Genomic DNA, 57,671 nt, shown 5'->3' on the forward strand with positions numbered 1-57,671 from the left:
GTGACCGTCTCGGCGCCAATTTTTTCTGCCGCCAGATTTTCGACATTACCGAACCAGACGTTCGGGTCAAATCCTCGCTGTTTAGTCATGGTGCGCAGGCGGGCGATACGCGCCGGACCCGCGTTATAGGAGGCAAAGGCAAACAGCGCCTTATCGAGCCGGGTCATGGGCTCATCAGCATAGTAGCGATCTATCATCCAGCGCATGTATTTCACGCCAGCATGGATGTTGGGATCCAACTGTTTAATATCGCCCACTTTCAGCTCTTTTCCGGTGCTGGGCATCACCTGCATTACCCCGACGGCGCCGACGTGGCTTCGCACCGACTGGTTCAGTCGCGATTCCTGGTACCCCTGGGCCGCCATCAGCAGCCAGTCGACATCGTAGCGATCGCCATATTTGCGGAAGACTTCCACCATGGCGAGGAACTTGCGCCGTTCCTTACTCGCGGCGGCATTTTTGACATATTTGGCATTTTTCAGGTAACGCAGCAGGAGGGTATTACCCAGCGTGGTGCCCTGACGATTCTTTTTGACGAAGTTGTTTAGCACCGCCAGCAGCTGCGGGCTGTCTTTGCGTACCGCCCAGGCAATATTGCCGCCGTCGCGCAGCACCACGTTGTCATGGACCTGAATTTTCGGAAACACCTGTTTCCAGAAAACGGCTTTGTGTTGATCGACGACGATCAGCGGAATCAGCCCGGCGTTGAGCATTTCCAGCAGATCTTCATCCTCCAGCGCTTCCGGCGCTGCCTCCAGGATAACCGGCGGCCGCGACTCACTGGCAAATCGGGCATTCAGCGCCTGCAGACTCTCGTGATAGCTGGAGGAGCGGCGAACAAAGACGGTTTGGCCGGAGAGCTGCTCCAGGCTGTCGATCTTCGGCGATGCCGGCCCGGAGATCAGTAATTCTTTCACGTTGCTGTAGAGCGGCTGGGCGAAATCGACCTGGGCTTCCCGCGAGGGCGTGATGGTCAGATTGGCAGCCGCAATATCGCCTTTACCTTCATTAAGCGCGATAAAGAGATTATCCCGGCTGACCGGCACAAAAACGATATGCAGCTTCAGGTGGCGCTGTTTGAGCTTTTTATCCTTCGCCAACTGCTTATTCAGATCGTTTTCCAGCGCCATAAAGATATCGTGGGTTGCTCCGCGCTGAGTGCCTTTATCAATAAAAAAGAAGGTTTTGCTGTAGGTGGTTAATACCCGAATGGTGCGCCGCTCGGTCATGCCGGGCAGATCGCCTTTCCATGGCTGCAGCATATCGTCGATGTGGATCGACAGCGTATTGTCTTCGGTTGCGACTGGCGGCGCTTTTTCCGCCTCCGCCGCAAGCAGGATAGGGGCGAATAACAGCGCCGCGAGGCAGGTGAGCCAGGCGATAAACAGGCGTGATAGCAAGTTGGCGTTCATGGAGGAACACTCCGCAGGGGGATGTGGTTATTTTAGCAGAACGGCTGCCGTTAGCCGGGCACGACAAGGGCATAAAAAACATAACGATGCCGACAAATAGTCTTCTCCCATTTTATCGCTTGCTATTAATGTGCTTTTATCTTTACTTTAACTATGGAGATAATATGGCGGAAATGTGTGTTTTTAATGATAAATAGAAAATGATGATGATATTTTTATTTTATTCTTCTCCATTTGTTTTGTTGTAACTGTTTGATTATTTGTGTTTATTTTATTTTTCCCCGATATTGATTATTATCATCTTGATAATGAATCTCATTTTTATTACCGTAGCACAGCACATTACTCTTATTATTCGCTGTCTGGATTACGCTATCAAAGAATAGCGCGCAGCGCTTTTTCTCTAATGATGAAACAGGGCACTTAATTTTATTATGCCTCATGCTGTTTTCTTATTCCCATGACTATCGGGAAGGGGCTGACCTACGCCAAAATCTGGCGAGGCGCAGAGGCGAGTATTTTATCCCATTGTTTTTTCAATTGGGGAAGGCGTTATGCCCGACAGCAACAGAAAACAGGGCATATTCTATGAAATACACGTCTCACTTCCCGCTGGGGATCGTCATTCCTTTGCTCGCCTGTAGCGTGCCGCTGCAGGCGGCAGAGAATATGACAGAACAATCGACGCGCGATAAGAGCACCCCAACGGCCGAAAACCAGGAGGAAACGATGGTGGTGACCGCTGCCAGGCAGAACCTGCAGGCACCGGGCGTGTCGACCATTACCGCAGAGGAGATTCGCAAACATCCCCCCGCCCGCGATGTATCGGAGTTAATTCGTACGCAACCTGGGGTAAACCTGACCGGCAACTCCACCAGTGGTCAGCGCGGCAACAACCGGCAAATTGATATCCGTGGCATGGGGCCCGAGAATACGCTGGTGCTGGTCGATGGTAAACCGGTGACCAGCCGTAACTCGGTGCGGTATGGCTGGCGCGGCGATCGTGACTCCCGCGGCGATACCAGTTGGGTGCCAGCGGAGATGATCGATCATATCGATGTGATCCGCGGCCCGGCGGCGGCGCGCTATGGTAATGGCGCGATGGGCGGGGTCGTCAACATCGTGACCAAACCGACCACGCCAGAATGGCACGGGTCGTGGAATACCTATATGAATGCTCCGCAGCACCGTAAAGAAGGGGCGACGAAACGTACCAACTTTAGCCTCAATGGTCCACTGTCGGACAGTGTCAGCTTCAATCTCTGGGGTAATTTGAGTAAAACCCAGGCCGATGCTCAGGACATTAACGCCGGGCATGAAGCGGAGCGTACCGGTTCCTACGCCGGTTCTTATCCCGCCGGACGTGAAGGGGTGGTGAACAAAGATATTCACAGTAAGCTGCGCTGGGAGTTCGCCCCGATGCAGGCCCTGGAGTTTGAGGCCGGCTACAGCCGCCAGGGCAACCTCTATGCCGGCGACACGCAAAACACCAATACCAGTACGTTGGTGAAGAGTATGTACGGGAAAGAGACCAACCGTCTCTACCGGCAAACTTACGGCGTCACATGGACCGGCGGCTGGGATAATGGCGTGACCAGCAACAGCTATGCCCAGTACGAACACACCCGTAACTCGCGAATGAATGAAGGGCTGGCGGGCGGTACGGAAGGGATCTTCTCCAGTAGCGAGTTTTCAGATATCGATCTGGCCGATGTCCTGCTACATAGCGAAGTGAATATTCCGTTTACGCTGGGGGTCGATCAGAATCTGACGCTGGGCACCGAATGGAATCAGCAGCGGATGAAAGATGGCGTATCGACAACCCAGGCGCTCTCTTACGGGACTATCGACGGTGTGTCGGCTACCGGTCGTAGCCCGTACTCCAGCGCCGAGATCTTCTCGCTGTTTACCGAAGATAATATGGCGCTAACGGACAGTACCATGCTGACACCCGCCCTGCGCTTCGATCACCACAGCATCGTCGGCAATAACTGGAGCCCCTCACTGAACCTCTCCCAGGAGTTGACGGATGACTGGACGCTGAAGCTGGGCATTGCCCGCGCTTACAAGGCACCTAACCTCTACCAGTTGAACCCGAACTATATTCTCTACAGCAACGGTCAAGGCTGTTATGCCAGTAGTTCCGCCTGCTATCTGATGGGGAATAGCGACCTGAAAGCGGAGACCAGCGTTAATAAAGAGATTGGTCTTGAGTACAAGCATGATGGCTATCAGGCGGGAATCACCTGGTTCCGTAACGACTATCACAACAAGATTGAGTCAGGGTACGCGGCGGTGGGCACCGCCAGCAACGGCACCACCAATATCTATCAGTGGGAAAACGTACCAAAGGCGTTAGTGGAAGGCCTGGAAGGAACGCTGAATCTTCCGGTGGGGGAGACGGTTAACTGGAGCAATAACCTGACATGGATGCTGCAGAGCAAGAATAAGACGACCGGCGACCGGCTGTCAGTGATCCCGCAGTTTACCCTGAACTCGACTTTGAGCTGGCAGGTTCGTGAAGATCTCTCCCTGCAGAGCACCTTTACCTGGTATGGTCGACAGAAACCAAAACGCTTTAATTATAAGGGCGAGGCGGTCAGCGGCAGCGAACTAAACGAAGTCAGCCCATACAGCATTGTCGGCCTCAGTGCGACCTGGGATGTGAACAAAAATCTGAGCTTCACCAGCGGGATAGATAACCTGTTTGATATTCGCCACTACCGGGCAGGGAATGCGCAAACGACCGGCAACGCGACGACGGGGGCTTATCTGTATGGCGCGGGTGCGGAGACCTATAACGAGTCGGGGCGGACCTTCTTTATGAGCGTTAATACTCATTTCTGATGATCCTGATGAGGAGTAAACCGGGTGCAGCGCGACCCGGTTTTTTTATTTCAGATGAGAGCGGAGGAGGCGGTTATAAATCGTGACAAAATCTTCACGCCCTCTACATTATTAGCTCAACATATCCTTTTATACTGATTTCCGTCGCGCAAGGTCGTTGATCCCGACCGGGTTCGATAATAGCATCCTGCTATTTCCCTTCTGTAATATCCCCTGTCCCCCTTCCATTCCCAACCGCAGCGATGCGGAGGAGGGGGACCTCCTTATTTTTGCCGCGTGATCTGATAGCGATACTGAGTGGGTGTGAGCGCATAATATTTTTTGAAGGTACGATTAAACGCACTGAGATCGTCATAACCGACCATCATACAAATATCGACGATTCGGTAACCAGGCGTCGTCAGCAATAAACGGCAACACAGCGACATGCGCTGCTGGCGGATATATTCCATGGGCGAACGATCAAAATAATGGCGGAAGAGTCGAAATAAATGCCAGGGGGAATAACCAGAGATATCGCTCAGATCGTCGACGGTCAGTTTCTTATCCAGATTATTATCGATCCACAGGAGCAGGTCGTTTAATACCGATTGCTGGAGCGTTTTGCTACGCATGATTGCGGCTAATCCCATAACGAATGGCTCCTCAGCGAGGAGCCTTGGGGTTTATTGAACAGTGAGTTCGCCGTGGCGAACCTGATAATTTTTTTGATTATCAGGGCCAATATAGTCGCTGGCGGGTTTTGCCAGCTGCAGATGACCAAACGCGGTTGATTGCTCTGCATGATAATTTTCGCCGTCATTCACGTCGCCGTGCCCGTTATAACGGGCAATGGCCGGAAAGGGGTACGCCGGGCGAGTCGCGATAACGGCTGGGGCGGCGTCAGCGTAAGGCTGACTGACTTTCTGCACGCCGTGAAACTGCGTTTGGGCATCTGGTTTTTCTGTCATCGGCGGCAGGCTGGTGGCGGCTGGCGCCCGTTTTCCGGCCATGATCTCTTGCGGCGCGATGCCTTCCTCGGTCCAGCGCATCAGCGGGGTAAGGAGATCAATTTGGTCGTAACCTTCGCCATTACCGCAATGGGCTACCCCAGGCAGCAGGAATAACCGCAGGAAGGTATCCGTTGCGGCATGGCCCATCTCTGCTTCTACGCCGCGGTAATAGGCGATAGAAAAGGCTGGGCTGACGGAGTCATCGGCCAGACCGTGCCACAGGATAAGCTTGCCGCCGCGCTGTTGATAGGCATGAAGATTGGTATTTGCCGCGTTATAGAGCGGTGCCAGTTGAGCGACGGCGTCAAAATTCTGCTGGTTCAGTGGGAAATCCCGCATCGATTGGGTCTTCTGTTTTCCTCCCGGCAGGAGCACGGATTGCAGAGCCGGCAGTACCATCATTTCCGACATCGAGTGGCCGGTCGGGGTCTCGGGCACCGGCCAGCGTAGCTCGGAGCCCAGCGGCAGACCGCCAGCGACAAACTGGGCGCCGTGGCTGTCGTAAGCGCCGCGGTAGAGTTTTTTCACCACCTCGATCTCTTCCTGCGTCAGGCAGGTAGAACGGTCCTGAGCATCGGCAGGACAGCGGGGGAGCCATGACTCAGAGAACTGACAGGCATACGGATTTTGCAGGATACCATCCTGCACGCCGGAAAGCGTCGGGCAGTGAGCCAGCACGGCCTGGTGAATCAGAGGAAGGCGATCTTTCAGCAGGATAGCGGTACCGTCCGGACGCTGATTGGCGGCCACATTCCAGCCGTGGAAGAAGGAATTCTGAAACTGGAAAAAGGCCGCAGGCGCGCCAGCGCTGATACCGTCAAAATCTTGCGGAAAGCGCTGTGCTTCCATCAATGCTTCGCGACCGCCGTCTGAGCAGCCCATAAAGTACGCGTACTTTGGTTGCTGGCGGTAAAGCGTCTGAATCACCGCTGTGGTCAGCACGGCGGTCAGGTGGTTGGCGCGCCAGGCAAAATCGATGCGCTTTTGCGGATCCTCGGCCCATGAAGCATCCATCATACTGCCATGGTGCCCCATATCGGTTGCTGCCACCACAAACTCGCCGTTCATTGCCGGCAGGCAGCCGCTGGCATTCGACAGACTCAGGTTAATACTCCCGCACAGTCCGCCGCAGCCGACCTGCAAGAAACGTTGACTCCAGCGTTGGGTCGGCAGGGCAATCTGCACGCCAATCTGGGGGGCGATAGTGGCGCTCACCTTGCACCAGCTTCCCTGCGCGGAGGTCTGCATTTCAGTGTGGTTGATAGTGACCTTTGCGCCAACGGCGGCGCTGAAGTCGGTCGCGCTCAGCGCATCGCATGTTAGCGCGGGGAGAACCATCGGCAGACTGGCGGCAGCCTGCGTGGGTGAAGCGAACGATAACCCAAAGAGGGTGCAGAGGATGACGGGTAAGATCGTCTTGAGTAAGCGTGTCATACGCAGTTCCCTGTTGCTAATGATGGGAGGCGGCAGGATGGCGAAGCCTATGCCTCACCTTCCCTGGCGAGGCGCCACTGCTTGGCTATTGTAGATAACGATAGACTTTCCTTGATGCCTTGATAGGGCGACCCTACTGTATTCTGCTATTTTGAGGAAAATATGGAGATGTTCGTTAACGGCCTTTGGCAGTGTATACGGGGTAGAATGTTGTGATATCAGTTGCATAATTTATTCAATTTCTCTTCATTATATCTGCTGGGTTTCAGGATATTTTTCTCCCTGTTCCTGGTGATCCCAGAGAGCATCATTCCTAACGAGAATTTTCCCCCTTTTCATTAACAAGAAAGGGGGCTTTTTTAATAAAAAAACGTTCAGGTAAATCTAAATATAGCCCTGGTGTTGGCCATTAGAACCACGGCGTTCAGCAAAAGTTCCATCATTAAATATATTTTTAAAGATGATTTAACATCCTTTTTTTCTCCATTTTATCGCCATAATTGCATGTAATTCTGCGCCTCGCTCAGGTTATTTTCTGTCGCACATTTTAGAGATGCATCCTGAACAAATAAGCTCAACGCCAGCAGAATACTGCTATTGCTCATTATCTCGTAGACGACACATTCATGTTAAAAAAGACTCATATCATCAGCGGATTATTGATCGCCCCTTTAACGTTATATGCCGCAACATCATATCAAGTTGATGATATCCGTTTTGAAGGGCTACAGCGCGTGACCGTCGGGGCGGCGCTATTAAGTATGCCATTGCACGCGGGAGATGCGGTGACGCCAGAAGATGTCAGCGAGGCTGTGCGCGCGCTGTATGCGAGCGGCAATTTCGAGAATGTGCAGATCCTGCGCGATGGGAAAACGCTGGTGGTGCAGGTTAAGGAACGGCCCACTATTGCCAGCGTCAGTTTTTCCGGGAATAAGTCAGTGAAGGATGATGCGCTAAAGGAAAATCTCACCGCGTCCGGTATTTCTGCAGGTAGCGCACTGGACAGAAATTCGCTTAGCGAAATAGAAAAAGGGTTACAGGATTTCTATTACAGTGCGGGGAAATACAGTGCGCAGGTTCACGCGGTGGTGACCCCGTTACCGCGTAATCGCGTTGACTTAACGTTCGTCTTTCAGGAAGGCATCTCGGCGAAAATCGCACAAATAAACATTATCGGTAATCAGGCGTTTCGGGAAGAGACGCTCCTGGACCAGCTTCAGCTACGCGATAATGTGCCGTGGTGGAACGTGGTAGCCGATAAAAAATACCAGAAGCAGAAGCTGGAAGCCGATCTGGAAACGCTGCGCAGTTTTTATCTCGATCGCGGCTATGCGCGCTTTGCTATCGAGTCCACGCAGGTCAGTATGACGCCAGATAAAAAATCCCTGTATATCACTATCGCCCTCAATGAAGGCGAACGTTATCGGGTCGACCGAACTCAGGTGACAGGCGACCTGGCGCAGCATGGCCCGGAGATCGAGGCCCTTGCCCAGCCGCTGGCGGGGGCATGGTACAGCGGGGCGCAAGTCACCACAGTTGAAAATGAGATCAAAAAGCGTTTCGGTAAGTATGGTTATGCCTGGCCGCAGGTGACGACCACGCCGGAAATCGATGATGCGCATCACCGCGTGGCGCTGCATATTCAGGTCAACGCGGGCCGCCGCTACTCGGTACGCCAGATCCGATTTTCCGGTAACGACACCTCCCGGGACGCGGTGCTGCGTCGTGAAATGCGCCAAATGGAAGGGGCGTGGCTCAACAACGAAAAAGTCGAACAAGGGAAAGTACGTCTTGACCGAACGGGTTTTTTTGAGAACGTTGAACAGCAGATCGTTCCGGTCAGTGGGACGGCAGATCAGGTCGATGTGGTCTACAAGGTGAAGGAGCGCAACACCGGCTCATTTAACGTGGGCCTGGGATTTGGTACGGACAGCGGCGTGAGCTATCAGCTTGGCGTGACTCAGGATAACTGGCTGGGAACGGGTAATAGCGTTAGCTTCAACGGGACGCGCAACAGCTACCAGTCTTATCTTGAACTGGGGGCGACGAACCCGTGGTTTACCGTCGATGGCATCAGCCTGGGCGGAAAGATTTTTTATAACAGCTATGATGCTTCCGATGCGGATGCCGGGAGCTATAACCAGCAGAGCTATGGCTTAGGCAGTACGCTGGGGTTTCCCATTAGCGAAAATAACTCCCTGAACCTGGGACTGGATTATGTTCATAATCGCCTGACCAATATGGATCCGGAGCTGACGACCTGGCGCTACCTCAGCTCCCGGGGAATCGAGCCCAGCGTGGTGACGAAAGATGGCGACAGCGGCGCGAAATATAGCGCCAACGACTATTTTGTGAGTCTTGGATGGGGATATAACGATCTCGATCGCGGCTTCTTCCCGCGTGCGGGAAACAAGAGCAGTCTTAGCGGTAAAGTGACCCTCCCCGGTTCGGATAATAGCTACTACAAGCTCTCATTTGACACCGCCCAGTATCTGCCGCTGAGCGAGAATAAGCGCTGGGTCTGGATGGAACGTTTGCGTGCAGGCTATGCCGGTGGGTTAGACGGCAAAAGTGTACCGTTCTACGATAACTTTTACGCCGGCGGCTCGTCGTCAGTGCGCGGCTTCTCTTCTAACACCATTGGGCCTAAAGCGGCCTATTACCGCTGCAATGGTAGCGAAAGCAGCTATAGCGCCTGCCCGCTGGACGCCTCATCTGATGCGGTCGGCGGGAATGCCATGGCGGTGCTGAACAGCGAATTTATCATTCCAACCCCCTTTGTGAATGATAAGTACGCCGATAGCTTGCGAACCTCGCTGTTTGTTGATGCCGGGACGGTCTGGAGCACATCCTGGCAGAACACCGCGCAGACGCTGGCGGCAGGGATCCCTGATTACGGCGATCCGGGTCATATTCGTCTCTCCGCGGGGATTGCCGTGCAGTGGATGTCTCCCCTCGGTCCACTGGTCTTCTCCTGGGCAGAGCCGTTTAAAAAGTATGATGGCGATAAAGCAGAACAGTTTCAGTTTAATATTGGCAAAACCTGGTAAAAACGCAGGCAGGTCCAACGGGCCTGCCTGCCGTGTGGATCAGGGTTGCACCACTTTCCAGATGGTATATTTCTCTTCTCCCGGTTTAACCGCCTGAGCGAAGTGTTGGTTTAAATGGCTGGCGGTGAACATTACCGCGCCATCCGGGCCGATAGTCGGCGTATCGGGCCAGTACACGCGGTCGTCAGCGGCCAGCAGGGTGAACCGCCCGCTCTGCGGGCGATAACGGACAATACCGTTATGGGTCACATCGGTGATATAGAGTGCGCCATGCTTATCGACCACGATCCCATCGCTATTCCCGCCGACCTCACCCGCGGTACGGATGGCCGCGGCGAGCTGGCGTTCGTTCATCGCGGGATCGCGCAGCGCGGCGGTGGCGATGGTCCGCGCCGTGGTACCGGTGGTGACCGTCCAGTAGAGGGTTTCCTGGTCCGGTGACAGCGCAATACCATTGATACCAAGCATAATGGGGTTGCCCGGCCAGACCGTTTCCCCATGTGAAACCACCTGCAGACCGGCAACCGGCATCAACGCCGGGTGCTGGTTCAGTACCCGGCGGACCGCCCCACGGTTAGCATCCGCGACGATCAGTCCGGCCTGATTGTCCGGCGCGCTGCGCAGGCCGCTGTCGGCGATATACGCCACCCGGCGCGCCTCATCGACCACAATATCGTTGAGGAAGCTTCCTTCCCGGTCGGCGACGCTGTCGAGCGGAATACGCTGCACCAGATGACCGTCGCTGAGCGCATAGATCATGATTTTTTGCGCCCCCGGCGGCGCCGTCTTTTCCCCTGCGACAAAGCCCTGATCTAACGCCCATAGCCAGCCGTTGCGGTTATCGACGTAAAAGCCCAGCACATTGCGCAGGTGCGTGCGGGGATCGGCGCTGATGCTGTTGGCCGCGGTGGACGGAAAGGCGGTGAGTCGTGCCGGGCCGCTCAGGGACTTGGTATCGAGCAGGCTGAGCGTGGCGGGCGCCTGGGTCGAAATCAGACGTGGGGTGCTAACAAATGCCCGACCGGCGGCGTCAAAGTGCAATCCTGCGATGGGCGCATTGACGGAATGCGCATCGACGCGCTGCTGCCAGGTGACCCCGGTATAACTGCGCCATAGCGCCAGATGGGCAGGGGCGTCAGGCCCGGCCGCCAGTGCGGTCTGCCCCAGGGACAGCAGGCCGAGAACGAAGAGTGAAAAACGATGCATCATGGTCTCCAGAAAGCAGTAAAAAAGAGGGGCAGATGGCCCGGTTAAGCCTCGGTAAACGATTTTATTAAATCCCTTCGGGAAGATAAGATGCCTGGAATGACAATCATTTGTTCTCTGGAGAACCAAATGGCCCGGCGGTTTGATTATCTTGCGGATGTAGAAGTCTTTCTGGCGGTGGCCGAGCGCGGGTCGTTTACCGCCGGCGCGGTGGCGCTGTCGTCGACGCCGTCGGTGTTAAGCCGGGCCGTCACCCGTCTTGAAACGCGTCTGGGGTGCCAGCTGCTGCGCCGCTCCACCCGGCGGATCAGCCTGACCGAGGCCGGAAGCGCCTATCTGAGTCAGGTCCGCCAGGCGTTTGAGGTGCTGGATAATGCCGAACGGGAGACGCAGGGGCAAAAAGGGGCGTTATCCGGGCGCGTTAAATTGAGCGCCCCCACCACCTGGGGACACTATCGTTTGCCCGCCCGGCTGGCGTTATACCGTCAGTTGCACCCCGACGTACAGATTGAGCTGAATATTACCAACCGTAATGTCGATATTATCGCTGAGGGCTTCGATCTGGTGGTGCGCCAGGGACATTTACCCGACAGCGGCCTGGTGGCAAAAAAGCTGGAAGATGCGGCGCTATGTCTGGTGGCCTCGCCGGCCTATTTACGCTCGACAGCGAGACCGCTGAGTAAAATAGCCGATTTGCGCCATCATTCATGCCTGACATTTATTATGCCGGCAACGGGAAAAGTCGCCGAATGGGTATTTCGTGAGGATGGCCGGGATATCAGCTGGCTGCCGACGTCATCTCTGCATGTCTCCGATGATGTGCTCGGGGTGGTCTCGCTGGCCCTGCAGGGGGCGGGGATCTGTCAGAGCTATGCGTTTATTGTGCAGGAGGCGATCGCGCGCGGGGAGCTGGTTCCTGTTCTTCCGGCGTTCGCCGGACGTTCACGGCCTTTCTCGGTGCTTTACCCGCCGCATAGAAGCCAGTCAGCCGCTGCCCGGGCATTAATTACCCTGCTGACCATGCCAGCCGAGGCGCTGGCGACGCTGTGCGCGACATTACCTGATGCCTATGGCTGAGGGCTCATCCACAAGGACTAAGACGTTTTGTCAATTATGTTTATATTATCTTATTTTTTATTATATTTTCTTTTCTGTGGTTAATTTATTTCTTTTTTTATAGAGGTTAACCATTAATCTCTTGATGAAAAATTAAGGTTACCGATAATGGGTTATGTTGTTAGGAATTGTCTTAAGTCACATAATTGTCAGGTGTGCTTGCAGTTTATAATGATGGATGCTATCACTATATAAGGTAATAATTTGTAGCATCTTTTATAAGGAAGGAATATGAAATGGACAATTCTTAATACTCTCATCTGCCCGCAATCCGGCATCGCCTTTTCAGCAATATCCAGCCTGCGTTTCTTAAAATTTATTATGTGGTACGAGGCCGATGTGATACTGCTGCCCGGCGAGTCGATGAAGCTCTATTCCTCGAGAGTTTTAATTAATGACCAGTATCATTCATTAAAAATCTACAATATTACGGTGTACGACGAGGCGCAATGGGAGAAATTACGCGAACGGCCATCTTGCCCGTATCAGGCTGGCGGTAAGCAGTCTGACTCCTGTTTTTTCCAGTCCTTTTGCGCGATTAAGCGCTGCCCGAATAATATTCCGCGCGGTGAACCCTGGCGTTAGCCCGAGAAAGCCGCCGGTCGGCTACCGGCGGCGCGATGTTATTTGACCAGCAGGGCGGCCATTCGTGGCTGGACGCTTGCGCAGCCGGCGAGGACGAGGTTGCCTTGCCGCAGCCCTTCATTGGCGAGAAATGCATTGCACGTTCCGCCCGCCTCCTCAATCAACAGCATACCCGCCAGCGCGTCCCAGCTGTTCATATGCGCTTCAAAATAGCCATGGATCTGACCGGCAGCGACATGCGCCAGCATCAGAGCGCCCGCGCCAAAACGGCGATACTCCAGGCCGGCGTCGAGCAGCGTGTCGATGGCCCGGGCATAGTCGCTGGCCGGGGCGCGGCTGGAGCGCCCCATGCCGATCACCACCGCGTCGGGATCCGGTTCACGCAGCGTCAGGCGACGACCGTTGAGAAACGCCCCTTCGCCGCGGCCGGCGAAGAAAAACTCATCGCGATCGGGGGCGTAGATGATGCCGAGCGAGAGTTCGCCCTGGCACACTCTCGCCAGTGAGATGCACCAGTAATCCATGCCAAGGATAAAGTTGGTGGTGCCATCCACGGGGTCAAGCACCCAGACGGTGTGCTCATCGCCTTCGAAACCGCTCTCTTCACCGAGGAAACTCTCCTGCGGAAAGTGCGCCTTCAGCCATCCTTTAATCTCCCGTTCTACCGCGAGATCTGCTTGCGAAACAAAGTCCTGGCGCGATTTTTTATCGACCTGCAATCCCGCATCGCGCAGCGCCTGGGCGTGGGCGCCTGCCTGGCGAATCAAGGCGCATAATGACTCTCGTTGTGCTTCCGTCATGGTCTTGCTCTCAGATAATAAAGGGCGACGTGCGCCGGTGAATTAATGTCACCTCCACCCAGGTGGTGCGTGAAGGTTGTAAAGGGTCGACGGTGCGCTCCTGCAGCCGGGCGAGGGTCTGGCGGGAGATCGCCGCCACATCCTGATGTAGCGTGGTGAGCTGGTAGCTATATTGCGCGGTCGGCGGCGTGTTATCAAAACCAATCAACTGATAATCCTCAGGCGCCTGTTTGCCGCGCTGGCGCATTCCATCGAGAAAGCCGCAGGCAATCTGGGCGTTAGCGCAGAAGATCCCCTCCAGCGCCTCGTCGGCGAGCGCCGCGGCCTGAAACCCGCCCGTATAGCCCTCTTCCGGGCAGGCGAGGATCGCCAGATTGCGTTCGACGTCCACTCCGCGCGCCTGCAGTGCCCGGCTGAATGCTTCCCCACGCATGCGCCCGGCCCAGGTGGAAGGTGAGTGGTTGAGCCAGCCAAACCGCCGGCAGCCGCTGCGCAGCAGCTGGTCGGCCGCCAGTTCGGCGCCGGCGACGTTGTCAGAGCAGACATAATCCACCCCGGGTATCGTCGGCTGGCGGTTTATGCCCACTACCGGGATATGCTGCTGGACGCACTCATTCACCAACGCCTCCGGCGGCTGGCCGGAGGTGACGATAACGCCTGAGACGCGAAACTGCGTGAAACGGCGCAGGGTGTGCGCCAGGTCCTGCTCGCTGTGGATCTCGCTCACCAGCGCCTGAAAGCCCTGGCGCTGGATCTCGTTGAGCAGGGCATCAAGCAGGGCGCTGCGAAAAGGATCGCTGATGCGTGAGACGATCACGCCGATTAAGTGGCTGCGCTGGCGATTGAGCCCCTGGGCAAGAAAGTTAACCTGGTACCCCAGCTCTTCGGCGGCGCGCAGCACCCGCGCCCGGGCGTCGGGAGAGATGCTGCCGTTGCTGCTCAGCGCGCGTGACACGACCGCCCGCGAGACGCCGGCCAGTCTGGCCACATCCTGGGCGGTGACGCTGGGTTTACGTGGGCTCATAGGGCATGCGCCTCGTCGGCGAATGCGGGACGCGGCAGCGTAAAGTGGTCCCCATCCTGCGACACGAATAATCCCTGCCACGGCTGACAGGCTTGCTTCAGCGCCGACAGGGCGGCGTCCTCGCAGTGATAGAGCCCCAGCGCCGGGAGCTTCAGCGTTCTGAACAGCATCAGGCAGGAGGGGAAATCGCCATGAGAAGCATCGTCGTCAAGGGCCGCCACTGAGGCACACTCCTGAAACGCCAGCCCGGCGCCGGCCATCAGGGCTATCGAGTCGGCGGTTGGCCGGCCATCGCCGCTGTAAAACAGCGTCTGCCCGGCAATGGTGATGCGGATGGCGCGATTACTCAGCTCATGCTGGGTGGCGGCGGTGCGGATCTGCCAGTCCTGCCACGTCCAGGCTTCGCGGCATTCCTGCCAGTCGATGGTGAAACCAGGGTCCGCCTGAGGCCAGTTCGCCAGCGCGGCCAGCTGCATGAGCACCGGCTGCTGCGCTGGCTGGCAGTAGATAATCAGCGGCTTCTGGCGGGCGTTACTTTTCCAGTAATTCAGTAGCGCCGTCAGACCGGTGCAGTGATCCGGATGGACGTGGGTGAAGTAGATTGCGTCAATATCATTGACCCCACCGCCGCGCTGCCAGAGTGCGCGGGGAACGGTGGGGCCGCAGTCGATTAACCACTGTTTGTTGTCCGCGTCGATCACCCGCAGCGCGGAGGTATTTTGCGTGCAGGAAAAGGCGCTCCCGCAGCCAAGCACATCTATTTTCATTGACCCTCGCCAAAATTTTTTGCCGCTTAATTAAATTGTCATAAATACCCGACAAAGTAGGCTCACATCATGTCGAGTTAACGTTGCATTTTTTTTACAGCCAAATGAACACGTGTTCACCTTGCTAAAAAAATGCCGCAGCAGCGCTTTCAGGTAGCGAATATGAGTTATTTACAGATCACCGGCCTTAAAATTAGTTATGGCGATAACGTGGTTTTACATAATATCGATCTGGCGGTCGAGCAAGGGGAAATGATTGCCCTGCTGGGTCCGTCGGGATGCGGAAAAACCACGCTGCTGAACGCGCTCTGCGGCTTTATTCCGGTGCAAAGCGGCGAGATGGCTATTGCCAGTCGAACGATCACCCATCTTGCGCCGGAGCAGCGCAATATCACCATGGTGTTTCAAAGCTACGCCCTGTGGCCGCACCTGACGGTAGCGCGCAATATCGGCTATGGCCTGAAACTGCGCAAATGGCGCGGGGCGGATATCGCGCGGCGGGTGGCGGAGCTGCTGCGAATAGTGAATCTTGAGGGACTTGGCGAGGTGAAAGTGACCGAACTGTCGGGCGGTCAGCGGCAGCGGGTGGCGCTGGCGAGAGCCCTGGCCATAGAGCCCCAGGTGCTGGTGCTGGATGAGCCGTTATCTAATCTGGATGCCAAAGTGCGCCTGAATGTGCGCCATGAAATTAAATCTCTGCAAAAGAGACTGGGTTTCACGTCATTAATTGTCACCCACGATCAGCAGGAAGCCTTAGTGATGGCGGACCGCATTGCGGTATTAAATCAGGGGCGTATTGAACAAACTGGCACCCCGGAACAAATATATCAACGTCCCGCGACGCCCTTCGTCGCTGATTTTATGGGCGCCGATAATAAAATAACCTCCGGTGAATTATCCGCTGCCGCAATATCCGGTTTATCCGCCGCTCAGCAGGGGGAAAAAGTTATTTATTTTCGCAGCGCTGATGCCGCGCTCGCTGAATTAACGCAGCCTGCGCCGCAGGAGGGACTTGCTCTGGAGGGCGTGGTGGAGCAAAGCGCGTTTCTGGGCAATCTGTATCGCCACAGCGTGCGCTGTCATGACCGCCTGCTACTGGCCGATGCCGCGCAGTGCTGGCCGACAAAAAGCCGCGTTCGGCTCCATGTGCCAACGCCGGCCCTGCATATTTTTCCTTTACCACTATCACAGTGATATCAGCGTGTTCATTCTGGGGACAATCCATGTTGACTAAGACGAAAGCAGCGATCGTAACGACCCTCTTCCTGAGCCTTGGCGCACAGGCCGACACCATTCTGAATGTCGCCACCGCGGGCGATCAGAATATGGTGGATTATGTAAAAACCTGGCTGGGGCCAAAATTTGAAGCCGCTCATCCCGGCGTCAAGGTGCGGGTGATCGGTACCGGCCCCGGCGACGCCGGGTCGAATAAAATTAGCGAGAAGCTAACGGCCCAGCAGGAGAGCGGCGCGCAGCAGTGGGATATCGACGTCGCGGTAGTGCACCAGAAGGCGGGCGGTGAGCAGGTGGAAAAGGGATTACTGCAAAAATACCGTCAGGATATTCAGACCGGCGGCATGGTGAGTTCGCCGAGCGCCACTCAGGCGCTGGGCGTTAACGTCGACGGATACGTCATGCCGATGTTCTTAAGCCAGACCGCTATCGCCTGGAACAGCGATCTGCTCAGTACCCCACCGGCGTCGTATGACGAGCTGGTGGCCTGGACGCAGAAACATCCGCAGGCTTTTGGCTATAACGGCATCAAGAACGGCATGTCCGGCGTCAGCTTTGTGGTGGGCTGGATCTACGCCTACGGGACCGACGCCCAGCGTCTCTCCGCCGGGCCCTATGATAAAAGCGTCGAAAAAGGCTGGCAGCAGGCCTATGAGAAGCTGAAGGCGTTCAATAAAAACGTAACTTTTACCCCGGGCAACGCCGGGACGCTCGATATGCTGAGCCGGGGGGAAATCGCCATGGGCCCGGTGTGGGTCGATATGTTCTATAGCTGGAAAGATCAGGGCAAGCTGCCGCCCTCGATCAAGCTTGCTTTACTGGCGCCGGGTATGCCGGGTCAGCCGATGTATTACGTCATCCCGGCGAAGGCGGCGAATCCGCAGCTGGCGCGCGACTTTATCGCGCTGGCCACCAGTCCGGAAGTGCAGGCGCAGGGGATCGTTAAGCAGTTTAACTGGTATCCGGGCATCGACGCCGGGCAGGTGAAGCCGAAGCTGGATACGGCGACCTGGCAAAAGCTGTTTGCCGAAATCTCGCCGGAAGCGCTGGCAAAGTATGGCAAAAGCTTCCCGATCGCTCCCTATTTTGACGACATCAAAGAGGGTTACGAAAGCCAGGTGGCCAACTAACGCCTTCTCTCGCCCGGGTTGTCGGCCCGGGCGCTTTCTTGTGTTGACGCCAGGTGCATTATGTCCAGTTCATTAAAATATCTGCTGCTGGTTGCTCCGGCGGCGCTGATGATCGCGATCCTGTTTTTGTATCCGCTGGGGTTTTCGCTGGTCTCGGCGTTTACCGCGCCGGGACAGCCGTTCACGCTCGATCACTTCCGCAAGGTCTATGCGCTTTACGCCAGTGATGTGCTCTTTTCGCTGATTATCGTACTGGTCTCAGTGGCGCTGTTAGCGCTGATCGCCATTACCCTGTCGGCAGTGATTGCGCTGTCACCGTGCCGACCCGTTGTTCGTCTGCTGGGTTTTTTGTATCGCTTACCGCTGTTTATTCCGTTTATTGTCGTCGCCCAGATGATGCGCACTTTTCTCGCCAAAAATGGCCTGATGAACAATGCGCTGGTGGCGGCTGACCTGGTCACACCGCTGGAGACGCTCTCCTGGCTGGGATGGAAAGGGATAGTGATCACCTTTGTCTGGAAGCAACTGGCCTTTGCCACGCTGCTGATCTGCGGGGCGATGGCGGCGCTGGAGTCGTCGCAGATCCTTGCTGCGCGTAACCTTGGCGCCTCCCGGCCGCGGATCCTGTTCGATATCATGCTGCCGCAGGTCCTGCCGACCATCGGCGTGGCGCTGGTGCTGTCGACGGTGACCATGATGTCGGTGCTGTCGGTACCGTTGATGATCGGCGTCGGAACGCCGACGATGCTGACGGTGGATATGGCGTTTCGCGTGAATTCCTATGGCGATTACGCGGTGGCGAATGCGCTGGGTGTGGTGTCCCTGGCGATCTGCGGCGCGCTGTCGTGGTTTTACCTGCGCCACAGCCTGCAGCAAAAAGGAGGGGAATCATGAAAGCGCTGACCCTCGCCTCATCCCCGTCATGGTGGATAAAAGGGCGCCGTAAAGTGCGCGCCAGCCTGGCGCTGCAGACCCTGCTGCTGCTGTTTATGCTGCTGGCGATGTTTGGCCCGTTGCTGAACCTGTTGATCTGGACCGTAGCGGAAAGCTGGTATTTTCCCCATTCGTTGCCCAGTCAGTGGGGGTTGAAGTACTGGTATCAGGTTTTCAATCCATACAGCGATGTGTCCGGTTCGCTGTTAACCAGCGTGTTGATCGCCCTGTTATCGGTGGGGGTCTGTTTGCTGATTTCCGTCCCCGCCGGCTATGCGCTTTCCCGGCGGAAAATGCCGCTGCGGGTGCTGTTTATGCTGCTGTTTCTCATCCCGCAGGCCTTTCCCAACCTGACGGTATACATGAATGTTGCCCGATTGTTTTATCAGTGGGGATTGAACGGCAGTATCGCAGGGGTGGTACTGGTGCATAGCGTTCACGGCCTGATGTATTCGGTGTGGATCTGTATGGCAGCCTTCTCATCCATCGACCCGCTGCTGGCGCGGGCGTCGCGTAACCTTGGCGCCGGACCGGTATATACCTTCTGGCACATTGTGCTGCCGCAGGCGGCGCCGGGGATCGTTGCCGCCAGCATCTTCGTTTTTCTGGAGTCGCTGGATGAGTTTACCGGCACCTTCTTTGTCGGCGCGCCGGATATCACCACGCTGCCGCTACTGCTCTATAACGCCAGCATGTCGGGTAACTATCAGGTCTCGTCGATTACGGCGCTGATTTTGCTGGTGCCATCGCTGCTCTTTATGGTGGTGATCCATAAATTTATGCGCCCGGAGATGATGGCGAAACTGGGGAAGTAAGGACCGTAGAAAACGAAAAAGCTTCCCGGTGGGAAGCTTTTTAACCTCAGGTCATCATCATTGGCCATTCTGGCGGCGTCTGACTCATGACCTCAATCATCACATCTTTGATATTACCCCAGATTTTTGCGATATCGATCAGGGTGATGCCCAGCAAACCGGTGGCGAACCAGCAGGCGGCGGCAAGGCCGAGGCAGCTGCAGATCACTGCCAGACCGGCATAATCGCTTTTCCGTAACTGGATATTCAACGAGCTGGCGAGAAACATCAGTACCGCGCTCACCAGGGGCCAGCGCAACAAAACGACACTGGTAGTAATGGAAGCCATTAACCTATCCTCAAAGAAAGTCGGGGAGCCATGGATGACCTGGCGCGACTGACGATGGCATAGCGCTCTGGTCTCGACTGGCAAACTAGAGAGTGATGAAACGTCATTTCTGTTTCATCAACTTGTGTGAACTATATCACACTTGGTGCTTTATTCGCCAGCCAAAAAATGAGCTTTCGCTGCGCTTAATAAGCTTTGATTTTGTGTGGATATAGGTAAGCAAAACCCGATGATCTTATTTTCATTCTCTTGCTAATGATTATTATTCTGCGGGTTTTATTACCAGTTCCTGTTTATTACACGGAGAAACCGAGTCAGATGCGCGTCTATTCTTAATCTGACGAGAATATCTTTCGAATACCTGATAAATAAGTATTATTCAACACCACCAGCTGAAAAGCTGACGCCCTGAAGGGCTGGCAGATATCTGCTGATGTCTATCGCAGTCGCGATTGCTAACGTGTTCGGGCTACCTTAATTAAGGCATATCGCATGGATGAAAGCGTAAATGGCTGACAGTGCGCCGCATAAGGCGCTCAGACTTGTCGGAATGGGGCTGGTTATTTTATTGCCGGTGATGTTGGCATTGTGGTTTGCCCAGCTGCGGGCCAAAGCCGAAACCATTGATCAATTGCACTCATTTTCGCAGCTGGCGCTGCAAAAAACAGAAATGGTCATCCGGGAAGCGGATCAGGCGCGGTTTAAAGCCAGCCAGTATCGTGGTGAGCTATGCTCAGCGGAGCACCAGCGTTATTTACTGCATATTGTTCGCGGTCTGCTGTATGTAGAAGATCTGATCTACGCCAACGGTCAGCGCTTTATCTGTTCAACGTCCGCTCATCCCGAGACCGGCTGGCGGATGCCCGCGGCGAATTACACCAAAAAGCCGGATGTGGCGATTTACTACTATCGGGATACGCCGTTTTACCCGGGCTTTGCCATGAATTATATGCAGAAGGGGCCCTATGTGGTGGTGGTCAACCCCTACTCGTTCAGCTCGGTGATTGCCAGCGACCGCGATTTAGCCTATGGCGTTTTCGATACTAAAACCAACCTCTTTTTCTCGCTGAGTAATAATGTTGAGCCCGCCGAACTCCAGGCGTTAATTCGCGAAGGTGATGCTTTTTTTAATCAGAATGGTCGGGTGTATACGATAGCCCGCTCCGCTATCCGGCCGATCGCGGTCATCATGTCCACCTCCCGGGCCAGCTACTACCACAACTTCTGTGACCAGGCGAGCCTGACGCTGCCGCTGGGGATCATTTGCAGTATTTTACTGGTGCTGGTGTGGACACGAACCCGCCGCCAGTATCACTCACCGCGCAATATGCTACAGCGGGCTCTGAGCTGCCGCCAGCTGCGGCTGCACTACCAGCCGATTATCGATATTAAAAATAACCGCTGCGTCGGGGCGGAGGCGCTACTGCGATGGCCGGGGTTTGATGGCCCGGTGATGAACCCGGCGGAGTTTATCCCGCTGGCGGAAAATGAAGGCATGATTGCCCAGATCACGGACTACGTGGTGGACGAGCTGTTTTATGAAATGGGTGAGTTTCTTGCCAGCCATCCGCAGCTGTATGTGGCGATCAATCTCTCTGCGTCCGATTTCCACTCGGCGCGGCTGATTTCCCAGATCAGTGAGAAAGCGCACAGCTATGCGGTCTGCATCGGACAGATCAAAATCGAAGTGACCGAGCGCGGGTTTATCGACGTGGCGAAAACGACGCCGGTGATCCAGGCGTTCCGCGAAGCAGGCTATGAGATTGCGATCGATGATTTTGGTACCGGCTACTCGAATCTGCATAATCTGCACGCGCTGAATGTCGATATCCTCAAAATCGATAAAACCTTCGTTGATACGCTGACCACCAACAACACCAGCCATCTGATCGCTGAGCACATCATCGAGATGGCGCGCGGGCTGCGTTTAAAAACTATCGCGGAAGGGGTGGAGACCCCGGAGCAGGTAAGCTGGCTCTACAAGCGCGGCGTGCAATTTTGTCAGGGCTGGCTGTTTGCGAAAGCCATGCCGGCGCGGGAGTTTATGCAGTGGTTAGCGAATGCTCCCACGCCCATAAGCAGGCCTCAGCCGCCGCGTCACGCGGAGATCTGATGGCGGTAGTCGCTGGGAGTGCGGTCGAACTCGCGGCGGAACACCCGGGAGAAGGTTTGCTGCGAGACGTAGCCCAGATCCATCGCGATATCAAAGATAGGTCGCTGAGTGGTTCGCAACGCTTCCGCCGCCAGCAGCAGGCGGCGCTGACGAATATAATCACCCAGCGTCTGATGCATTACGGTACGGAACATCCGCTGCAGATACCATTTCGAGTATCCTGACTTTCTGGCGACTATATCAATGTTAAGTGGTTGATCGATATGTTCATCAATCCATTCAATCAGTGTTTGAATAATATCCTGATGGGACATAAAGCGGCCTCTCTCAATTCTCGATTCGTCGTTTTGTCTGCGGGCGAGTATAATTCCTCAAGTTAACTTGAGGTAAAGCGCTTTATGGAAAAGAAATCACCCCGCATCAAAATGCTGCTGACGCCCGGGGAAGTGGCAAAACGAACCGGCGTGGCGGTCTCGGCTCTCCATTTTTATGAGAGTAAAGGCCTGATCCATAGCCAGCGGAATGCCGGCAACCAGCGGCGCTACCGGCGCGATGTCCTGCGCGCGGTGGCGATTATCAAAATTGCGCAACGCATCGGCATCCCGCTGGCGACCATCGGCGACGCGTTTGGCGTACTGCCGGAAGGGCACAACCTCAGCGCAAAAGAGTGGAAGATGCTGTCATCGCAGTGGCGTGAGGAGCTGGACCGGCGTATTCATACCCTGACGGCGTTGCGCGACCAGCTCGACGGCTGTATCGGCTGCGGCTGTTTATCACGGCGCGACTGCCCGCTGCGCAACCCGGGCGATAAGCTGGGGGAAGAGGGGACCGGCGCCCGGCTGCTGGAAGAGGAGTAATAAAACTAAAGCGCCACAACTGGGCGCTTTAGTTGTTTTCCGGTCTTTGTCTTTCGCATTATCTCGCTGGTTCACGAGAGGGTTTCCCCCGACATCGACGTCCCTCAGTATTGCGCAATCTGTTGATGGAGGTTCCGGTTTGCGTCGACACTTTAACTATGGCAGCTGCTGCCATTTTTTCCTTACTATTTTGCCGAAATTTTCCCGGCAATGAGCGCCTGTTCCTATAGTTAATTTGAACAAACCACGGGAGAGGCCCATGCTGACGGTACACCATCTTAATCAATCACGATCGCAACGCGTACTGTGGGCACTGGAAGAGCTGCAGCTGCCTTATCAGATAGTCCGCTATCAGCGGGAAAAGTCGATGCTGGCGCCGGCGGCGCTGAAGAAAATCCATCCGTTGGGGAAATCGCCGGTGCTGGAAGACAACGGCTATGTGCTGGCGGAGTCCGGGGCCATTCTCGAGTATTTGCAGGAGACCTGGGACAGCGGCGGGCTGCTGAAGCCGCAGGCGATAGAGGACAAACTGCAGTACCGCTTCTGGCTGCACTATGCCGAAGGCTCGCTGATGCCGCTGCTGTTAATGAAGCTGGTGTTCGCCAGCCTGGGTAAACCCCCTGTGCCCTTTGGCGTCCGCTCGCTGGGCGCCCTGCTGGGCAAGGGCATTCAGAAAGCGTGGCTGGATCCCCAGCTGGCCACCCATGCGCGGTTTATTGACGACCATCTTGCCACGCGGCCATGGTTTGCCGGCGAGCGTCTAAGTATGGCCGATATCCAGATGAGCTTCCCGGTGATGGCGCTGTTGGCGCGCGGTGGCGTGCATGACCTTGTCCATATTGAGGCCTGGCGACAGCGGGTGGAGCAGCGTCCGGCCTGGCAGCGGGCCATCGAGCGCGGCGGTCCCTTCACCTTACCCGGCGCCTGAGGTATCAGCGGATCCGATGACGCCGACAAATGAAAGCAACTCACTAAAAATTTGTTAGCGGATTGCGCATAGACGATAACGTTTGCGCATCGTCTGGTTATTTTCTGCTCGTCATAAGCGAAATTTAGCGAAATACGATAAACATCGGTTGAAAAGGGTTATCTAAAGGCCGGATAATCGTTTGCCTTTCTGTTTTGCTCCCTCTTTTTTCTGCTATCCAGGGGGAGGAGATAAGGTTGACACACCGTAGTGTATGCGCGGAGTTAAACGTTTGCTTTTTTGCAGCCCCCCTGGCGCTGCGATTCGGTACAAGGAGATCGCGTTTAACTGGCAGTGGAGGGTCCACCACGCATATCAACGAACAATAAAAATTTTCAGGGGAAGTTTTCTATGTCTACGCCTTCAGCGCGTACCGGCGGTTCATTAGACGCCTGGTTTAAAATTTCGGCGCGCGGTAGCACCGTGCGTCAGGAGATTGTTGCAGGTCTTACTACCTTTCTGGCGATGGTTTACTCCGTCATCGTGGTGCCGGGCATGCTCGGTAAAGCGGGCTTCCCGCCGGCCGCGGTGTTTGTCTCGACCTGTCTGGTGGCGGGCGTTGGCTCGCTGGTGATGGGGTTATGGGCAAATCTGCCGATGGCTATCGGCTGCGCCATTTCGTTGACCGCCTTCACCGCCTTTAGCCTGGTGCTGGGGCAGCAGATCAGTATTCCGGTGGCCCTCGGCGCAGTATTCCTGATGGGTGTCCTGTTCACGGTGATTTCCGCGACCGGCATCCGCAGCTGGATCTTGCGCAACCTGCCGCAGGGCGTGGCGCATGGTACCGGGATCGGGATTGGCCTGTTCCTGCTGCTGATCGCCGCCAACGGCGTTGGTCTGGTGATCAAAAATCCGCTGGACGGTCTGCCGGTGGCGCTGGGCAAATTTGCCAGCTTCCCGGTGGTGATGTCGCTGATTGGCCTCGCGGTGATCATTGGTCTGGAAAAAATGAAGGTGCCGGGCGGTATTCTGCTGACCATTATTGGCGTGTCGATTGTGGGCCTGATTTTCGATCCGAACGTCCATTTCTCCGGTATTTTCGCCATGCCATCCCTGAGCGATGATAAAGGCAACTCGCTGATCGGCAGCCTCGACATCATCGGCGCGCTGAACCCGGTCGTGCTGCCCAGCGTGCTGGCGCTGGTGATGACGGCGGTCTTTGACGCCACCGGTACTATCCGCGCGGTGGCCGGCCAGGCAAACCTGCTGGACAAAGACGGACAGATCATCAACGGCGGTAAAGCGTTGACCACCGACTCCCTGAGCAGCGTCTTCTCCGGTTTAGTTGGCGCGGCGCCAGCGGCAGTGTATATCGAATCGGCGGCGGGTACCGCGGCTGGCGGTAAAACCGGTCTGACCGCGGTGACGGTCGGTGTCCTGTTCCTGCTGATCCTGTTCCTCTCCCCGCTCTCTTATCTGGTACCGGCCTACGCGACCGCGCCGGCGCTGATGTACGTCGGCCTGCTGATGCTGAGCAACGTGGCAAAAATCGATTTCAACGACTTCGTTGACGCGATGGCTGGCCTGATCACCGCGGTGTTTATCGTGCTGACCTGTAACATCGTGACCGGCATCATGATCGGTTTCGCTACCCTGGTGATTGGCCGTCTGGTCTCCGGCGAGTGGCGCAAGCTGAACCTCGGTACGGTAATTATCGCCGTGGCGCTGGTGGCGTTTTACGCGGGCGGTTGGGCGATTTAAACCCTTCGTGCTCCTCACGGGCGGCTCAGGCCGCCCGTTTTATTTTTAAGCCACATCCTGTTTCCATTTGCGTTAATCTGGGTAGCGTATGATTCACAGGCACGACGCCTCACAGGTATAAAAGAAAACGCAGCAAACAGGGAACACATGGAAATATTCTTTACCATCCTCATCATGACCCTCGTGGTCTCACTGTCCGGGGTAGTGACGCGTGTACTGCCCTTTCAGGTTCCACTCCCACTGATGCAAATCGCCATTGGCGCGCTTCTGGCATGGCCGACCTTCGGTTTGCACGTTGAATTTGATCCAGAGCTGTTTCTGGTCCTGTTTATCCCGCCGCTGCTGTTCGCCGACGGCTGGAAAACGCCGACCCGTGAGTTTATTGAACACGGGCGGGAGATCCTTGGTCTGGCGCTGGCGCTGGTGGTCGTGACGGTGGTCGGCATCGGCTTTCTGATCTACTGGATTGTGCCTGGCATTCCGCTGATCCCGGCGTTCGCGCTGGCGGCCGTACTCTCGCCGACCGATGCCGTGGCGCTCTCCGGCATCGTCGGGGAAGGGCGGATACCGAAAAAAATCATGGGCATTCTGCAGGGGGAGGCGTTAATGAACGACGCCTCTGGTCTGGTTTCGCTCAAGTTTGCCGTCGCGGTGGCGATGGGCACTATGGTCTTTACCGTTGGCGGCGCGACCGTAGAATTTCTGAAGGTGGCGATCGGCGGCGTGCTGGCCGGGTTTGTGGTGAGCTGGTCGTATGGCCGTTCGATGCGTTTCCTCAGCCGCTGGGGCGGGGATGAACCCGCCACGCAGATTGTCCTGCTGTTCCTGCTGCCGTTTGCCTCCTATCTGATTGCCGAACATATCGGTGTCTCCGGTATCCTGGCGGCGGTGGCGGCGGGGATGACCATCACCCGTTCCGGCGTGATGCGTACCGCGCCGTTGGCCATGCGTCTGCGCGCCAACAGCACCTGGGCGATGCTGGAATTTGTCTTCAACGGCATGGTCTTCCTGCTGTTGGGCCTGCAGCTGCCGGATATCCTCTCCAGCTCGCTGGTGGCGGCGGAAGCTGACCCCAACGTCGAGACCTGGATGCTGTTTACCGACATCATCCTGATCTATGCCGCGCTGATGCTGGTGCGTTTTGGCTGGCTGTGGTCGATGCGTAAGCTTAGTCAGCGCTTCCTGAAGAAGAAACCGATGGAGTTTGGCTCCTGGACCACCCGCGAGCTGCTGATCTCCTCTGTGGCCGGGGTGCGCGGGGCGATTACCCTCGCCGGTGTGCTCTCGATTCCGCTGTTGCTGCCGGACGGGAATGTTTTCCCGGCGCGCTATGAGCTGATTTTCCTCGCCGCCGGGGTGATCCTGTTCTCGCTGTTCGTCGGGGTGATAGCGCTGCCGATCCTGCTGCGCCACATTGAATCCAGTGACAACGTGCAGCAGCGGAAAGAGGAACGGCTGGCGCGCGCAGCGACGGCAGACGTGGCGATTGTGGCGATCCAGAAGATGGAAGAGCGGCTGGCGGCAGATACCAAAGAGAATATCGATAACCAGCTGCTGACCGAAGTCAGTTCGCGGGTGATCGGTAACCTGCGCCGCCGCGTCGATGGTCGTAACGACGTGGAAACCTCTATGCTGGAGGAGAGTCTGGAGCGTCGCTTCCGCCTGGCGGCGCTGCGCTCTGAACGCGGAGAGCTGTATCATCTGCGCGCCACCCGGCAGATCAGTAACGAGACGCTGCAGAAGCTGCTGCACGATCTCGACCTGCTGGAAGCGCTGTTAATCGAAGATCAATAACCTGTAATCCGGATAGCGCGACGCTTATTCGGGCTACTGGCGAGACTGCAGTAAATGTGTCGCCCCGGTAAGCGTTAGCGCGACCGGGGGAAACCCGGGCAGCGGCGCAAGCGCCTGACCCGGGCTACCCATTCCTCTGCGAAACGCGTTGTCACCAGGGAATTATTCCAGCCAGAACGCTTTACTGCACGCCAGCCAGGCCTCAGCGCTGCGCGACATATACACGCCCTCCCGCCAAATCATCCCCAGCTCCCAGCGCAGCTCGCTTTGCAATGGGATCCAGCAAAAGTTCTGCGGGTCGAGACGCTGGCAAATCGGCTCGGGCAGGATCGCCACGCCAATGCCGGCCTGCACCATCGCGGCGAGAAAATCCCACTGGCCGCTGCGCACCGCGATACGCGGCTTTACGTCATGCTCGGTAAACAGGCGCATCAGCTGCTGGCTGAGGGCAAATTCTTCGTTGTAGATGACCAGCGGATATGCCGCCAGCTCGGCCGGCGAGAGCGAGGTCACGCCCTCCCACGGCGCGGTTCTTGGCGTCAGGACGCACAGCGGGTGGTTGAACAACGGCAGGGTGGTGAGGTGGCTACCCTCTTCGATGGGCAGGGCGGTCATCGCCATATCGAGCTCGCCGTTGCTGACCGCCTGCTGGACCGTCAGGCCGCCAAACTCGGCGATTTTCAGCTCGACGCCCGGGTAGCGCTCGCGGAAGCGGCTGATCGGCTCCGCCATCAGCATTCCGACCATCGGTGGAATGCCAAGCCGCAGCACCCCTTTATGCAGGTGGTTGATATCGCTCAGTTCTGACTCCAGCTGGCTGAACTCGCCAAGGATCGCCTGGCCGCGTTCAAAAACAACGCGCCCGGTATCGGTGAGCAGCAGTTTACGGCCATCGCGGATCAACAGCGTGCAGTTCAGTTCATCTTCGAGATTTTTGAGCATCTTGCTGATGGTGGGCTGTGTGACGAACAGCTTTTCCGCCGCGCGAGTAAAACTCTGCTGACGAACCACTTCAACGAAATAGCGCAGCGTTCGGATATCCATAATTATTCCCTGAGACTATACCTGCGATGATTTTAATTCATTTCTGTCCGCTTCTGCGGCTCTCTATACTGCACCCCTGACTTCTTTTTTTCAGGAATATCGCTCATGGCCTTCGCGCCAGCTCGCGTTGCCCCCGCCGTGGCGCAGCGTCTTCAAATCCCGCTGCAGGTGCTTCTTTATGTCGGGTTATTTATTTTTGCGCAATATCTGGTGAACAGGTGGCAGGTACCCCTGCCGGCTAACCTGGTCGGCATGGTGATGCTCCTGCTGCTGATCGTCTGCCGGGTGATCCCCTTGAACTGGGTTCGCGCCGGCGCCCGCTGGTTGCTGGCGGAGATGCTGCTGTTTTTCGTCCCGGCGGTGGTCGCGGTGGTCAATTATACCCAGCTGCTGATGGTTGATGGCTGGCGGATTTTCCTGGTGATTGCCTTAAGCACGCTGATGGTGCTCGGCGCCACCGCCTGGGTCGTTGACAAGGTCTATCGTTACGAAGTGAGCCGGCTAAAAAAATGAATGATGTCATGCTGAGCGTCCTGTGTCTGGTGGCGACGCTGGGTCTCTATTACGCCAATAAAAAACTGTATCGCCGTTTTCATAAACTGCCGCTGATGCCGCTGGTGTTCACGCCGATCCTGCTGGTGCTGATCCTGGTGCTGGGCCATATCTCTTATCAGAGCTATATGGGAGAGACCCACTGGCTGCTGTGGCTGCTGGGCCCCGCCACCATCGCCTTTGCCGTCCCGGTCTATGAAAATGTCGCGGTGATCAAACGCCACTGGATGTCGCTCAGCGCCGGGGTGGTAACGGCGGTGGTGGTGGCGGTGACCAGCTCCGTATGGCTGGCGCGCGGATTGATGTTGTCTGATGAAATCCAGCGCAGCCTGGCGGTGCGCTCGGTGACCACGCCCTTTGCGCTGGCGGCGGCGAAACCGCTCGGTGGTCAGCCCGATCTGGTGGCGCTGTTTGTGGTGATCACCGGCGTCTTTGGCATGGCGGTGGGGGATATGCTGTTTTTACGCCTGGCTATCCGGGAAGGGATGGCGAAAGGAGCCGGGTTTGGCGCGGCTTCCCATGGTGCCGGGACGGCGCGCTCCTATGAGCTGGGCCAGCAGGAGGGCGTGGTGGCCAGCCTGGTGATGATGCTGTCTGGCGTAGTGGTGGTGCTGGCGGCGCCGTTAGTGCGCTGGCTGCTGTTTTAGCGTTCTCGTGTAACCGGTTGTTATGAAATATTGAGGGGCGGAATAGTTGTGAACTATTTTCGCCCCTTTTTGTTTATGCCGGTTATTGGTCATCAGAAAAGATTAAGGCAATTCTTATTACCATCCTCTCTTTGTAACTAAATATTTCATAATCAATGCTGATCTAATTATATTGCGAATGATGTATAGGCTTTTTATTATCTCTAAGAATTTTATAAGTTTGTATCGCTATGATTTCAAAGGAACTTCATCTTATTTTTCTCATTTTTTAAGGCGATTTGTTTAAAAATCAATTTTTACATTAATAATTGAGCTTTTACCCTCTGTTCGTTATTCTTTTTACGCGGGCTTGTATTATTGAATGGATTCAAATGCTGGTCGTTTATTTATGTATAATATTAATTATCATAAATCATATGTCACGTAAATGTGTATGTGACGCCGCGCGGATGCAAATTCATTCTCTAATATATCTGCATAAAACAATTGACGGACTGATTGTCGTTTATAATGGATATGGGAATAAATATGAAGATGAGTAAAAAAATTCTGGCGGGTGCCCTGATTTTCTCTGCCTGCAGCGTGCTGTCTACCGTTGCTCAGGCCGATAACACCATTACTTTTAATGGTGTTGTTTCCGATACGACCTGTACGGCGACTATTGACGGAGGCGTAATGGCTATTGATATGGGCACCACCTCAGTGGCGGATCTGAAAGCGTATACCTTCGGCGCTGCCAAGAACTTCTCCTTTAGCTTAGCCGATTGCCCGACCGCGGAAGACGGTGGCAACAGCATCGCTCGCGTCACTTTTGGCGGTGTTTCCGATACCGCGAACAGCGATTATTTTAAAAACCAGGCGACTGATGAGCCGGCAACCGGTGTTGCTGTGGCCCTTTTCGACGAAGCGGGTAAGGTGATGAAGAATAATGAAGAGGGTTCGGATGTCGATATTTCTTCCGGTGCCGCAACCATTCCATTCACCGTTAAAATGGTGAAGTCGGGTGATACCGATCCGACGAAAGGTACCGTTCAGACAACTGTGACTTATAACGTGACTTATTATTAATTCGGCGTTTTGTTGAATGGAGAAAGGGGAATCGTCTGCTATTCCCCTTTAATTAAACGTATGAGATATCCTTTTTTTGTGGTCGGTTTTTTGCTGTCTTCCTCTATTGCGCAAGCCAGCGTGGTCGTGGGCGGCACGCGTCTGGTGTTTGATGGTGCGAAAAACAACGCCGTCATCACGGTTGAGAATAAAGATCAGAGCAGCAATATCGTCCAGTCCTGGCTCTCGGTGGTGGATGCCGCGTCGCCAGCCAAAGACGCGTTTATTATTACGCCGCCGCTGTTCCGTCTCAAAGCCGGAGAGAAAGGATTCGTGCGCGTTGTCCGCTCAGGAAAAAAATTACCCGACGATCGCGAGTCGATGTTTTGGCTCAATATCAAAGGGATCCCGGCAACGGAATATGTCCCGGATAAAAATGTGGTGCAGTTTGCCATCAACTCGAAAATAAAATTGATTTATCGACCTGCCGCGTTAAAAGGCAATACACCGGAATCGTATGCCGAAAAATTACAGTGGGGAAAAGCGGGGGACTCGGTGACGGTAAAAAATAACTCACCGCTGTATATGAATTTTTCCCAGGTTAGTCTTAACGGGAAAAATATTTCTGGCGCATGGTTTGCTGCCCCATTTTCTACTTTAAAAATACCCGTGCAGAGTACCTTGTCCGCGACAGGGAAAAAAGAGATCACATGGAGCGTGATTAATGATTATGGTATGTCAGGGAAGAAATATACCGCTATCATTCAGTAGCGTTGAGCTACTGTTTTCAACCAAAAGTATCTGCGTCGCTATTGTTTTGTGCCTGAGTACCTTGTCTTCTCGCGCTGAGGCCGGTGAATATTTCAACCCGAATTTACTCGAAGTCGCCGAGGATCCTGCGGCTTCGGTGGATCTGTCCTATTTTTCGCAAGATGGCGTACCGCCGGGCACCTATCATCTGGATGTTTACATCAATGATAAGTATGTCAGTTCAGAATCGCTGACCTTTCAGGAAATTGGCCATGACGCAGGCGCGACCGCTTCTCCCTGTCTTTCCGCGGAGTATCTGAATTCGTGGTTGATTAATACCACCGCCTATCCCCAGCTGTTCGCGGCAGGGGAAACCTGTGCCCGGCTGACGGCGATCCCCGGGATGACATTTTCGGTGTCTCTTGCCCAACAGCGAATCGATTTTACCGTTCCGCAGGCCGCGATGCTGAATCGCCCAAGAGACTATATACCGGAGAGCCAGTGGCAGCAGGGGATCAACGCCGGTCTTCTCAACTATAGTGTCACCGGGCAGCACAATGCGCCGCGGCATAATGGCGCGACCGTAGACAGCCAGTTTGTTAGCCTGCAGCCTGGGGTGAATCTGGGGCCATGGCGTCTGCGCAACTACAGCACCTATAGCCACAGCGACAACAGCAGCCGCTGGGAGTCGGTTTACTCGTACCTTGCCCGCGATATTCACACCCTGCGCAGTCAACTGGTGGTCGGTAATACCTATACCTCTTCCGGCATCTTCGACAGTGTGAGCTTTACCGGCCTGCAGCTCAGTTCGGACAAAGAGATGCTGCCGGATAGCCTGCATGGCTTTGCGCCGACGATTCGAGGGATCGCGCGCACCACCGCGGAGGTCTCGGTTTATCAGAATGGTTACAGCATTTATAAAACCACCGTCGCTCCCGGCGCCTTTGAGATTAACGATCTGTATGCCACCGGCAGCGCCGGCGATCTGTACGTCACCGTTAAAGAGTCTGACGGCAGCGAGCAAAACTTTGTGGTGCCTTTTGCCTCGCTGGCGGTCCTGCAGCGCGAGGGCCAGCTGGACTATGCGCTGAGCAGCGGCAGGACGCGCTCAGGCAGCTCCGACGATAAAGAATACAACTTTATTCAGTCTTCCCTGGCCTATGGCGCCACCAGTAACTTTACTCTCTATACCGGCTTTCAGCAGGCGGAAGATAAATACACCAACCTGCTGTTAGGCGCTGGCTTTAACCTTGGCACCATCGGCGCGCTGTCGTTTGACGGCTCTCAGTCGTGGGCCGACGTGAAAACCAGCGATACGGCCTCGTCAACCCGCAAAGAACAGGGGCAATCGTATCGCGTCCGCTTCAGCAAAAGCTTTCTGCAGACGGGCACCAGCTTTTCCGTGGCCGGCTATCGCTACTCCACCGCGGGATACTATTCGTTTCAGGATTTTGTCGATAACGCCTCCACGCAGCGCGACTGCTGTACGCAGAGCGGCAGAACGAAAGGCCGGTTTGACGCTTCGCTGTCGCAGACGCTGTTCGGCTATGGTTCGCTCTCGCTTTCTCTGGTCAATGAAACCTATTGGGACAGCTCGCGCATGGAGTCGGTAGGCGTGGGCTATAGCGGGTCGATTGGCAGGGCCTCCTACTTTATTAACTATTCCTATAACCGCAATGTGCAAAGCACCGATGACAGCGGCAATAACCGGCCGGCCAGCGATACCATCGTCTCCCTGACGCTAAGCATCCCGCTTGGCGAGACGCTCTCGGCGAATTACACCTTGAACCATGGTCGGCATAACGACACCACGCACAGCGTGGGGCTCAATGGCTCGGCGTTCGAGGATCGCTCTCTCAACTGGAGTCTCCAGGAGGGTTACAACACCCAGGATAAGAGCACCTCCGGCAACCTCAGCGTCAATTATCAGGGAGCAAAAGGCGATGTCGCCGGCGGCTATGGCTACGACCACTACAGCAATCACTACAATTATTCGCTGCGCGGCGGCATGGTTGCTCACGCGGGCGGGCTCACGCTGTCGCGCTTTCTGGGTGAGAGTGCTGCACTGATCGAAACGCCCGGCGTCAGCGATGTGCGGGTGCAGGGCCAGACCAACGTGACGACGGATGCCGCCGGGTATGCCGTCGTACCGTATGTTCGCCCTTACCATCGCAACAGCCTGGCGCTGGATGAACAGCAGATGGCTGGCGCCGAGGTGGATAACGTCGCCAGAACGGTGGTCCCAACGCGCAATGCAATCGTCAAAGTGCAGTATGACACCCGAATTGGCTATAAGGCGATGCTCACCCTGCGTACTCGCAACGGTGTGGTGCCTTTCGGCGCGCTGGTGACACTTGATAATGATCGCGCCAGCGCGGCGCGCAGCAATATTGTCGGCGATGAGGGGCAGGTGTATCTCACGGGGCTGCAGAAAAAAGGCCAGCTGTTAGCGCGCTGGGGGGAGAAAAGCAGTGAGCAGTGCACCGTTCATTACGACTTCTCCAGCATGGCTCTTGGCGACGATATTCTGTTCTATCAGGCCGAATGCCGGTAATGGATGCAGGTTTTCAACATGGAAGAAGGGGCTGATATGAATATGCGAGACGGCAGCACAAGGGGCATCCTGGTGGCCAGCCTTTTGCTGCTCTCCCTTCCGGCGCTGGCTTATGAAGGCAGCAGCACGGTCAATTTTAACGTCACGGGCACCATCGAAGCGCCTTCCTGCGAGGTGGCCGTGGAACCGTCGAACAGTATCGATTTAGGCACCGTCTCCTCGCAGACGTTCTCCGGAAATGCCGGGTCGAGCGGCGCCAGCGTGCCGGTTAAGCTGGTCTTTTCCAGTTGTTCCGCCGATGCGTCGGCGGTAACCATCGCATTTAGCGGAGCAAAATTCGATAACACTTACACCTCGGTTTATAAAAACTTCCGCACAGGCAGCGACGGGGCCAGCGGCGTCGGTATGCAACTTCTCACTCTTGCCGATCAGCAGCCCCTCGGGCCTGGCGACCAGTATCTTTATACCTTTGGTGACCGTGCCGACGTCCATATCTTCAATATGGTAGCACGCATGTTTTCGCCCTATGGCCAGGTAAGGCCGGGGATTGTCGGCTTTACCGCCACGTTCGATGTGGCTTACAAATAACGTTTCGACAGGGATGGGTATGAAAAAACTGATCTTCTTGTTCATGCTGGTACTGTGTCCCCTCTATAGCTGGGCGGCCTGCACGGGAACCAACTATGGCGATGTCTCGATGACTAACTTGCCGGAAAAGATTCTGGTCAACGCCGGGAGCTACACCGCGGGCACCGTGCTGTATGACTCGGGGAAAATTACCCGCGCGCAAACGGAGCTGATTAACTGCGAGGGAAGCACCTACGCGGTGTTTGCCTGGTCCTCGAACAATGCCGGGGCGCTGATAGGGGATAATATCTATGCCACCTCGGTGCAGGGGATTGGCCTCCGCGTCAAGGTGTGGCTCAATATCAGCGGTGAATATGACGGTGATACCGATGATTTCAGCCCCGACTCGCAGGTGCATTATATCGGCGATGTGAATTACTATCTCGGTAAGCCCACCGGCCTGTTTGATTATTATGCCTCGACCCATTACACCCCGGCATATCAGCTGCAGCTGGTGGCCACCGGCGGCGCTATCGCCAGCAACAGTCAATTATCGTTCAGCGATCCGGTGGCTACGGTTTCGGCGAAGGATAGTAAGGCGACGCTCTCCATTTCCCGGCTGCACATCAGCGGCACCACCAGCATCCAGATGATCCCGATGGGGTGTATTGTCGGTAGCAATAATCTCAGTTTTGCCATGGGCAGCATCAATGCCAGCGAGTTCAACACCGCGACGAAGGTGGGGAACGCGCGGCAGTCCCTGACCCTTGCCTGCGAGCCGGGAACCAACGTTTCGATGCGTGTGGCGGCGGCGCAAGCGAGTGGGGATAACCCTGGCAACACGGTGATAGCCTTAACGGCAGAGGAGAATGTTGCCACCGGGGTGGGAGTTCAGTTGAATATGGATGGCGAAGCGCTGCCGTTAAATACCGATATCAGCCTCTATACTTCGAGCCGCACGACGGTGACCAACAGCGGCGCGGACGCCAGCTATAGCTATTTCACCAACCCCGACAGCCCAGGCGGGGCCGCGGCCATGCAGACGCTTGCCTTATCCACTAACTATTACAAGACGGGGAGCGCGGTGACCGCGGGTTCGGCAAACGCCACCGGGGTGATCACCTTAACCTATAACTAAGAGGTCGGGGGTGAGCCCCTTCTCCGGACGGCGCCGGGGAAGGGGAGAGAACGATTAATGCGCCTGGCCGCGTTCGATACCGATCCCGGTTTGTGAACGGATAAACTGGGCGCGGAACTGCTCGCGCTCGCGCATCCCTTCCGGTGAGTTATCGGTGGCGGAGAAGACCCAGATACCGATGAACGCGATGGCGATGGAGAACAGCGCCGGATATTCATACGGGAACAGCGCTTTCTCATGGCCGAGGATCTGCACCCAAATGGTCGGGCCGAGGATCATCAGAATGACCGCAGTCAGCAGGCCCAGCCAGCCGCCGACCATCGCGCCGCGGGTGGTCAGCTTCGACCAGTACATCGACAGCAGAATAATCGGGAAGTTACAGCTGGCGGCAATGGAGAAGGCCAGGCCGACCATGAAAGCGATGTTCTGATTTTCAAACAGAATACCCAGCAGAATGGCCACCACCCCGAGGATCAGCACGGTGATCTTGGAGACCTTCAGCTCCTGACGCTCGGTCGCGCCCTTGCGGAAGACGTTGGCGTACAGGTCGTGCGACACCGCTGAGGCGCCGGCGAGCGTCAGGCCAGCCACCACCGCCAGGATAGTGGCGAAAGCGACCGCGGAGATAAAGCCGAGGAACAGATTGCCCCCCACCGCATCCGCCAGATGTACCGCCGCCATGTTATTGCCGCCGATAAGCTGTCCGGCCGCGTCTTTAAACGCCGGGTTCGCGCCGACCAGCATGATGGCGCCGAAGCCGATAATAAAGGTCAGGATATAGAAATAGCCCATAAAACCGGTGGCGTAGAAGACGCTTTTACGCGCTTCTTTGGCATCGCTCACGGTAAAGAAGCGCATCAGAATATGCGGCAGGCCGGCGGTACCGAACATCAGACCCAGACCCAGAGAGAGCGCGGATATCGGATCTTTCACCAGTCCGCCGGGACTCATAATCGCCGCCCCTTTCGGATGGACGGCCATCGCCTCGGTAAACAGGTTATTGAAGCTGAAGCCGACGTGCTTCATGACCATAAAGGCCATAAAGCTGGCGCCGCACAGCAGCAGAACCGCTTTAATAATCTGCACCCAGGTGGTTGCCAGCATGCCGCCGAACAGGACATAGAGCACCATCAGCACGCCAACCAGCACCACGGCGACATGGTAATTGAGGCCGAACAGCAGCTGGATCAGCTTGCCGGCGCCCACCATCTGCGCGATCAGATACAGCGCCACCACCACCAGCGATCCGCAGGCGGAGAGGGTGCGGATCGGCCCCTGCTTCAGGCGGTATGAAGCGACGTCAGCAAAGGTATAGCGGCCAAGGTTGCGCAGTCGTTCGGCAATCAGAAACAGGATAATCGGCCAGCCGACGAGAAAGCCCAGCGAGTAGATCAGGCCGTCGTAGCCTGAGGTATACACCAGCGCGGAAATACCGAGGAACGACGCTGCCGACATAAAGTCGCCGGCAATCGCCAGCCCGTTCTGGAAGCCAGTAATATTGCCGCCGGCGGTATAATAATCGCTGCGCGAACGTACCCGTTTTGAGGCCCAGTAGGTGATGTAAAGCGTCAGGGCGACGAAAATCAGGAACATGACAATCGCCTGCCAGTTGGTCGGCTGGCGCTGTACCGCGCCGGTAATGGCGTCTGCCGCGTGAGCGCCGAGGGGCAGCAGCGTGGCGGCGAGCGCCGTCAGGACTCTCTTGATCATGCTTTTACCTCGTTGAGAACGCTCTTGGTCAAACGGTCGAATTCACCATTGGCCCGCCAGACATAAATACCGGTCAGGATAAACGAAATGACGATCACGCCAATGCCGAGCGGGATCCCGCGGGTGACGCTGGTACCGGCGTGCAGCGGAGTGCCGAGCCAGCCGGGCGCGAAGGCGATAAGCAAAATAAAGCCCACGTAGATCACTAACATAATCACTGACAGAATGGCGGCAAACCGTTGCCGTGATGCAACTAACTCCCTGAAATGCGCACTATTTTCTATCCGCTGACAAAGTTGTTCATTCATCTTAGCGTCTCCAGAGGTCTCCCTTTCGTCATCCACTCAGCGGACGCTGGCGACAGCAACCCCTCCGGCGATGGCGCCGGGATACGGTTTGCTGACGGCGTTCCTGCGAGTGGAATCCTGGGGGAGGGACTTATTTTTATCCTCTCCCCGGCGGGGGAGAGGGTGTAGGGAATCGGTCCTTGCTTACGATGGCATCGTTATGGTCTGCTTCTCTTCGAGCAGTTTTTCCACGACGCCAGGATCGGCGAGCGTCGAGGTATCGCCGAGGTTGCTGGTGTCGCCCGCGGCAATCTTACGCAGAATGCGACGCATGATTTTGCCCGAGCGGGTTTTCGGTAGCGAATCGGTCCAGTGCAGCACATCCGGCGTCGCCAGCGGGCCGATCTCTTTGCGCACCCAGTTACGCACTTCGGCATACAGCTCCGGCGTTGGTTCTTCGCCGTGATTGAGCGTCACGTAGGCGTAGATGGCCTGGCCTTTGATGTTGTGCGGGATCCCCACCACCGCCGCTTCAGCGATTTTCGGGTGCGACACCAGCGCGGATTCAATTTCCGCGGTACCCAGACGGTGGCCGGAGACGTTCAGCACGTCATCCACGCGGCCAGTGATCCAGTAGTAACCATCTTCATCGCGACGCGCGCCATCGCCGCTAAAGTACATATTTTTGAAGGTGGAGAAGTAGGTTTGCTCAAAGCGCTCATGGTCACCGAACAGGGTACGCGCCTGGCCGGGCCAGGAGTCGGCGATGGCAAGATTGCCCTCGGTGGCGCCATCCAGCGGCAGGCCTTCGTTATCCACCAGCACCGGCTGGACGCCGAAGAACGGACGCGTCGCGGAGCCGGCCTTCAGCTCGATTGCGCCCGGCAGCGGGGTGATCATAAAGCCGCCGGTTTCGGTCTGCCACCAGGTGTCCATCACCGGGCACTTCTCGTTACCGATCTTCTTCCAGTACCACTCCCAGGCTTCCGGGTTAATCGGTTCGCCGACCGAGCCGAGAATGCGCAGCGAGGAACGGTCTGTGCCTTCGATAGCTTTGTCGCCTTCCGCCATCAGGGCGCGGATAGCCGTCGGGGCGGTATAGAGAATGCTGACCTTATGCTTATCGACGACCTGGCACATACGCGCCGGGGTTGGCCAGTTCGGTACCCCTTCGAACATCAGGGTGGTGGCGCCGCAGGCCAGCGGACCATACAGCAGATAGCTGTGGCCGGTGACCCAGCCCACATCGGCGGTGCACCAGTAAATATCGCCCGGATGGTAGTCGAAAACGTATTTAAAGGTGGTGGCCGCGTAGACCAGGTAGCCGCCGGTGGTGTGCAGCACCCCTTTCGGTTTACCGGTGGAGCCAGAGGTATAGAGGATGAACAGCGGATCTTCGGCGTTCATCTCGACGGGCCGGTGCTCGGCGCTGGCGTTCGCCATCAGGTCGCTCCACCACAGGTCGCGGCCTTCCTGCCAGTCGATTTTGCCGCCGGTACGTTTCAGGACCACGACATGCTCAATACTGTTGACGTTCGGGTTTTTCAGCGCGTCATCAACGTTTTTCTTCAGCGGGATGGCGCGACCAGCGCGCAGCCCTTCGTCAGCGGTGATCACCAGGCGCGAGCTGGAGTCGATAATGCGCCCGGCCACCGCCTCCGGCGAGAAGCCGCCGAAAATCACTGAGTGGATGGCGCCGATGCGGGCGCAGGCCAGCATCGCCACCGCGGCTTCCGGCACCATCGGCATATAAATGGCGACCACATCGCCTTTTTTAATCCCAAGGTCGAGCAGCGCATTGGCGAAGCGGCACACGTCTGCATGCAGTTCACGGTAGGTGATGTGCTTGCTCTGGCTGGCGTCGTCGCCTTCCCAGATGATGGCGGTTTGATCGCCGCGCTCGGCGAGATGGCGGTCGAGGCAGTTGGCGGCGAGGTTCAGGGTGCCATCTTCATACCATTTGATGGAAATATTACCCGGCGCGAAAGAGGTGTTCTTCACGCGGGTATAGGGGCGTATCCAGTCAAGGATCTTGCCCTGCTCGCCCCAAAATGTATCAGGGTCGGTTATGGATTGTTGGTACTGCGCCTTGTACTGTTCCGGGTTAATCAGGCAACGTTCCGCGATATTAGCGGGAATAGGGTGTTTGTGTATTTGGCTCATGGCTTTTTTTCTCCTTTGAACTTGTTAAATATATGTCAAACAAACGTTAAGAGTAGGGGTTTTGACAGCTTTGTTTGTTAATTGGGGGGCAGATCACGCAATGATTCAACTGAGTGAAATTTCATCAAATGAAACTTTGAAGTGAAATAATTACGTAAATGAATTTATAGAAACGGAAGGTGTGAAATATTTTTTATTACAAATACTTATGCATTGTAACTGGGGAAAATTCGTGACTTTATGCAGAAAACCAGAAGAAAGCCCTATTCTTAAAGGCTTGCGCAGCATGCCGTGCAAATGATACTGATATTGCGCGTTAAATAACCCCACAAAGCAACGCAACACAATTCATACCCCCTGCAGTGGGTACCATGACGAAAAGGAATGGTGCCTTTCATTGAGGAAGTCAGTAGTGAAGAAAACGAAAAAAGTCAGTCTGGCCTGGCAAATCTTGCTAGCCCTGGTGCTGGGTATCCTTCTGGGCAGTTATCTGCATTACCACGCCGAAAGTCGCGATTGGTTGATTAGCAATTTGCTGACGCCGGCGGGCGATATCTTTATCCATCTGATTAAAATGATCGTGGTCCCGATTGTCATTTCGACCCTGGTGGTCGGGATTGCCGGCGTGGGCGATGCCAAGCAGTTAGGCCGGATCGGCGCCAAAACCATTATCTATTTCGAAGTGATCACCACGGTGGCGATCGTGCTGGGTATCACCCTGGCCAACGTCTTTCAGCCGGGGACCGGCATTGATATGTCACAGCTGGCGGCGGTTGATATTTCGAAATATCAGAGCACGACTGCCGAGGTGCAAAGCCATGCGCATGGCCTGATGGGCACTATCCTGTCGCTGGTCCCGACCAACATCGTGGCGTCGATGGCGAAAGGCGATATGCTGCCGATTATCTTCTTCTCGGTGCTGTTTGGTTTGGGGCTCTCCTCGCTGCCGGCGACCCACCGTGAGCCGTTGGTGACGGTTTTCCGCTCCATCTCCGAAACCATGTTTAAAGTCACCCACATGGTGATGCGCTATGCGCCGATCGGGGTGTTCGCTCTGATTTCGGTGACCGTCGCCACCTTTGGTTTCGCCTCGCTGTGGCCGCTGGCCAAGCTGGTACTGCTGGTTTACTTCGCGATCCTGTTCTTCGCGCTGGTGGTGCTGGGGATTGTCGCGCGTCTGTGTGGCCTGAGCATCTGGATCCTGATCCGTATCCTGAAAGATGAGCTGATTCTGGCCTACTCCACCGCCAGCTCGGAGAGCGTGCTGCCGCGCATTATCGAGAAGATGGAAGCCTATGGCGCGCCGGCGTCGATCACCAGCTTTGTGGTGCCGACCGGTTATTCCTTTAACCTCGATGGCTCAACGCTGTATCAGAGCATCGCGGCGATCTTTATCGCCCAGCTGTACGGTATCGACCTCTCTATCTGGCAGGAGATCACCCTGGTGCTGACTCTGATGGTTACCTCGAAAGGGATCGCTGGCGTGCCGGGCGTCTCCTTCGTGGTGCTGCTGGCAACCCTGGGTAGCGTCGGGATCCCGCTGGAAGGCCTCGCCTTTATCGCCGGCGTCGACCGTATCCTCGACATGGCGCGTACCGCGCTGAACGTGGTGGGGAATGCGCTGGCGGTGCTGGTTATCGCCAAGTGGGAGCATAAGTTCGACCGCAAAAAAGCGCTGGCGTATGAACGCGAAGTGCTGGGCAAGTTTGATAAAACCGCCCAATAAAACACAAAGCCCGGCGCGAACGCCGGGCTTTTTCTTATCCTTTACTGATCCGGTCAAACTCTTCGCAGCCGGTATCAAACCCCTCCAGGCAGCTGACGTTAAGCCAGTGCAGCGCCTTCTGCTTATTCGGTTCGATAAAGCCTTTCTCTCCCTGCTGGAACATCATCCCGGCCCAGTATTCGGCATAGCCGGTCCGTGAGAGCGCCGAGCTGCCTTTGAAGTATTCGCTCGCTTTCACATCATCTTCCGGGCCGTGCACGCCGCTGGCGTAGATCAGCCCCAGCAGCATCTGGGCGTCCACCGCTGCATCGCTTTCGCTATCCCGGGCGGCATCCTGCAGCAGCGTGATGGCGTGCGCCACATCGGTGGGGCCAGCCTGACGGTTCACCAGCACCCGCGCCAGAACGATCTCCCCGGATTTACTGCCGACCTTGACGGCTTTTTCCGCCAGCTGGCGGGCCTGCGGATAGTCCGCCTGCTGAGGGTTGCGAATTTTGAGCTGCGCCAGCAGCGCCAGTGCATCGCCATCGCCCTGGGCGGCGGCCTTCTGCGCCCAGTATTCGGCTTTCTCATAATCGCCGGAGCTGACCCAGGTATCGGCAAGGTAATATTGCGCGCGTCGATCGCCGGCTTCCGCCTGCTGTTGATACTGGCTGCCCGGTTCGGTGGCGACCGCTGCGCCGCTGGTGAAAACCAGTAGAAATAAAAAGAGGTATTTCATTTGTATTTATTATCAGCAAGGAACATAGCGCGCAGTATAAAGGGAGGCGAAAAAGAAGAAAATGGCGGGAATTAGCGGGGTAAATACCCGGAGAAGGCGCAACGCGCCGCCTCCGGAGAAAATCCCCGGTGGCGCTAACGCTTACCGGGGCTACAGCGTTGTGCGATTTGGTAGCCCGGAGAAGGCGCAATGCGCCGCCTCCGGGGAAAATCCCCGGTAGCGCTACCGCTTACCGGGGCTACTCAATGGTACAAAGGTTCGAACCTTAACCCATCGCGCTTTCGCGCAGGCGGGCTTTCAGCTTGTTGTACTCGTCGATCACGTACTGTTCCGCCGCGCGCTGATCGGCAATCCGCTCAACGTTGACCGCGCAGTACTTGTACTCCGGCGTTTTGGTTATCGGACTCAGGTTCTCTGAGACCAGCTCGTTACAGGCACCGATCCACCACTGGTAGGTCATATACACCGCGCCTTTGTTCGGCCGGTCGCTGACCTGCGCGCGGGTGATGATCCGACCCTTACGCGAATTCACCCACACCAGCGCTTCATCTTCGATGCCTAACCGTTCGGCGTCGGCGGTGTTGATTTGCGCATAGCCAGGTTCATCCGCCAGTGCCGCCAGCGCCGCGCAGTTACCGGTCATTGAACGACACGAGTAGTGGCCGACTTCGCGCACCGTCGACAGCACCATTGGGTACTCGTCGGTGAGCTTATCGATCGGCGCGACCCAGTCGCAGGTGAAGAACTGCGCCAGCCCGTTCGGGGTATCGAACTTCTCTTTAAACAGATACGACGTCCCCTGGTCGGCGTCGGACTCATCGCGGCATGGCCACATGACGTAGCCGAGTTCGCCCATTTTTTCATAGGTGGCGCCGTAGAAGTCCGGGCACAGATGCCGCAACTCATCCCAGATCTCCTGGGTATTGTTGTAGTGCATCGGATAGCCCATCCGGGTGGCGATTTCGCTGATGATCTGCCAGTCGGTTTTCAGGTCCCACTTCGGCTCCACGGCTTTAAAGAAGCGCTGGAAGCCGCGGTCCGCTGCGGTATACACGCCTTCGTGCTCGCCCCACGAGGTGGACGGCAGGATGACGTCGGCCGCGGAGGCGGTTTTGGTCATGAAAATGTCCTGGACGATAACCAGTTCCAGATCGTCGAACGCTTTGCGGACCGCCGAGAGTTCGGCATCGGTCTGCAGCGGATCCTCACCCATGATGTACGCTGCCCGCACTTCACCGTGCGCCGCGCGATGCGGCAGCTCGCTGATGCGATAGCCGGTATGTTCCGGCAGGCTGTCGACGCCCCAGGCTTTGGCGAACTTCTCGCGGTTCTCCGGGAATTTGACGTACTGGTAGCCCGGATAGGTATCCGGCAGCGCGCCCATATCGCAGGCCCCCTGGACGTTGTTCTGGCCGCGTACCGGGTTGACGCCGACGCTCGGCTTGCCGAGGTTGCCGGTGAGGATCGCAAGGCTGGTCAGCGACCGGACCGTCTCCACGCCCTGATAGAACTGGGTGACGCCCATGCCCCACAGGATGGCGGCGGATTTGGCGCTGGCGTACATCCGGGCGCAGGCGCGGATCTCCTGGGCGCTAACCCCGGTGATCGCTTCCACCGACTCCGGCGTATAGCCTTCAACGATTTTGCGATACTCCTCGAAGCCCTCGGAACGGCTGGCGACGAAGGATTTATCGTACAGATCCTCTTCAATAATCACATGGCCAATGGCGTTGAGCAGCGCGATATTCGAGCCGTTCTTCAGCGCAATGTGCATGTCGGCGATGCGCGCGGTTTCAATTTTGCGCGGGTCGCAGACGATGATTTTCGCCCCGTTGCGTTTGGCGTTAATGACGTGATTCGCCACGATAGGGTGGGAATCCGCCGGGTTGTAACCGAAGATAAACACCAGATCGGTGTTATCAATCTCCGTGATGGCATTACTCATGGCGCCGTTACCGACCGACTGGTGCAGACCTGCAACCGAAGGGCCGTGTCAGACGCGAGCGCAGCAGTCGACGTTATTGGTACCAATAACGGCGCGCGCGAATTTTTGCATCACATAGTTGGTTTCATTACCGGTGCCGCGGGAGGAGCCGGTGGTTTGGATCGCATCCGGGCCATATTTGGCTTTAATGGCGCTGAGGCGAGTGGCGACGTAATCCAGCGCCTCATCCCAGGAAACCGCTTCCAGCTTGCCGCCGCGTTCACGACGGATCATGGGGGTTTTCAGGCGCGGCGTCAGGATCTGGGTATCGTTAATAAAGTCCCAGCCATAATAGCCCTTCAGGCACAGGGTTCCCTGGTTGGTTTTCCCCTGCGCCGCTTCAGCCCGAACGATTTTGCCGTTATCGACCACCAGGTTGATTTTGCAACCTGATGCGCAATACGGGCAAACCGTGACGACTTTTTTCATCGGTCTTGCTCCAGTTATTCAATGGGCGCGTTTGCGCTATCGCGCCGTCACTATGCATCTTCTATGCCATATTTTCATTGTGGATATTCCTTGATGATACGCGGCTTTTTTGGGCGAAATGCTGACGAAAAACAGCCTGTCGACAGATTTGACGTGTCGATACGCCGGAGATGTGACGGCGCTTGAAAAAATGTCACCGGGAGAGGAATTTGTCGGCGCAGGCTTGCAGAATCGATCAGACTGACACTAATTCCCCGCGGGCAGAGGCAAAGATGAAACCAGTCATTTTGGTGGTGGATGACGACATAGCGATGGGCGAACTGCTCAGCGATGTGCTTGGCGCGCACGCGTTTGAAGTATTGGTCTGCCAGACCGGCGGCGACGCGCTGGCGAGGGTGGCGCAGCGGGCAGACATCGCGCTGGTTTTGCTGGATATGATCCTGCCGGATACCCATGGTCTGCAGGTGCTTCAGCAGCTGCAGCGCACGCGGCCTGAGCTGCCGGTGGTGATGCTGTCTGGTCTGGGCAGTGAGTCTGATGTAGTGGTGGGCCTGGAGATGGGCGCCGATGATTACATCGCCAAACCTTTCAGCTCGCGGGTGGTGGTCGCCCGGGTGAAAGCGGTACTGCGACGCAGCGGGGCGCTGGCTGGCGAGACGTCGGGCGTCGGCAGCGGCCTGACGTTTAACGGCTGGCGGCTGGATACCACGCGCTGCGAACTGTATAACCCGCAGCAGCAGGCGATCCCGCTGACCCAGGGAGAATATGGCCTGCTGCTGGCGCTGGCGCAGAACGCGCGCCGGGTATTGAATCGCGAACAGCTGCTGGCGCTGACTCATAATGAAAGCACTGAGGTGTTCGACCGGACTATCGACGTGCTGATCATGCGCCTGCGCCGCAAAATCGAGTTAAACCCGCATCAGCCGACGTTGATTAAAACCCTGCGCGGTCTGGGCTATGTCTTTTCCGCCGATGTGACCCACAGCGATAAGGCGGCGTAGGGCGAGGTGCTGCCAACCTGCTCTTGACTTTATTTAGCGCGGCGAGTTTACTTTTTTTATTAAAGTGACACCTTGGGTTAATCTATGCCATCAAAATTAAACTGGCTGCTGCAAAACAGTGCTCCCGGAGATGTGATCCTTCAGTCCTGGTTAAGCCGGCATGCCATCTCTCCCTCTCTGGCCTTTAAATACACGCAAAGTGGCTGGTTAAAAAAACGAGGCAACGGCGTATACGCGCGTGCGGGACGTGAGCCGGAGTGGAACGATGCATTAGCATGTTTGCAAAATCAGCTAGCCGCTCCGGTGTATGTCGCGGGGCTCAGTAGCTTAGTCTGGCAGGGTCGTTCACACTATCTACAGCTCAAACAAAACCAGTGCTGGTTGAGTATGGAAAATAAAGCGCTGCTGCCAAAATGGTTCAGGGAATTCCCGGGTGTGGAGTGGATAGTCATATCGGGGCAAAAACTGCCGGTGCTGGATGATAAATACCGCGTAACGCTTGATGTAAAAGGGAAAAGACTCACCGGCAGTGCGCCGGAACTGGCTGCTTACGAGTTGTTGAGCGCGGTACCGGGGACCCTCTCATTTAACCACGCGGCAGAGCTTTTCCAGGGACTAGTTAATCTTAATCCTCGTAAAGTAGAGTATCTGCTTTCTGTCAGCCAGTCCGTGCAGACCAAGCGTTTGTATCTCTTTTTCGCCAGTTTTTACGAGCATGGTTGGCTCAGACGAATCGATAGCCAAAAAATCGATCTGGGAGCGGGTAAGCGGCAAATCGTGGTAAATGGCAAGTTCAATGCTCAATACCAAATCACTGTGCCTGAACGCTTTCAAAAGGAATAAAAAATATGGATATACAGGCGCCCTATTATCGGCAGGTTGCTCTGTTAATGCAGGTTTTACCCTATGTTGCCGTCGAACGGGAATTTGCGCTGAAAGGTGGCACGGCAATCAATCTCTTTATCCGTGATTTCCCACGATTATCGGTGGATATCGACCTCGCCTGGGTGCCCCTGGAAAGCAGAGCGATCGCTTTACCTCATATACGGGATGCGCTTGCACGTATTGCCGCTAATCTGCAACAACAGGCGGGTATGAACGCTGTATTACAAGCTAATCGTTCCGATGAGATGCGTGTCGTTGTTACTACCGATAGCGCACAAATAAAGATAGAGGTCTCACCGGTCGCACGGGGAACATTATATCCACCACAGGAGCGAGAGGTGGTGGGGGCGGTAGAGGACGTTTTTGGCTATGCCAGCCTTCCGGTGGTTTCGTTGCCCGATCTCTACGGTGGAAAATTATGCGCGGCGCTGGATCGCCAGCATCCCAGAGATTTTTATGATGTGAAATTACTTCTTGATGCGCAGGAGCTTAACCGTCCCATTTTCAATGGGTTTATCGCGTATTTACTTAGCCATAATCGGCCTCTGGCTGAAGTGCTTAGTCCTCGCTGGAAAGATATTGCTGAACCCTTTTACCGTGAATTCAGCGGGATGACATTTGAGACGATAGCCCTGGAGGAACTGACAGCAGTCCCCTACAGGATGATTGATGCGTTAAAATCCTGTTTCACGCAACAGGATATCGATTTTTTGCTGTCATTTAAACGAGGCGAACCAGACTGGCGTTTAGCGCCGGAAACACGTATTCAGGATTTGCCTGCCGTGCAGTGGAAATTGCGCAATATTCATCAGATGCCAGCGATAAAACGCGCTGAGTCGTTAGATAAACTGGAAAAGGTGTTGGCCGAGTGGCGCAGTTAGTCATCTGGCCCGCCCTTGTTGAACTCAGCGTAAAACAGGCGTGATTTGAATAAACCGTATCCCTTTTCTCGCCATGATACGTCGTTCTCCTGTGGCATCGCCCTGATAGCGGGATCTACCCAGTCTAACCATTCTGCAACTGAATAAACGCCTGCAGCTCAGGGAGCGTTTTGGCGCCGTCGATCGCATTCGCGGCCTGCAGGCTGGCGCGGGCGCAGGCGTGGGCCAGCTGCAGACTGTCGGTTAACGGCCAGCGTTCGTGGCTGCCGTACAGCAGGCCGGCGCAGAAGGCGTCCCCGGCTCCGACGCTGCCGATAATCTCCTCCGGCGGCAGCCGCCATGACGGTACCCAGCGCCCGGCTTCCGTGCGGGATACGCCCCATGCGCCCTCCGGACAATGGATCACCACCCGCTGGCGCACGCCGGCGTCAAGTAATGCGCTGGCGGCGCGGGCGATATTGGCGACGTGCGGCTCACCGTTGGGCAGGCGGATTTCCAGCCCGCTAAACTCGCTGGCCTCCAGCTCATTGATGGTCAGGTAGTCGAGATGCGCCAGCGCCGGCAGGACCCGCGGGCGGTAGTGCGGATCGCCTTTGCGCGACACCAGGTCGAGGGACACTTCATAGCCTCGATCGCGCATCTGCGCCAGCAGTCGTGCGCTGCGGGTGCCGAACGCCTCGTCGGGCCGATCAAGGCTTTCGAGCAGCAGCAGATAGCCGAGATGAAAAATCTTCAGCGGCGTATCCAGCGGCTCAAAGGCCGGGAGGTCAAGCAGTCGGTTGGCGCCGGGAGAGTGAAAGAAGGTGCGCTGGCCGTCGGCGTCGGTCATCACCTGGGTCATCGAGGTGGGGGCGGAGCTGGTGCGCTGCACGAGCTGGCGATTGATATGGTACTGATCGAGCATGGCGGTAATGTAGTCGCCGTCGTTATCCTCGCCAATCAGGCCAACCGCCTGCAGCGGCAGTCCGGCATGCATTTTAGCCAGGGTCAGCAGGACATTCAGCGGCGCGCCGCCGGTGGCGCGTTCGCTATGGACAATTTCCACCAGCCAGCCGCGCTCCGGCCACTGCCTGATCTGATGGACATGATCGACCAGCATGTTGCCTGCGGCAATAATCCCTTTACGTTCCATGATCGCTACTCCGCGCCGTCATACTCGTTAAGCGTAGCGCACAATCGGCGGAACGATTGTGCGCCGGGTTGCGCTTATTTCACGGTCCAGCCTTTGTAAGAGCTGACGTTGTTTTTGTCGATCATCGTCACCGGGATTAGCACTGGCGCGGTCGGCGCCGGCTTGCCCTGCAGGATGTCGTAGCCAATCTCCACCGCCTTCGCCGCCATCACCTGCGGATCCTGCGCCGGCGTCGCGACGAACAGGGAGTTCTTACGCTTCAGCGCCTCTTCGCCGTCCGGGCTGCCGTCGACGCCCACGATGAAGAATTCGCTACGCTGCGCCTGTTTCGCCGCCAGATCGGCGCCAATCGCCGTCGGATCGTTGATCGCGAACACGCCGTCAATCTTCGGATTGGCCGCCAGCAGGGAGGTCATCACCTCCAGGCCGCCTTCCCGGCTGCCTTTAGCGTTCTGGTTGGAGGAGAGGATTTTTATATCCGGGTGTTTTTTGAACTCCGTTTCGCAGCCTTCGACGCGGTTTTGTACCGCAGATACCGGCGGCCCGTTGATGATCACCACGCTGCCTTTGTTGTTCAGGCGGTCGCTAATGTATTTACAGGCCAGCTCGCCCGCCTGGGTGTTATCGGAGGTAATGGTGGCGTCGGCGCCTTCGGCGGCGACGTCAACCGCCACCACCACGATCCCGGCCTCTTTGGCCCGCTTCACTGCCGGGCCAATGCCCTTCGAATCGGCGGCGTTGAGGATGATCATATCGACTTTGGCGGCGATAAAGTTATCGATCTGCGCCACCTGCTGGCCCAAATCGTAGCCGCTGGAGACCAGCGTCACTTTGACATTATCTCCCGCCAGCTTGCGGGCCTCCAGCTCCGCCCCTTTGGTGATCTGCACAAAGAACGGGTTGGCAAGGTCGCCCACTGTCACGCCAATCGCTTTCAGTTCTTTGGCCGACGCAAAGGGGGAGGCGGCCAGCAGCGCGCCAGCACACAGCGCGGTCACTATCGGTTTTAAACGCATTCGCTTTTCCTCGCAGGTAAGATGGTGTTGTTATGCACTTTGATGGTGTCGGGTACGGTATTTGTCGATCAGCACCGCAATGATGATCACCGCCCCTTTGATCACCAGTTGCCAGAAGTAGGAGACCCCCATCAGGGTCATGCCGTTATTGAGGGTGGCGATAATCAGCGCCCCCACCAGCGTACCGGTGATGGTGCCGATACCGCCGACGAAGCTGGTGCCGCCGAGAATGACCGCGGCGATGGCATCCAGCTCGTAGCCGACGCCGAGGTTGCCGTTGGCGCTGTACAGCCGCGAGGCGCTCATTACCCCGCCAAGACCGGAGAGCAGGCCGCTCATGCCGTAGACAAACAGCAGCACCAGCCAGACTTTGATACCGGTCAGCCGCGCCGCCTGCATGTTGCCGCCCACCGCGTAGATATGCACCCCAAGGGTGGTTCGGCGCAGGATAAACCAGCACACCGCGATCACCGCCAGGGCGATGACCACCAGCCACGGCACCGGGCCGAGGTAGTCATTGCCGATCCACTCAAAGCTGATATCGGAGTTGATCACCGTGGTGCCGTCGGCCAGCAGATAGGCGGCGCCGCGCAGCGCCGTGTAGGTGCCGAGGGTGACGATAAACGGCGGTAGCCCGGCGAAGGCGACCAGCGCGCCGTTGAACAGCCCAAGCAGCAGGCCGAGCATCAGCGCCGCCGGAATCGACAGCAACGCCAGCTCCGGGATCAGCGACACCACCATTGCCGCCACCGCGGTGGTGCCGAGAATGGAGCCGACGGAGAGGTCAATGCCGCCGGTAAGAATGATGAAGGTCATTCCCGCCGCCAGCACAATGTTGATCGAGGCCTGGCGGGTGATATTCAGCAGATTGCTTTCCGTGAAAAAGTTGGGGGCGATAAAGCCGAAAACGGCGACGATCAGGATGAGGATCGGCAGAATGCCGACGGTCTGCATCAGGTCGCCCATCAACATTTTTTTCGCCGAAGCGGATTTCGCGACCGGCGCGGAGGTCTCTTTCGGTATGCTCATAGTTGCCCTGCCTTAAGGTGAGAATCGTTCACGCCGGTGGCCAGCGTCATGATACTTTCCTGGCTGATATCGCCGGCCTGTAACTCGCCGGCGATAGCGCCCTCGCGCATCACATAGACCCGGTCGCTCATGCCCACCACTTCGGGCAGTTCGCTGGAGATCATCAGAATGGCGACGCCCTGGCGCGCCATGTCGTTCATGATGCGGTAAATCTCGCTTTTCGCGCCGACGTCGACGCCGCGGGTGGGTTCATCGAGGATCAGAATGCGCGGGCCAATCGCCACCCAGCGTGAAATCAATAATTTCTGCTGGTTGCCGCCGGACAGCCCGCCGGCGCGCACCTGGGCGTGCGGCACGCGGATGTTAAGCAACTGGATGGCGTCATCGGAGATGGTTTGCGCCTTCCGGCGGTTGAGCATCCCCCAGTTCGCGTCGCGCTCCAGCGTCGCCATGGTGATGTTTTCCTGGGCTGCCAGTTCGAGAAACAACCCCTGTTCTTTGCGGTTTTCGGTCAGAAAGCCGATCCCGAGGTCGATGGCTTCGCGCGGCGAGTGGATCACCACCGGCTCGCCGTCGATCTCAATCACCCCGCCAGTGGCTTTGCGCACGCCGAAGATCAGCTGCGCCAGTTCGGACCGTCCGGCGCCGACCAGCCCGGCGAGGCCGACGATTTCGCCAGCATGCACCACGAGGCTGCTGGGCTTAACCTTGCCGCCATCGGTCAGATCCTCGACCCGCAGGCGCGGCTGGCCGCGGGGAATGTCACGTTCTTTATTGAACAGATCGCTGAGCGGGCGGCCGACCATCATGCGCACCAGCTCCGGCGCGTTGAGCTTGTCGCGCACCAGGCTGCCGACATACTGCCCGTCGCGCAGGACGCTGACGCGGTCGGAGAGCTCATACACTTCCGCCATGCGGTGGCTGATATAGATAATCGCCATTCCCTCATCGCGCAGGCGCAGGATGAGCTCGAACAGGCGCTGGGTTTCCCGCGAGGAGAGGGCGGCGGTCGGTTCATCCATCACCAGAATGCGGCTTTGACGGTGGAGCGCCCGGGCGATCTCCACCTGCTGCTGTTCGGCGATGGTCAGGGTCATCACCCGGTCGCTGGCTTTGAACTGGGCGCCGAGACGGTCGATCACCGCCTGCGCCTGGCTGAGCATGGCTTTGCGCTGCACCAGGCCACCGCGCGCCAGCTCGCTGCCGAGGAAAATGTTTTCCGCGACGGTCAGGTTCGGCGCCAGCTGCATCTCCTGATAGATCAACGTGATCCCAGCGGCCAGCGCGTCCTTGGGGCCGCGGATGGTTTGCGGTTTTCCGTCGATCAGGATCTCGCCGCTGGTGGCGGTATAGGCGCCGGCAAGGATCTTCATCAGCGTGCTTTTTCCGGCGCCGTTTTCTCCCATCAGGGCATGGATCTCCCCTGGCCAGACCGTCAGGTCGACGCCTTTCAGCGCGTAGAATTTGCCAAAGACTTTGGCAATATGGCGCATTTCCAGTACCGGGGTGGCGGTCATCGCGGCGCTCCTGTCTGTGAGAACAATAGCTGCAGTCCACCACCGGAAAATAAATGCAGAATGTCAGAATCCATTCATATTTGTCATAGTGATAAATAGTTAACCGCGATCACAGTTACGCGGCGTCATTTTCTGCACCGTCACGCTTATCTGCCGACCGATCCTTCACCGGAGTTGCTATGACCGCTCGCCGACACCCGTTTTTCACCAGCGCCCGTGGCCGCCTGCTCTCCTTTAATCTGCTGATGGGCGTGGTCACCCTGTTGGTGAGCGGCGTGGCGGTGTTCGGCTTTCACCACGCCAGCCAGCTGCAGGAGCAGGTGCAGCGCCAGACTCTCAACGACATGCGCGGCAGTATGGATCTGGCGCGGGACACGGCGAATGTCGCCACGGCGGCGGTGCGCCTGTCGCAGGTGGTGGGGGCGCTGGAGTACAAAAGCGAAGCGGAACGGCTGCTGGCGACGCAGCAGGCGCTGAAGCACTCGCTGGCCCAGCTGGCGGCGGCCCCGCTGGCGCAGCAGGAGCAGGCGCGGGTGGCCAATATTATTCGACGCAGCAACGCGCTGCAGCAGAGCGTGGCGGAGATGCTGGAGCGCGGCCAGCGCCGCCATCTGCAGCGCAATGCGCTGCTGAGTTCGCTTTACCAGAATCAGAGCAACCTGCGCCATCTCGCCGATCTTAACGATCGCGGCGGGGATAAGGCGATCGATCCGCGCCGGCTGGCCGAGATGGACCGGCTGATCGTGGCCGCGATCCATACCGTTACGCCGCGGTCGATCGTTCTGCAGCTCGACCAGCTGCGCGGCGACCTGCCGGCAGGCAGCGCCGATCCCGCGCTGGCGTTTTTCCTGCCCGACGTCAACCGGGAACTGGCGACGCTGGCCCCGCTGTCGGCCCAGCTGGAGGAGAGCGATCTGACGATCAGCTGGTACATGTACCACATCAAAGCGCTGGTCGCGTTGCTTAACGAGGATATCAATCAGTACGTGACCCGGGTGGCGGAAGCCTCAGAGCAGCGGGCAGCGCAGAGCCATCGGGAGCTGCGCTCCATCAGCATGTTTATTCTGCTTTCCGCGCTGCTGGCGCTGGCGATCACCGGCTGCGCCGGGTGGTATATCTACCGTAACCTTGGCTCGAACCTGACCGCCATCTCCCTGGCGATGTCGCGGCTGGCTCAGGGGGAGCCGAACGTCTCGGTGCCGGCCCTGCAGCGGCGCGATGAGCTGGGCGAGCTGGCGCGAGCCTTTAACGTTTTCGCCCGCAATACGGCGTCGCTGGAGCACACCACCCGGCTGCTGAAAGAGAAGACCACCCAGATGGAGATCGATCGAATTAAGCGCCAGGAGCTTGAAGAAGCGCTGCTGCACAGCCAGAAGATGAAGGCCGTCGGCCAGTTGACCGGGGGGCTGGCGCATGACTTTAACAACCTGCTGGCGGTGATCATCGGCAGCCTCGAGCTGGTGGAACCGGACGCACGCGATGCGCCGCGCCTCTCCAGGGCGCTGAAGGCGGCGGAGCGTGGGGCGCTTCTGACTCAGCGGCTGCTGGCCTTTTCGCGCAAACAGGCGCTGCATCCCCAGGCGGTGGCGATGGCGCCGCTGCTGGAGAACCTCAGCGAGCTGATGCGTCACTCCCTGCCGGCGACCTTAAGTCTGGAGATTGAGGCGCAGTCGCCGGCGTGGCCGGCATGGATAGACGTTGGCCAGCTGGAAAACGCCCTGATCAATCTGGTGATGAACGCCCGTGACGCCATGGCCGGGCGCGACGGGGTTATCAAAATACGCACCTGGAATCAGCGGGTCACCCGCAGCAGCGGTCAGCGGCAGGATATGGTGGCCCTGGAGGTGATCGATCATGGCAGCGGGATGTCACAGGCGGTGAAAGCCCGGGTGTTTGAACCGTTCTTCACCACCAAAGCCACCGGCAGCGGCAGCGGTCTGGGACTGTCGATGGTGTATGGCTTTGTGCGCCAGTCGGGCGGCCGGGTGGCGCTGGAGAGCGCGCCGGGGCAGGGGACGACGGTGCGGCTGCAGCTGCCGCGGGCGATGACCGAGGTTGAGACGACGGTGGCGCCAGCGGAGGACGAGCCGCTGCCGGCGGGAGAACGGCTGGCGCTGGTGCTGGAAGATGAAGAAGATGTACGCCAGACGCTGTGTGAACAGCTGCATCAGTTGGGCTGGCTGACGCTGGAGACGCCGAGTGGCGAAGAGGCGCTGCAGCTGCTGGAGGCGTCGCCGGATATCGCTCTGTTGATTAGCGATCTGATGCTGCCCGGCGCGCTGAGCGGCGCCGACGTGATCCATACCGCCCGACGCCGCTTTCCGGCGCTGCCGGTGCTGCTGATCAGCGGCCAGGATTTGCGTCCGGCGCAGAATCCGGCCCTGCCGGAAGTAGAGTGGCTGCGTAAGCCGTTTACCCGCGCCCAGCTGGCGCAGGCGCTGAGCGCGGCGTACGCGAGGATTTGAGATTCCTCCGCTACTCGGGGGGTGTACGCTTGATTAAGGTAGCGGCAGGACTCTGACGAGATTGGCCCCGATGAAACGTTACGCAACCGCACTGCTCTTTTGCACCCTGTCGCTGACCAGCCTGGCCGCTCGCGCCGATATTATCGATGACGCGATCGGCAATATTCAGCAAGCCATTAACGACGCCTATAACCCGGGTAGCAACCGCTCCGATGACGACGACAGATACGATGATGATGGCCGGTATGATGACGGGCGCTATCAGGGGAGCCGTCAGCAGAGCCGCGACAGCCAGCGTCAGTATGACGATCGACAACGGCAACTGGACGATCGCCGCCGCCAGCTTGACGAACGCCAGCGCCAGCTCGATCAGGATCGTCGCCAGTTAGAAAGCGACCAGCGTCGTCTGGATGATAGCTACTGATCGCTCCGCAACGGACCTGCACTTAATCCAGCACGATTTCCATCCCGTCATATCCCGCTTCGAAACCTGTCGGCAGCGGGTTATCCATCATCCAGACATCTAACAGGTGGCTGATATGGGTGAGGATCACCCGCGGACAGCCAATCACCTGGTTAAGGTGGCGGACAGTGTTTAGATCGTTGTGGTTACGCGGGGTCTGCGCGCGCGGCTCATGACTGCAATCAATGATCATCGCCTGCGGGCGGTTGTTGAGTAAAAACTTCAGCGTCTTGTCCGGCAGCCCGGCGGTATCCGAGAGCCAGGCCACCCGGCTGTGGGCCGACTCCAGCAGATAACCGAAGGTGAGCTTCGAGTGGTTGAGCGGCAGGGGCGTTACCCGCAACCCCTGCAGGTCAAACACCACAAACGGCGTGACGGTTTGGCTAAAATCGAGCAGGCCGGGGTGCTTGAGCAGATCGTCGCAGCCGGCGTCGTCCGGCGGGCCATAGACCGGGATCGACGCGCCGACTCCCCAGCGCAGCGGAAACAGCCCCTGCACATGATCCAGATGGTAGTGGGTCAGCAGCACCTGCTGAAAACTACCGGCGGGATGATGTTCCATCAGATCCGGTCGTCCGGCATCAAGCAGCGTCACGGCGCTGTTGAACGTGACCACGCCGCTACAGGGGCGGCGTCGGTGGCTCTCCTCGCGGCGGGCGCGGCGGCAGGCCGCGCAGTCGCAACCGAAGACGGGCACCAGCTGGGCGCCGCCGGTGCCGGTTAAACGGATTGTCAGGCTCATCGTGTCACCTTTCACTCATACCGGCTGATCTTCTACGCGTGCCACGTGGCTGCGCAGCAGGCGGAAGAAATCGTCAACCGATTGTCGAAGACTCCCGTCATTATTCAACGTCAGGCAATTGTCCGGCTTATAGCGCGCGGCGCGATCCAGACGCTGGGCGATTTCCAGCGCGTTTTCCCGGCCGCGCTGCTCCAGCCGCTGGCGGAGCACCGGCGGCGAGACGGCGAGACAGATCGGCACCAGCACCTCGCCGTAGCGTTCCCGGGCCAGCGCCAGGTGGGCGCGGGAGCCGTTGGCCACCACGTCAAAGCCAGCGTGCAGCCACAGGTCGATCTCCACGCCAATGCCATAGTAAGTATTGTTGGCGTGCCAGCTGAGAGCAAAAAGATGCTGCTCGGCGCGGGTAAAAAATTCATGTTCGCTGAGGGCGATATGATTCTCGCTGCCCGCGTTAAACGGGCGGGTAATGTAACGATGGGCCACCAGCAGCTGCGGGTGCTCGCGCTCGCGCAGCGCCGCCAGCAGGCTGTCTTTACCGGAGCCAGAGGGGCCCACCAGCCAAATCAGTTTTCCCGGCATTAAAAGACCCTCGTTCCCTGGCGCCAGACATGGTCGATGTGCACATGCTCGCCGCGACGGTGCGCCAGCACCAGGTCGGCGCGTTTCCCCTCGGCGATGACGCCGCGATCGTCAAGGCCCAGCGCCTGCGCCGGATGCTTGCTGACCAGACGGATCGCCTGCGCCAGGGTGAAGGCGTTATCCTCGGCGTCGGCGATGCGGAAAGCGGCATCCAGCAGGCTGGCGGGGTAATAGTCAGACGAGAGAATGTCCAGCAAACCACTGCTCGCCAGCTGGTGCGCCGCGATGTTGCCAGAGTGGGAACCGCCGCGCACGATATTGGGGGCGCCCATCAGGACGTGCATCCCATGCTGACGTGAAGCCTGCGCTGCGGCCAGCGTGGTGGGAAACTCGGCGATGACGCTACCTAACTGACTGGATTCGGCCACATGCGCCTCGGTGGCGTCGTCGTGGCTGGCGAGGGCGATACGACGGGCGCGGCACATGGCGGCGATGGTCTGACGATTCGGCTGCGACCAGGTGGCGGCCAGGGCCATCTGCTCGGCTTCAAAACGGTCCATTTCGTCGTGAGTGAGATGGTATTTGCCCTGATAGTAATCGCGGTACTTACTGCGATCGGCGTACTGACGCTGGCCCGGGGAGTGGTCCATCAGAGAGACCATGCTCACTGACTCGCGGTCAATCAGCTTTTCGAACAGCGGCAGCGTGGTGTGATGCGGCAGCTCGCAGCGCAGGTGCAGGCGATGCTCGGCGCGGTTGAGGCCGCGCTTTTGCGTCTCTTCCACCGCATTGACCATCTTCTCCAGATTCTCAAGACGATCGCCGCCATCACGCACGTCGCCAATCGCCACGGCGTCCAGCACGGTGGTGATGCCGCTGGCGACCATCATGGCGTCATGGCTGCTCATCGCCGAGTGGGCCGGCCAGTCTACCTTCGGTCGCGGGGTAAAGAACTTGTCGAGGTTATCGGTATGCAGTTCGATAAGGCCCGGCAGCAGCCAGCCGCCTTCCCCATCCAGCGCCTGCGGCAGCCGACTCTGGCTTTCGGCGAAAGCGAGGATGCGACCGTGCTGGACTTCCAGTGAACCGTGGACCACGTCGTCGTCGAGAACCAGTTTTACGTTATTGATAATCATGCTGTCATTCCCATGGGGTGCAGTCGGTCGGCGACCTGACGGCGTACCCCTTCGTCATGGAAAATCCCCACGATGGCCGCGCCGCGCGCTTTGGCATCGTGGATCAGGTTGACCACGGCAGCACTGTTTTTGGCATCCAGTGAGGCGGTGGGTTCATCAAGGAGCAGAATCGGATAGTCGACCGCAAAGCCGCGGGCGATGTTGACCCGCTGCTGCTCGCCGCCTGAAAAGGTCGACGGCGCAAGGTGCCACAGGCGTTCCGGAACGTTGAGGCGGGTCAGGAGCAGTGCGGCTTTCGCGGCGCTCGCTTCACGCGGCGTCCCAAGGTCGAGCAGCGGCTGCATCACCACCTCCAGCGCCGAAATGCGCGGGATCACCCGCAGAAACTGGCTGACCCAGCCG

General features: G+C 57.2%; 49 protein-coding genes and 1 pseudogene (2 of these 50 cut by a window edge). 27 read left to right on the top strand and 23 right to left on the bottom strand.

The window, feature by feature from the left end:
- Nucleotides 1–1,412: the 5' portion of a lytic transglycosylase F gene (locus N438_RS24910; protein WP_032741333.1), read on the bottom strand. 169 nt of this gene lie to the left of the window's left edge; only the first 1,412 of its 1,581 coding nucleotides appear in the window; the start codon lies at nt 1,410–1,412; its stop codon lies beyond the left edge, outside the window.
- A gap of 588 nt (nt 1,413–2,000) precedes the next feature.
- Here N438_RS24910 and N438_RS24915 point away from each other — a divergent pair.
- Nucleotides 2,001–4,259, top strand: a complete 2,259-nt coding sequence (locus N438_RS24915) for a TonB-dependent siderophore receptor (protein ID WP_008807289.1) — start codon at nt 2,001–2,003, stop codon at nt 4,257–4,259.
- A gap of 263 nt (nt 4,260–4,522) precedes the next feature.
- Here N438_RS24915 and N438_RS24920 read toward each other — a convergent pair whose 3' ends face one another.
- Nucleotides 4,523–4,891, bottom strand: a complete 369-nt coding sequence (locus N438_RS24920) for a helix-turn-helix transcriptional regulator (protein ID WP_008807288.1) — start codon at nt 4,889–4,891, stop codon at nt 4,523–4,525.
- 33 nt (nt 4,892–4,924) lie between these two features.
- Nucleotides 4,925–6,685 (bottom strand): tannase/feruloyl esterase family alpha/beta hydrolase, encoded by a 1,761-nt coding sequence (locus N438_RS24925; protein ID WP_116696569.1) that lies wholly within the window; start codon nt 6,683–6,685, stop codon nt 4,925–4,927.
- A 626-nt stretch (nt 6,686–7,311) separates the two neighbouring features.
- Here N438_RS24925 and bamA point away from each other — a divergent pair.
- Nucleotides 7,312–9,735 (top strand): outer membrane protein assembly factor BamA, encoded by a 2,424-nt coding sequence (bamA, locus tag N438_RS24935; protein ID WP_012969159.1) that lies wholly within the window; start codon nt 7,312–7,314, stop codon nt 9,733–9,735.
- Nucleotides 9,736–9,774: 39 nt separating this feature from the next.
- On the opposite strand, the gene N438_RS24940 is transcribed toward bamA, so the two are convergent.
- A complete protein-coding gene (locus tag N438_RS24940) occupies nt 9,775–10,941 on the bottom strand; it encodes an L-dopachrome tautomerase-related protein (protein WP_012969158.1) in 1,167 nt (388 codons plus the stop codon).
- A gap of 129 nt (nt 10,942–11,070) precedes the next feature.
- Here N438_RS24940 and N438_RS24945 point away from each other — a divergent pair, with 129 nt between their 5' ends.
- Both N438_RS24945 and N438_RS24950 read left to right on the top strand, forming a co-directional pair.
- The gene (locus N438_RS24945; protein WP_012543179.1) at nt 11,071–12,018 is read left to right on the top strand and encodes a LysR family transcriptional regulator; all 948 of its coding nucleotides are present in this window, start codon (nt 11,071–11,073) and stop codon (nt 12,016–12,018) included.
- A 270-nt stretch (nt 12,019–12,288) separates the two neighbouring features.
- Nucleotides 12,289–12,642, top strand: coding sequence for an anti-adapter protein IraM (locus N438_RS24950; protein ID WP_008807283.1), 354 nt, complete (start codon nt 12,289–12,291; stop codon nt 12,640–12,642).
- Between the two features lie 38 nt (nt 12,643–12,680).
- On the opposite strand, the gene N438_RS24955 is transcribed toward N438_RS24950, so the two are convergent.
- From N438_RS24955 to N438_RS24965, 3 genes are read right to left on the bottom strand one after another with little or no spacing between them, the layout of a single operon-like run.
- Nucleotides 12,681–13,442: an inositol monophosphatase gene (locus N438_RS24955; RefSeq protein WP_116696570.1), complete on the bottom strand. Its 762-nt coding sequence runs from the start codon at nt 13,440–13,442 to the stop codon at nt 12,681–12,683.
- Nucleotides 13,443–13,452: 10 nt separating this feature from the next.
- On the bottom strand, nt 13,453–14,466 hold the full coding sequence (locus tag N438_RS24960) for a LacI family DNA-binding transcriptional regulator (protein WP_023323471.1): 1,014 nt from the start codon (nt 14,464–14,466) through the stop codon (nt 13,453–13,455).
- On the bottom strand, nt 14,463–15,233 hold the full coding sequence (locus N438_RS24965; RefSeq protein WP_116696571.1) for a ribonuclease Z: 771 nt from the start codon (nt 15,231–15,233) through the stop codon (nt 14,463–14,465). The genes N438_RS24960 and N438_RS24965 overlap by 4 nt, the downstream gene beginning before the upstream one ends.
- Before the next feature lie 162 nt (nt 15,234–15,395).
- Here N438_RS24965 and N438_RS24970 point away from each other — a divergent pair, with 162 nt between their 5' ends.
- From N438_RS24970 to N438_RS24985, 4 genes are read left to right on the top strand one after another with little or no spacing between them, the layout of a single operon-like run.
- Nucleotides 15,396–16,427: an ABC transporter ATP-binding protein gene (locus tag N438_RS24970; RefSeq protein ID WP_023323472.1), complete on the top strand. Its 1,032-nt coding sequence runs from the start codon at nt 15,396–15,398 to the stop codon at nt 16,425–16,427.
- Nucleotides 16,428–16,456: 29 nt separating this feature from the next.
- The gene (locus N438_RS24975; protein WP_008807278.1) at nt 16,457–17,596 is read left to right on the top strand and encodes an extracellular solute-binding protein; all 1,140 of its coding nucleotides are present in this window, start codon (nt 16,457–16,459) and stop codon (nt 17,594–17,596) included.
- 60 nt (nt 17,597–17,656) lie between these two features.
- Nucleotides 17,657–18,490: a sugar ABC transporter permease gene (locus N438_RS24980; RefSeq protein ID WP_008807277.1), complete on the top strand. Its 834-nt coding sequence runs from the start codon at nt 17,657–17,659 to the stop codon at nt 18,488–18,490.
- Nucleotides 18,487–19,344 carry an ABC transporter permease subunit gene (locus N438_RS24985; RefSeq protein WP_012543174.1) on the top strand — a complete coding sequence of 286 codons (858 nt, stop codon included), beginning with the start codon at nt 18,487–18,489 and terminating at the stop codon, nt 19,342–19,344. The genes N438_RS24980 and N438_RS24985 overlap by 4 nt, the downstream gene beginning before the upstream one ends.
- Before the next feature lie 46 nt (nt 19,345–19,390).
- On the opposite strand, the gene N438_RS24990 is transcribed toward N438_RS24985, so the two are convergent.
- Complete coding sequence (locus N438_RS24990) at nt 19,391–19,672, bottom strand: YjcB family protein (RefSeq protein WP_008807275.1); 282 nt, start codon at nt 19,670–19,672, stop codon at nt 19,391–19,393.
- Nucleotides 19,673–20,180: 508 nt separating this feature from the next.
- Here N438_RS24990 and N438_RS24995 point away from each other — a divergent pair.
- Nucleotides 20,181–21,785, top strand: coding sequence for an EAL domain-containing protein (locus N438_RS24995; protein ID WP_008807274.1), 1,605 nt, complete (start codon nt 20,181–20,183; stop codon nt 21,783–21,785).
- Here the strand turns inward: N438_RS24995 and soxS are convergent.
- Nucleotides 21,770–22,099, bottom strand: coding sequence for a superoxide response transcriptional regulator SoxS (gene soxS / locus N438_RS25000; RefSeq protein ID WP_004151738.1), 330 nt, complete (start codon nt 22,097–22,099; stop codon nt 21,770–21,772). The genes N438_RS24995 and soxS overlap by 16 nt on opposite strands.
- An 84-nt stretch (nt 22,100–22,183) precedes the next feature.
- Between soxS and soxR the strand changes: the two genes are divergently transcribed.
- The 4 genes from soxR (at nt 22,184) to N438_RS25025 (ending at nt 27,104) form a co-directional block, all read left to right on the top strand.
- Complete coding sequence (soxR, locus tag N438_RS25005; RefSeq protein ID WP_004206331.1) at nt 22,184–22,642, top strand: redox-sensitive transcriptional activator SoxR; 459 nt, start codon at nt 22,184–22,186, stop codon at nt 22,640–22,642.
- 259 nt (nt 22,643–22,901) lie between these two features.
- Nucleotides 22,902–23,570, top strand: coding sequence for a glutathione S-transferase (locus tag N438_RS25015; protein ID WP_116696572.1), 669 nt, complete (start codon nt 22,902–22,904; stop codon nt 23,568–23,570).
- A gap of 390 nt (nt 23,571–23,960) precedes the next feature.
- Nucleotides 23,961–25,310, top strand: a complete 1,350-nt coding sequence (locus tag N438_RS25020) for an NCS2 family permease (protein ID WP_008807272.1) — start codon at nt 23,961–23,963, stop codon at nt 25,308–25,310.
- Between the two features lie 147 nt (nt 25,311–25,457).
- Complete coding sequence (locus tag N438_RS25025) at nt 25,458–27,104, top strand: Na+/H+ antiporter (RefSeq protein ID WP_012543172.1); 1,647 nt, start codon at nt 25,458–25,460, stop codon at nt 27,102–27,104.
- A gap of 162 nt (nt 27,105–27,266) precedes the next feature.
- Here the strand turns inward: N438_RS25025 and N438_RS25030 are convergent, their stop codons facing one another.
- On the bottom strand, nt 27,267–28,148 hold the full coding sequence (locus N438_RS25030) for a LysR family transcriptional regulator (RefSeq protein WP_008807271.1): 882 nt from the start codon (nt 28,146–28,148) through the stop codon (nt 27,267–27,269).
- Nucleotides 28,149–28,253: 105 nt separating this feature from the next.
- Between N438_RS25030 and N438_RS25035 the strand changes: the two genes are divergently transcribed.
- The 7 genes from N438_RS25035 (at nt 28,254) to N438_RS25065 (ending at nt 35,403) form a co-directional block, all read left to right on the top strand.
- Complete coding sequence (locus tag N438_RS25035) at nt 28,254–28,661, top strand: CidA/LrgA family protein (RefSeq protein ID WP_072125057.1); 408 nt, start codon at nt 28,254–28,256, stop codon at nt 28,659–28,661.
- On the top strand, nt 28,658–29,347 hold the full coding sequence (locus N438_RS25040) for an LrgB family protein (protein WP_012969151.1): 690 nt from the start codon (nt 28,658–28,660) through the stop codon (nt 29,345–29,347). The genes N438_RS25035 and N438_RS25040 overlap by 4 nt, the downstream gene beginning before the upstream one ends.
- 510 nt (nt 29,348–29,857) lie before the next feature.
- Complete coding sequence (locus N438_RS25045) at nt 29,858–30,415, top strand: fimbrial protein (RefSeq protein ID WP_165818820.1); 558 nt, start codon at nt 29,858–29,860, stop codon at nt 30,413–30,415.
- Nucleotides 30,416–30,475: 60 nt separating this feature from the next.
- The gene (locus tag N438_RS25050) at nt 30,476–31,165 is read left to right on the top strand and encodes a fimbrial assembly chaperone (RefSeq protein ID WP_032691118.1); all 690 of its coding nucleotides are present in this window, start codon (nt 30,476–30,478) and stop codon (nt 31,163–31,165) included.
- Nucleotides 31,119–33,698, top strand: coding sequence for a fimbria/pilus outer membrane usher protein (locus N438_RS25055; RefSeq protein WP_023296900.1), 2,580 nt, complete (start codon nt 31,119–31,121; stop codon nt 33,696–33,698). Before N438_RS25050 ends, N438_RS25055 begins: the two co-directional genes overlap by 47 nt.
- A 36-nt stretch (nt 33,699–33,734) precedes the next feature.
- Nucleotides 33,735–34,286 carry a fimbrial protein gene (locus N438_RS25060; protein WP_044613841.1) on the top strand — a complete coding sequence of 184 codons (552 nt, stop codon included), beginning with the start codon at nt 33,735–33,737 and terminating at the stop codon, nt 34,284–34,286.
- A 19-nt stretch (nt 34,287–34,305) separates the two neighbouring features.
- Complete coding sequence (locus N438_RS25065; RefSeq protein ID WP_023296901.1) at nt 34,306–35,403, top strand: type 1 fimbrial protein; 1,098 nt, start codon at nt 34,306–34,308, stop codon at nt 35,401–35,403.
- Nucleotides 35,404–35,457: 54 nt separating this feature from the next.
- On the opposite strand, the gene actP is transcribed toward N438_RS25065, so the two are convergent.
- The 3 genes from actP to acs all read right to left on the bottom strand — a co-directional run bounded on the left by actP (nt 35,458) and on the right by acs (nt 39,563).
- The gene (gene actP, locus N438_RS25070; RefSeq protein ID WP_024623073.1) at nt 35,458–37,110 is read right to left on the bottom strand and encodes a cation/acetate symporter ActP; all 1,653 of its coding nucleotides are present in this window, start codon (nt 37,108–37,110) and stop codon (nt 35,458–35,460) included.
- Nucleotides 37,110–37,421: a DUF485 domain-containing protein gene (locus N438_RS25075; RefSeq protein WP_004177812.1), complete on the bottom strand. Its 312-nt coding sequence runs from the start codon at nt 37,419–37,421 to the stop codon at nt 37,110–37,112. Before N438_RS25075 ends, actP begins: the two co-directional genes overlap by 1 nt.
- A gap of 183 nt (nt 37,422–37,604) precedes the next feature.
- Entirely contained in the window at nt 37,605–39,563 is a 1,959-nt protein-coding gene (acs, locus tag N438_RS25085; RefSeq protein WP_049152853.1) for an acetate--CoA ligase, read from the bottom strand.
- A gap of 100 nt (nt 39,564–39,663) precedes the next feature.
- On the opposite strand from acs, the pseudogene N438_RS25090 reads away from it, so the two are divergent.
- A pseudogene (locus N438_RS25090) lies at nt 39,664–39,864 on the top strand (hypothetical protein).
- Nucleotides 39,865–39,975: 111 nt separating this feature from the next.
- Nucleotides 39,976–41,289 (top strand): glutamate/aspartate:proton symporter GltP, encoded by a 1,314-nt coding sequence (gene gltP, locus N438_RS25095; RefSeq protein WP_012543161.1) that lies wholly within the window; start codon nt 39,976–39,978, stop codon nt 41,287–41,289.
- A 34-nt stretch (nt 41,290–41,323) separates the two neighbouring features.
- Here gltP and N438_RS25100 read toward each other — a convergent pair whose 3' ends face one another.
- A complete protein-coding gene (locus N438_RS25100; RefSeq protein WP_008807260.1) occupies nt 41,324–42,010 on the bottom strand; it encodes a tetratricopeptide repeat protein in 687 nt (228 codons plus the stop codon).
- Nucleotides 42,011–42,275: 265 nt separating this feature from the next.
- Nucleotides 42,276–44,423, bottom strand: coding sequence for a formate dehydrogenase subunit alpha (gene fdhF / locus N438_RS25105; protein WP_077598936.1), 2,148 nt, complete (start codon nt 44,421–44,423; stop codon nt 42,276–42,278).
- A gap of 272 nt (nt 44,424–44,695) precedes the next feature.
- Between fdhF and N438_RS25110 the strand changes: the two genes are divergently transcribed.
- The 3 genes from N438_RS25110 to N438_RS25120 all read left to right on the top strand — a co-directional run bounded on the left by N438_RS25110 (nt 44,696) and on the right by N438_RS25120 (nt 47,190).
- A complete protein-coding gene (locus tag N438_RS25110) occupies nt 44,696–45,424 on the top strand; it encodes a response regulator transcription factor (RefSeq protein WP_008807258.1) in 729 nt (242 codons plus the stop codon).
- 84 nt (nt 45,425–45,508) lie between these two features.
- Nucleotides 45,509–46,267: a type IV toxin-antitoxin system AbiEi family antitoxin gene (locus tag N438_RS25115; RefSeq protein ID WP_008807257.1), complete on the top strand. Its 759-nt coding sequence runs from the start codon at nt 45,509–45,511 to the stop codon at nt 46,265–46,267.
- Between the two features lie 5 nt (nt 46,268–46,272).
- On the top strand, nt 46,273–47,190 hold the full coding sequence (locus N438_RS25120; protein ID WP_012969143.1) for a nucleotidyl transferase AbiEii/AbiGii toxin family protein: 918 nt from the start codon (nt 46,273–46,275) through the stop codon (nt 47,188–47,190).
- A gap of 124 nt (nt 47,191–47,314) precedes the next feature.
- Here the strand turns inward: N438_RS25120 and N438_RS25125 are convergent, their stop codons facing one another.
- The 4 genes from N438_RS25125 to N438_RS25140 all read right to left on the bottom strand — a co-directional run bounded on the left by N438_RS25125 (nt 47,315) and on the right by N438_RS25140 (nt 51,884).
- Nucleotides 47,315–48,322, bottom strand: coding sequence for a carbohydrate kinase family protein (locus N438_RS25125; RefSeq protein WP_022065799.1), 1,008 nt, complete (start codon nt 48,320–48,322; stop codon nt 47,315–47,317).
- A 74-nt stretch (nt 48,323–48,396) separates the two neighbouring features.
- The gene (locus N438_RS25130; protein ID WP_012543155.1) at nt 48,397–49,338 is read right to left on the bottom strand and encodes an ABC transporter substrate-binding protein; all 942 of its coding nucleotides are present in this window, start codon (nt 49,336–49,338) and stop codon (nt 48,397–48,399) included.
- Between the two features lie 30 nt (nt 49,339–49,368).
- Complete coding sequence (locus N438_RS25135) at nt 49,369–50,367, bottom strand: ribose ABC transporter permease (RefSeq protein ID WP_004206363.1); 999 nt, start codon at nt 50,365–50,367, stop codon at nt 49,369–49,371.
- Complete coding sequence (locus N438_RS25140; protein WP_064324014.1) at nt 50,364–51,884, bottom strand: sugar ABC transporter ATP-binding protein; 1,521 nt, start codon at nt 51,882–51,884, stop codon at nt 50,364–50,366. The genes N438_RS25135 and N438_RS25140 overlap by 4 nt, the downstream gene beginning before the upstream one ends.
- Nucleotides 51,885–52,063: 179 nt before the next feature.
- On the opposite strand from N438_RS25140, the gene N438_RS25145 reads away from it, so the two are divergent.
- Nucleotides 52,064–54,349 carry an ATP-binding protein gene (locus tag N438_RS25145; protein ID WP_012969140.1) on the top strand — a complete coding sequence of 762 codons (2,286 nt, stop codon included), beginning with the start codon at nt 52,064–52,066 and terminating at the stop codon, nt 54,347–54,349.
- Nucleotides 54,350–54,419: 70 nt separating this feature from the next.
- Nucleotides 54,420–54,773, top strand: coding sequence for a DDRRRQL repeat protein YjdP (gene yjdP / locus N438_RS25150; RefSeq protein ID WP_012543151.1), 354 nt, complete (start codon nt 54,420–54,422; stop codon nt 54,771–54,773).
- Between the two features lie 22 nt (nt 54,774–54,795).
- Here the strand turns inward: yjdP and phnP are convergent, their stop codons facing one another.
- The 4 genes in view from phnP to phnL are tightly spaced (at most 15 nt apart) and all read right to left on the bottom strand, a layout consistent with a single transcriptional unit that may run on beyond the window.
- A complete protein-coding gene (gene phnP, locus N438_RS25155; protein ID WP_116696574.1) occupies nt 54,796–55,554 on the bottom strand; it encodes a phosphonate metabolism protein PhnP in 759 nt (252 codons plus the stop codon).
- 15 nt (nt 55,555–55,569) lie between these two features.
- Nucleotides 55,570–56,133, bottom strand: a complete 564-nt coding sequence (gene phnN / locus N438_RS25160) for a ribose 1,5-bisphosphokinase (RefSeq protein WP_012543150.1) — start codon at nt 56,131–56,133, stop codon at nt 55,570–55,572.
- Entirely contained in the window at nt 56,133–57,269 is a 1,137-nt protein-coding gene (gene phnM, locus N438_RS25165; RefSeq protein WP_016160122.1) for an alpha-D-ribose 1-methylphosphonate 5-triphosphate diphosphatase, read from the bottom strand. The genes phnN and phnM overlap by 1 nt, the downstream gene beginning before the upstream one ends.
- Nucleotides 57,266–57,671: the 3' portion of a phosphonate C-P lyase system protein PhnL gene (gene phnL, locus N438_RS25170; RefSeq protein ID WP_048964565.1), read on the bottom strand. The gene runs 275 nt beyond the window's last position; 406 of the gene's 681 nt are visible here — the last part of the coding sequence; its start codon lies off the right edge, out of view; the stop codon is at nt 57,266–57,268. The genes phnM and phnL overlap by 4 nt, the downstream gene beginning before the upstream one ends.

It is taken from the genome of Klebsiella sp. GL120222-02, from assembly GCF_003097195.1.
In the GTDB taxonomy this organism is placed as follows: domain Bacteria; phylum Pseudomonadota; class Gammaproteobacteria; order Enterobacterales; family Enterobacteriaceae; genus Klebsiella; species Klebsiella variicola.

What these genes read in the sequence shown, in the direction of transcription:
- N438_RS25145 (WP_012969140.1), top strand. Translation starts at nt 52,064, where the DNA reads ATGACCGCTCGCCGACACCCGTTTTTCACCAGCGCCCGTGGCCGCCTG.
- N438_RS24990 (WP_008807275.1), bottom strand. Translation starts at nt 19,672, where the DNA reads ATGGCTTCCATTACTACCAGTGTCGTTTTGTTGCGCTGGCCCCTGGTG.
- N438_RS25060 (WP_044613841.1), top strand. Translation starts at nt 33,735, where the DNA reads ATGAATATGCGAGACGGCAGCACAAGGGGCATCCTGGTGGCCAGCCTT.
- yjdP (WP_012543151.1), top strand. Translation starts at nt 54,420, where the DNA reads ATGAAACGTTACGCAACCGCACTGCTCTTTTGCACCCTGTCGCTGACC.
- acs (WP_049152853.1), bottom strand. Translation starts at nt 39,563, where the DNA reads ATGAGCCAAATACACAAACACCCTATTCCCGCTAATATCGCGGAACGT.
- N438_RS25045 (WP_165818820.1), top strand. Translation starts at nt 29,858, where the DNA reads ATGGATATGGGAATAAATATGAAGATGAGTAAAAAAATTCTGGCGGGT.
- phnN (WP_012543150.1), bottom strand. Translation starts at nt 56,133, where the DNA reads ATGCCGGGAAAACTGATTTGGCTGGTGGGCCCCTCTGGCTCCGGTAAA.
- N438_RS25140 (WP_064324014.1), bottom strand. Translation starts at nt 51,884, where the DNA reads ATGACCGCCACCCCGGTACTGGAAATGCGCCATATTGCCAAAGTCTTT.
- N438_RS24950 (WP_008807283.1), top strand. Translation starts at nt 12,289, where the DNA reads ATGAAATGGACAATTCTTAATACTCTCATCTGCCCGCAATCCGGCATC.
- N438_RS25050 (WP_032691118.1), top strand. Translation starts at nt 30,476, where the DNA reads ATGAGATATCCTTTTTTTGTGGTCGGTTTTTTGCTGTCTTCCTCTATT.
- N438_RS25065 (WP_023296901.1), top strand. Translation starts at nt 34,306, where the DNA reads ATGAAAAAACTGATCTTCTTGTTCATGCTGGTACTGTGTCCCCTCTAT.
- N438_RS24975 (WP_008807278.1), top strand. Translation starts at nt 16,457, where the DNA reads ATGTTGACTAAGACGAAAGCAGCGATCGTAACGACCCTCTTCCTGAGC.
- N438_RS24960 (WP_023323471.1), bottom strand. Translation starts at nt 14,466, where the DNA reads ATGAGCCCACGTAAACCCAGCGTCACCGCCCAGGATGTGGCCAGACTG.
- N438_RS25130 (WP_012543155.1), bottom strand. Translation starts at nt 49,338, where the DNA reads ATGCGTTTAAAACCGATAGTGACCGCGCTGTGTGCTGGCGCGCTGCTG.
- phnP (WP_116696574.1), bottom strand. Translation starts at nt 55,554, where the DNA reads ATGAGCCTGACAATCCGTTTAACCGGCACCGGCGGCGCCCAGCTGGTG.
- N438_RS25120 (WP_012969143.1), top strand. Translation starts at nt 46,273, where the DNA reads ATGGATATACAGGCGCCCTATTATCGGCAGGTTGCTCTGTTAATGCAG.
- bamA (WP_012969159.1), top strand. Translation starts at nt 7,312, where the DNA reads ATGTTAAAAAAGACTCATATCATCAGCGGATTATTGATCGCCCCTTTA.
- soxR (WP_004206331.1), top strand. Translation starts at nt 22,184, where the DNA reads ATGGAAAAGAAATCACCCCGCATCAAAATGCTGCTGACGCCCGGGGAA.
- N438_RS24965 (WP_116696571.1), bottom strand. Translation starts at nt 15,233, where the DNA reads ATGAAAATAGATGTGCTTGGCTGCGGGAGCGCCTTTTCCTGCACGCAA.
- N438_RS25110 (WP_008807258.1), top strand. Translation starts at nt 44,696, where the DNA reads ATGAAACCAGTCATTTTGGTGGTGGATGACGACATAGCGATGGGCGAA.
- N438_RS24985 (WP_012543174.1), top strand. Translation starts at nt 18,487, where the DNA reads ATGAAAGCGCTGACCCTCGCCTCATCCCCGTCATGGTGGATAAAAGGG.
- N438_RS24970 (WP_023323472.1), top strand. Translation starts at nt 15,396, where the DNA reads ATGAGTTATTTACAGATCACCGGCCTTAAAATTAGTTATGGCGATAAC.
- N438_RS25075 (WP_004177812.1), bottom strand. Translation starts at nt 37,421, where the DNA reads ATGAATGAACAACTTTGTCAGCGGATAGAAAATAGTGCGCATTTCAGG.
- N438_RS25135 (WP_004206363.1), bottom strand. Translation starts at nt 50,367, where the DNA reads ATGAGCATACCGAAAGAGACCTCCGCGCCGGTCGCGAAATCCGCTTCG.
- N438_RS25100 (WP_008807260.1), bottom strand. Translation starts at nt 42,010, where the DNA reads ATGAAATACCTCTTTTTATTTCTACTGGTTTTCACCAGCGGCGCAGCG.
- N438_RS24920 (WP_008807288.1), bottom strand. Translation starts at nt 4,891, where the DNA reads ATGGGATTAGCCGCAATCATGCGTAGCAAAACGCTCCAGCAATCGGTA.
- N438_RS25115 (WP_008807257.1), top strand. Translation starts at nt 45,509, where the DNA reads ATGCCATCAAAATTAAACTGGCTGCTGCAAAACAGTGCTCCCGGAGAT.
- N438_RS25125 (WP_022065799.1), bottom strand. Translation starts at nt 48,322, where the DNA reads ATGGAACGTAAAGGGATTATTGCCGCAGGCAACATGCTGGTCGATCAT.
- N438_RS25025 (WP_012543172.1), top strand. Translation starts at nt 25,458, where the DNA reads ATGGAAATATTCTTTACCATCCTCATCATGACCCTCGTGGTCTCACTG.
- N438_RS24980 (WP_008807277.1), top strand. Translation starts at nt 17,657, where the DNA reads ATGTCCAGTTCATTAAAATATCTGCTGCTGGTTGCTCCGGCGGCGCTG.
- N438_RS25055 (WP_023296900.1), top strand. Translation starts at nt 31,119, where the DNA reads ATGATTATGGTATGTCAGGGAAGAAATATACCGCTATCATTCAGTAGC.
- N438_RS24955 (WP_116696570.1), bottom strand. Translation starts at nt 13,442, where the DNA reads ATGACGGAAGCACAACGAGAGTCATTATGCGCCTTGATTCGCCAGGCA.
- N438_RS25015 (WP_116696572.1), top strand. Translation starts at nt 22,902, where the DNA reads ATGCTGACGGTACACCATCTTAATCAATCACGATCGCAACGCGTACTG.
- phnM (WP_016160122.1), bottom strand. Translation starts at nt 57,269, where the DNA reads ATGATTATCAATAACGTAAAACTGGTTCTCGACGACGACGTGGTCCAC.
- N438_RS25030 (WP_008807271.1), bottom strand. Translation starts at nt 28,148, where the DNA reads ATGGATATCCGAACGCTGCGCTATTTCGTTGAAGTGGTTCGTCAGCAG.
- N438_RS25040 (WP_012969151.1), top strand. Translation starts at nt 28,658, where the DNA reads ATGAATGATGTCATGCTGAGCGTCCTGTGTCTGGTGGCGACGCTGGGT.
- N438_RS24940 (WP_012969158.1), bottom strand. Translation starts at nt 10,941, where the DNA reads ATGCATCGTTTTTCACTCTTCGTTCTCGGCCTGCTGTCCCTGGGGCAG.
- N438_RS24925 (WP_116696569.1), bottom strand. Translation starts at nt 6,685, where the DNA reads ATGACACGCTTACTCAAGACGATCTTACCCGTCATCCTCTGCACCCTC.
- N438_RS25035 (WP_072125057.1), top strand. Translation starts at nt 28,254, where the DNA reads ATGGCCTTCGCGCCAGCTCGCGTTGCCCCCGCCGTGGCGCAGCGTCTT.
- N438_RS24915 (WP_008807289.1), top strand. Translation starts at nt 2,001, where the DNA reads ATGAAATACACGTCTCACTTCCCGCTGGGGATCGTCATTCCTTTGCTC.
- N438_RS25020 (WP_008807272.1), top strand. Translation starts at nt 23,961, where the DNA reads ATGTCTACGCCTTCAGCGCGTACCGGCGGTTCATTAGACGCCTGGTTT.
- N438_RS24995 (WP_008807274.1), top strand. Translation starts at nt 20,181, where the DNA reads ATGGCTGACAGTGCGCCGCATAAGGCGCTCAGACTTGTCGGAATGGGG.
- N438_RS24945 (WP_012543179.1), top strand. Translation starts at nt 11,071, where the DNA reads ATGGCCCGGCGGTTTGATTATCTTGCGGATGTAGAAGTCTTTCTGGCG.
- soxS (WP_004151738.1), bottom strand. Translation starts at nt 22,099, where the DNA reads ATGTCCCATCAGGATATTATTCAAACACTGATTGAATGGATTGATGAA.